Origin of the sequence: Pedobacter cryoconitis (genome assembly GCF_014200605.1) — a bacterium.
In the GTDB taxonomy this organism is placed as follows: domain Bacteria; phylum Bacteroidota; class Bacteroidia; order Sphingobacteriales; family Sphingobacteriaceae; genus Pedobacter; species Pedobacter cryoconitis_B.
The window spans coordinates 1,153,429-1,211,099 of sequence record NZ_JACHCE010000001.1 but is presented as its reverse complement, the minus strand read 5'-3'; the positions used below and the strand labels follow the sequence as shown (position 1 = coordinate 1,211,099).

Sequence of the window (57,671 nt, the reverse complement as noted above, 5' to 3'; positions counted from 1 at the left end):
AATATGGCCCTGACTATAAAAAATTTCATCTCAGCCCTTACACTATTTCTTTGCAGGATTCAAATCTGTAAATACTGCAGCCTGGTCTTTACTGATTTTTTTCAGAGAAAAAGCATCAAATAACTCTCCTGATGTTTTATAAGCCTCAAATTTCAGATCCTGATGATCAATATGGATCAGCTGGAACAACTGCGTATTTTCTAAAGAAACATTCATCCATTTAGCGCCGTCAACCTTATACATTTTAGGTCCTGAAACAGAAACCAGGTAAACCGGCCCGCTGGCTTCTCTGCCCGAAAGCCCCCTTGGCAGATTTTGTCCCCTGCTGTAAGTATGATCATGCCCCTGCAGTACTAAATCAACATGGTATTGATCAAACAAAGGCTTAAACCTTTCTCTGAACTCTTTATTGTCCCTGCTTTTCGCTGTTGAAAAAATAGGATGATGAAAAGTAACCACAGTCCATAAATTGGTATTTTCTCTGAGAACCTTTTCCAGCCACTGGTACTGAATTTTAGCAGATTCCTCATCCAGAATGATCATTTGAGAATCCAGAGAGATCACCCTTACATTTTGATAATCTACATAATAAACAGATTTTTCCAGTCCCTTAGGGCCATTAGCCGGTAAAGTATATTGTACACCCCAATGCGGGTCAAGGGTCAGTACCCTTTGTTTATTTCTTATATACTCATGGTTTCCCGGAGAAGGGATACTTGGTATCATCCCGTTAATAAATCCACCTCCATAATGCCATTCACCCCATTCTGTATCATTATCAGAGCGGTTAATCAGATCACCTGTATGAATGATAAACCTGGCATCCGGCTGATGTGAAAATGCTTTGCGGATTACCCTCGACCATTTAGAACGGATATCATTCTGGGCATCACCCAGGTAAATAAAAGAAAATGGTTTATCTGTCTGTGAAGCTGTCGTAAACTGGAACCATTCACTCCAGTATTCTCCTGAACCAACACGGTAAGCATAAACCGTATTTGGTTTCAGCTTATTAAAAGTCACATGATGATAGTTTGCCGTTATATAATTATTCCCTCCCGACAGGATACGGGAATCTGCATCATAACTGGTAATTGCCTGTTCCATAGATGGGCTGGAATCTTCTTCTTTAATTTGCGCTTTAGACCCTAAAATTGTCGTATCTGTACGCCAGGTCACAGTCTGGCTAACCGCAGGATTTTCTGTCCAGGTCAGGATTACCCTGTCCGGGTATACTTTAGGAGCAAAATCCTGTGCCTCTGCTTTGTAAAAGAAAGAAGCAATAAAAAAAACGAATAAAAAAGTTAATATATTGAAAAAATTCATTCTGTAATGATTAGTAATTATTAAAAATTATTTAAGATACCACATTAAGGTAGATTCATTATCAGGACCAAAAACAGCGATTGCTTTTTGATAATTGGTATTATTTAAGGCGCTTTCAGCATCTGGAAAAACATAGCGTTTTGGAATACCTTTGCCTCCGGCAAGCGGTCCTGTAACAAAAGCGGGGAAACCTGTACGACGCTGATCAAACCAGCCCTCTGCCCCTTTGAATAACATAGCAAGCCACTTTTGAGTGATGAGCTGCTCTAAAGAGCCGTCATATTTAACCAGTGTTTGTGCATAATAACCGGAAGCATTTGCTGCCGCAGCTACACCATAAGTATTCATCGATTCTTTAATCCCTTTATAGTACATAGATTCTGCCGATTCTCCGGGAACAGTAATCCTGCCTTTCTGCATCCCCTCTGCCAGGATAAAGCACATCTCAGTATAAGTAATTAAACTTGCTTTAAGTACCGGGTTTGTTGCCCCGCCATTTTTCCTGAAAAAAGAAGAAGAGAAAACAGAAACATGATCTTCACCACCATTATATGCAGAGGGCGCATCTATTGCATTGGGTACACCTACATATTTGTTCAGGTCAACTGTTGAACCAACAGTACTTTTTACAGGTTCTACCCATATACCCAATCTCGGGTCATTTCTTAAAATCAACCTGTCAACCAGCTCTTTACTAACTTTTGTTTTCAGGTAATCAAAATCAATCATCGCCAGTGGGCCACCCGGCCAGCTATAAGCTGCAATATTTCCAAGATAGGCCATTTCTGCATTATCACTGCTGCTTTCGAAAACCGGGTATACAGCCGGGCTGTTGATAATCTCCTGCATCTCAGTAAAAGCAGCAGGATATGTTTTGGCTATCCTGAGCAGCATTCTTAAACGCAGGGTATTAGCAAATTTCCGCCATTGCAAAGCCTTCCCTTTATAAATGACATCAGCTTTTGCATTAATCTCACCACCCGGATTTTTCAGCAGGTCATTCGCTTCCCGAAGTTCAAGCAGCAGATCCGGATAAATTACTTCCTGTTTATCGTATTCAGGCGTAGTGACATTACTCTCTTTAGACTTTAAGGCCTGAGAATAAGGCACATCACCATACAAATCCGTCAGATATCCGAAATTAAATGCTTTCATAATCTTACCGACAGCAATATATTGATTTTCGCCCCTGCCCGAAGCAGTTTCCATAAAGGTTTTATTCACCGATAAACGTGCAAAAATATCATTCCAGTCAACAGGTCCCCAGACAAACAGATCATACCCGGTATTCCGTACCAGTGTAAGATATCTGGCTGCAGATGCAGGTCTTCTGTTCACTGCATTTTCCTGGTAGGCATAAGCGGATGAGACCAGCACATCGGACATTAAAAATTCTGTATTGGTTGTTTGCGGGGAATTAGGGTTCGTATTAATTTTATCGAAGTCCTTTTTACAGGCACTCATTACCGTTAAAGTCAATACTAAAATGGTTATATATTTCAATTTCATCTTTGCTATACTTAAAAATTACAACTTAATTTCACACCATAAGAGCGGGTTCCTGGCAAAGTCCAATGGCCAACCCCTTGTTTAAATCCATCGCTGATACTCATAGTCGTTTCAGGATCATATCCTAAACCATTCGCAGTCCAGGTATATAAATTCCTGCCAATCAAAGAAACAGACAGGTTATTTACCGGCAGCTTACGCAGCATATTTTTAGTAAAAACGTAGGTTAAAGAAGCTTCTCTGATTTTAAGGAATGAAGCAGAATAGGTTAAGCGTTCATAGAATTTGTTATAAGTATTATCATAAAAATCAGATGCAGCAATCACTACATTATTTTCTCTGAATGTACCATCGCCATTCGCGATATATCCAGGAATAATCATTCCGTCATTCCTTTTGGTTCCCTGTGAATCTACCCAGGCCAGGCCGCCCGTCTGTGCATCCCTGCCAGCAATCGTATTGTCTGTCAAACCACCTGTAAGCAGATTTTTAACTACATAAGAATAAAAATTACCACCTTTTCTCCAATCCAGTAAAACATTAAGCGTAAAACCTTTGTAGCTGAAAGTATTGCTAAAGCCTACCGTAAAATCAGGATTATAATTACCAACTTTCACATATTCTGCCGTATTGCGGATATAATGTCCGTTTTTATCCAGTAAGGCTTCCCCCTGATGCGGGCCGCTCGCTATTTTCGTATAACTAGGTGTATAAAAATCACCTATTTTAGTTCCTTCTTTTATTAAATAACGAATATTATCGCCATCGGCACTCCCCATAGAGTATTCTGGAAGACCAGCAAGTAAAGAAATTACTTTGTTCTCATTTTTGGTGAAGTTTGCACTCATTTCCCATTTAAAAGCCCCCTGAACAGGTACTGCATTTAAACCAATCTCCCATCCGCTATTTTGAATATTTCCTGCATTAATCAACCGGTTTGAAGCTCCCGAAGCTATGGTCGTAGGAATATTAATGATCTGGTTTCTTTTATTCGTTTTATACCAGGTCAGATCCAGTCCGATTCTGCCCGATAAGAACCTTAAGTCTGTACCAAACTCATAAGAAGTTGCAATCTCTGGTTTCAGGAAGTTATTTTTGAGGTTAAACTCTATAGTTGCCCTTTTCACATCTCCCCAATCCTGGTTAAAAGGAATACTGTTATACAATTGATAAGGGTCTGTATCACTTCCTACCTGTGCCCAGTTCGCCCTGATTTTAGCAAAAGATAAAACATTAGATTTCACTTTGAATATATCGGTCAATACCGCACTTAAAGAGACCGAAGGATAGAAATAAGAATTATTTTGAGCAGGTAAAGTACTTGACCAGTCATTTCTTCCGGTTACATCTACAAATACCATATCTTTAAAAGACGCCTGTCCTAATCCATAAATACTATTGATATGTTTACGTGAATTATACTGTGAGTTCACAATAGTACCCGCCTGTGCATTTCCAATGTTATAAACACCGGGAATACTCAGACTTTCAGTCCCCTGCGCACTGCTGCGGCTGGTCTGGCTCATCTGGTTACCTCCAAAAGAAACACCAAAAGACCAGTTCTGATTGAGTGTCTTCTTATAACTTAACAGGAAATCAGAGTTCATTTCGCTGAAATAATTCTTATCAACGCTGTAACCACCAAACTTAAACCTTTTAGAGCTGAAAGGACGTTTAGTTTCATGTTCTTCATTATACATATCCAATCCCGTACGCACCATCAGGCTTAAATCCTGTCTCAGGTCAATAATTGCCTGCACATTTCCTGTCAGACGGTTTCTGTCATAAGCATTGATATGTTCATAAGCCACAAAATAAGGGTTATCAGAATCATCAGGAGAAAATTGCTCAATTCCTTCCCTGCCTGGTTTCCAGTAATTCTGAAGATCTTTAATGTTCATATTGGCAGGCATAGAATAAACCATTTGCGTTACGCTTTCCCGGTAAGATGATGGGCGGTTATCGCTGGTATTGCTCACATAGCCCAGATTAGTACTGATCCTTACTTTAGGATGCAGTACATAAGTTGCCGCCAGGTTTAAAGTATTTCTGTTAAGATCTGTATTGGGTACAATCCCTTTATTAACCAGATTGGTATAGGATAACCTATAATTCCCATCCGCATTTTTTCCGGTGATCGCGATATTGTTGGTATAAGTTGATCCTGTTCTAAAGAAATTCTTTGCATTATCCGGATAGGAAACCCAGTCTGTAGGTACTGCTTTTCCATTGGCGTCAAGCGGACTGTTCCATTGCAGGTGTTTGGTTCCCGCATCAAGCCTCGGGCCCCAGGCACCAGAAGTTGAAGAGGCCGGATCATCGGTATAGCTTCCTGCCCCAAACTGATGCTGGAAATGAGGAAATAACCAGGCCTGGTCAAACATCGCATTGGAATTTAAGCTGACACCCATTCCTTTTTTACTGCCAGAACCGCTTTTTGTGGTGATCAGCACCACACCACTACCAGCTCTGCTCCCATATAAAGCCGCAGCACTTGCCCCTTTCAGTACGGTAATACTTTCAATGTCATCAGGGCTTACATCAGCCACAGGGCTACCGTAATCTACAGAAGAACGGCCTACTGTTGCCGGCGTACGCAGCGAATGTGCAACTGGTACACCATCTACAACAAACAAAGGCTGGTTGTCAGTTGCAATAGAAGATTGTCCCCTGATGGTGATCAACGCAGTAGAACCAGGGTCAGAACCTGTACTTACAATATTTACCCCGGGTATTTTTGCAGCCAGCGAATTGACTACGTTAACTTCCTTTACGGTATTCAGATCGGCCCCTTCCACTGTAGCTATAGAATAACCAAGTGCTTTTTCGGAACGTCTGATCCCGAGTGCAGTCACTACAACTTCCGATAAAGCTGTCTGATCCGGAATTAAACTGACATTAATGACTGTTTCTCCGTTCAAGGCCTGTTCTTTGCTTTGGTAGCCCATCATCCTGAAAAGGATTGTTGCAGCAGGATCATGTACATTCAGACTAAAATCACCATTAAAATTTGTGGTCGTCCCATTGGAGCTTCCTTTCTCAATCACACTTGCCCCGGGTATTGGTAATCCTTTTTCGTCCGTAACTTTACCTTTAATTCCCGATGATTTTTTAATAATTACCTGATTATTCTGAACAATATAAGTGAGTTGCATCGGGCCTAACACCCGGTTAAGTAAAGTACTGACCAGTTCGTCATCCACTTTGATCATACTTACAGACTGGTTGATGCCGATGTCCTTATTGGTATAGACAAAAGTAAGGCTCGTTTTCTTTTCGATGTTCCTGAGCAATTCTGCCAGTGTACCATGCTTAAAATTGAAACTGACCCTGTTGGTTAACTCCTGTGCTTTTAAAGGGGATGCCTGTCCGGCAACCAGCATTACAGAGATCAGGATGTACAGGAGAGTAAAAAAACGCATTACTTTAAAAATTAATTGATTAGTCACTGCTGACTTTTTCATAACTTCGTGTGTTTTAATCGTTGATGGGTTAAAATAAATTGATAATGCTAGCTGATGCGTCAACATCAATAGCGAAGATTATTAGCCGTAGCATGCGTCAACATGCTGCGGCTATTTTGTTTAATAGCTGTCTAATTACATTTACCTCCTTTTATATAAATGGTGTGCTGATTAATTGTATAATGGATATCCAAAGTCAATTTCAGTGTTTTCATTACTTCCGTTAAACTCACATTGTTAAAACGGGCAGTCAGTTTACAACCGTCAAATGAATCTTTAGTCATGATTTCCACGCCATACCTGCGTGATATGGTTTCCAGGACTTCTTTGACCGGAAGCTGGTCAAAAACCATTTTTCCGGTTGTCCAGCTTACAGCACTTTCTGTGTCTGCTGCATTTTCTTTTTTTAATAAGGCAGAATGAATATTGTAAACCGCCTTTTGATTTGGGAGCAGATGAACCATAGCGGTCTGTATCCCTGCCGAATCTTTTGAAACAGCAACCTTTCCTGTCAGTACAGTAACTTCAGCATTGTGGCCAGCCCATGCACGAATATTAAAACTGGTACCCAGCACACGGGTTCTTAATATGGAACTCTGCACCACAAATGGATGCAGCGGATCTTTTTTCACTTTAAAAAATGCCTCTCCGGTTAAACTGACTGTTCTGAGTGCTGCATGTTTAAGATTTTCCGGAAAACGAACAGAACTGCCTGCGTTCAGCCATATTTCTGTGCTGTCAGGTAAAATCACTTTCTTGATTTCTCCAGGTTCTGCGGTTTTTAAGATCCAGGTGGTTGGGTTTACCGCAGTGCTGACCGGTTCATGTGTTTTAAACAGAAAGACAAACAGGATTGCACCCGAAATTGCAGCTGCTGCGGCTATCGGCCAAAGTTTTAGCCATAGGGCTTTTTTATTTAAAACAGGCTGAACATTTTTATTCACTACTGGTTTAACTGCCTCCCGGATAGTTTTAAAACTTTCCTTCCACTGCTCATCTTCCTGAATTATGGCCGTGTCCTGCCATAGCAATTTGGCTTGTTCAAACTTTTGCTGATGCAGGGGATCTTTAGCCAGCCATTCATTTAGCTGCTGTTTCCGCTCTGCATTCTCCTGATCCGATAAATAAGCAAGTATAAATTTCCAGGTCTCCTGATCCATTATTACGATTTATAATAACAAGACAAGAATTTGCAGGCCCTGTACGGGTCGGAACATGTTAACTTTCCATTAAAAAATAGTTAAGCCTTTTTTATCTGAATTCGCCTTCATGTTTAATGACCATTTCCTGTAAAAACTGGAAGCCTTTAACCAGGTGGTCTTCGACCGTCCGTACAGAAATATCAAGCAAGGCTGCAATTTCTTTATAGCTGAAACCATCAATTCTATACAGATAAAAAACAAGTCGTCTGCGTTCTGGCATCTGATCTATCATGGCATAAAGCATTCTGTTACGGTCTCTCTTCAGATAGGATTGTGAGGGATCTGCACTCAGGTCAGGGATTTCTGTCAATCCTTCATCATCTATATCCACAAAGCTGGTTTTAGCAGTTTTATAATAATTTAACGCTGCATTTTTCACCGCCCTGAATAAATATGCTTTCTCATCCACCATTTGAATATTGTTTTTCCAGACCGCAATAAAGACATCATTTAAAAGCAGTTGTGCTTCTTCTGTATCTTTGACCAGGTAAACAGCATATTTTTTTAACGTCGGGTACATACGCCGGTAAAGATCCTCGAAAGCTTTCTCATCGAGGTCATTTACAAGATCTTTAGTAAATCCGGCATTTGTTTTTTCGCCCATAAAATATGAAGCGAAAGTAGATTAGCCAAATGACGGACACATTAACATGATATTAAATTACATTCCAACAAATGAGCTAATCTTATAAAAACATCAGAACAGATTTAAGTAAAAATTCAATTGCAATAACAGCAGGTTCTGATCAAAACCAGAATATACCTCAATCAGAAAAGTAAAGCCGCCATTATTGCTATCTTCAATATGCGCGGTCAGCCAGGCCTGCAATTCGGTACTTAAAGTATCGGCAAATTCTTTTCCGTGATCTGCTGCCGACAACTCAAAAGGTAAAGCAAGTAATACAGGAATGGTCACTTCCAAGCCGCTGCCGGCTATTGTATAAGTATAATTACAAGATAGTTTAGTCAAAAAGGACATGGTTCCATCTTCAGTAAGCGCATTGAATAAAGCTTCCATATTCTCCTGTAAAGGACGCGGACTTCCATTACCTCCTATAGAGGCTATATTAATTGCCTGACATCCCGAAAGCAATGGAATAAGTTTGGTATAGAACATCACCATTGGTGTCTGGTAAATAAAATAAGGATTAGTAACTTCCCATTGACCACCTTCAGTTTCTATAAGTTCATTGTTTCGGGTAATACTCACGCCCGACCAGGCATTTTGAATATTAATGATATCCAGGTCCTGTAAAAAGACATGTCTGAAATGGTCATCATTAGCATCATCTTTATGCAGATAAACTTTCGTTCCATTGACCATAACGTAATATAACCACGAATTAGGTACACCAGAACTTTCTGCTGTATAACCGGTAATATTAATTCCCGGGATCACATTCAGCGTGTTGGCGGCATCGGCTGCGACAGCTATAATCAGATAACCCGTTTCGTCCTGCCCGGTTTCAGTAACTGAATAATTAAGAAGGACCGGCTGCGGTAAATCCATAGCTTTAAAAGCATTTGGTTTACTTTGTAAAGTTGCTTTGACCGGGTTTACCTGGTTCCATGCTGCCCAGGCAGTTGCTACAGACTGGATGACTTCAATAAATGCCTGTACTGCCAGATATCCGGGACTATTGCTGTCAACTGTAGTAGTGGAAGACATTTTTAGCAAATACGCATCAAAATCTGCACTGATTTGCGGATAAACACTCATAAACTGCGCAAGCGCCTGATCAAGCGTTATATGCTCCTCACTAGCACTCATCATTCCATTACCTGCCGGAATATTTAATTGCAATTGCAGGTTCATCATATCCTGCGCAGCATTCGAATTTTTATAATCGAACTGGTATATCCAGTTCTTCGCTTCCGTTACTGTTACCTCATCAGACAATCCGGCCGCCGGATAGCTGAAGCTTTGTCCGGTTACGGATGGCGGGGTTGGATAAGCCCTCAGTGGCACAGGTATGGTTATCGGGCCAACGGTATTCCATGTCGCATCAACCGGGATCACAAAATTTAACCATGACGATGCAAGATAATCACCCATTCCCGGTACAGACTGTATCTGATTCTCAATATGAGTGATATTATACTGAATATGATCAAATTCAAAAGCACGGTATCTGGCTGTATCTTTTGACTGGAACATATAACTTAACCACGAATTACCATTTGCTGCAGGTACTTTAGCTGTAGAAAGTGAATACTCTGTTGAAGCCGGAATAACGCCAGATTCTCCCGGTATTGACGGTGCGTAACCCTGGATATTACCATAAAAAGCAGGTACATAAGGAGCTGCAGGCGGTTCATTATTAGACCCTGTATAGCAAGAATTTACAGTGACCGGAGTTTGTACCGCAGCAGTATAAGTATAGGCATTTGAAAGCTGGATAAGCATTTGCTGTTTCCATATTTCCTGTGCATTTCCAATATTTGCCCCGCTTTTATCTACCGGTTCAATAATATAATCAATTGTTCCCTCCATCGCTTCGGCAATAGCTTGCTTGGTATCCAAAACTTGTTGTAATAGAACACCATTATCCATTAAAAAGGCAGGTACTGCATATTCTGGGCTTAAGAATTTATCTACCGCAACCAAAAACTGCATTCCCCAGCCATCAAGATCTATACTGCTGAAACTCTTCTTCACTGCTTTTCCTGCAGGATAAGCCTGCCCGCTCAGATAAGGGTTAATTGTTGCAGAAAAAGACTGGAGAGATACCGCTAACGGGATTGGTGCAAAGAAAAACACCTGATCGTTTTTAAAGCTATATTTCAATCCGTTTTTACCCGTACTATCCATACGTACCACCCACACAGGTGGTAATGAAGAAGCATCACTTACTGCATTATTGACTTCGGACGAAGTAGCAATTTTTAAAACGATACCTGCTGAAGGCTGATTGGCAAACACACCTTCAAAGTTTGTTGCAAATGGGACCAGTGACAGGCTGCTATCTGCCGAATTAAAGTTCTCTGCCTGTGATTTTGGCTGTATCGCTGTAGATGCCCGGGCCACCCCCGGTGTAGTCAGGAAGTTTGGGTCCACATGATTAACACGTCTCATATTAAAAGTCGTGTTTAAAGGGAAGAGCTGTGTATAAGCAGAGATCAGTGATGGATCAATGGCCGAAGTAATCACATAAGGCACAGGGATTCCTGATGGAGAAGGTGCGGTTCCTGTAGTGACAATTGCATTTAACCAATTAATAATTGGTAGAATATACACCTGTACAAACCCATTCACCTCAATACTGCGTACCGTTCCTGCCGGATTTTGTGCAGTACCGTCAATGGAAACTGTAAAGTCCAGCAGTAAATCATTCCCCTGGCTCAGCTGATAATAAAGCAGCAGATAAATCTGGAGGTCATTTTGTGCAATACCCGCTCCGCCCGATGCCAGATATCTGCTGGTATCAAAACAGAAATTGAGTTTTACAGCAGGTAGCTTATCATTCAGTTGAAACTCATAGCTTGGCGCACTGGCCGGCCATTGTGAAAGCGAAACAATCTGATCAGTGTAAAGCATTTGCTGATCAACACGCAATACAGCTGTCCCCTGAGTTGGGAAATTACCAAACATATCCTGCCAGTTCAGCAGCATATGAACCAGATCACCTGTTCCGGCATAAGGGTTCATTGTATCCAGCAAGCCACCAGCCTGAACATATTTATAATAAGGGATAATACCACTGTAATTCCATTCTAAAGTTTCCTCCTGTGTAGTATAGGCACCAGAACTAAGCTGATCTGCCTGTTCCTGATCAAGGGCATCTACCGGGCCCGAAGGAAGCAGGTTCTGATAAGCACTTATTCCTTCCAGTGCAGATCCGATCAGGTTAAATTGATTTTCCAGGTACACTGTATCTTCGCTTATTGTTGGAAGCGGATTGACAGCATTGTATTCACCCGGATTATTCCGGACTACAGAAAAGCCCAGACATCCAGCCTGTAAGGTAGCCAAACGGGTATTTACTGTTGGTGCTTCGGCATAAACGACCGTATCATTGCTATTGATCTGATCACCGATAACCACACCATTCAGAAAGGGCTCAGCAATAAAATTGTTATACGTGATGACCAGGCTCAGCTGTGCAGTTCCGCTATCTGTAAATAGTGCAGCGTCTAAACCAGCTCCTCCTTTTTTAGCATAATACATATAGTATCCACCAGAAAGTGTAATACTGCATTCCCATAACAGCGAAATAAAATCGAGCGGTGTATTCAGCGTATTATAAACAGTAGCCGTTTCTTCAGCAGCAAAAGCCATCATCAAGCCCGTCTGCGGGTTTGTTGCTGTCGAAAGATTTGCTTTTACAAAAGCCATTTCATAAGCCCCGTTTTCATCCGAAGCATAACCACCAGAACTGCCTTGTGATGGATTAGGCTCCCATAAAAGTTGTATCTGGCTGATAAAATCAGTTGCACCGTTCTTTTCGCTATTGATATAGGTAATCAAAGCCTGTAAATATTTGATCCCGGTATAATCTGTACCAACCAGGCTATACATATTAGGGGACATGGAAGTTTCAGGGACATCAGGGGCCTTTATTTTTTGTAAAGTAAGGTTGATTGCCGTACTCCATGTATAGGTATTTATCACTCCTTTAACAGGATTTCCTGAAGCGGCCGTTAGTGTAACCAGCGAAAATGAAGGTTCAGTAACCAGCTGAGCTGCGAGTAAACTACTTAAATTAGATGGAAATTTCCATAACGAAGGCGTACCTTTAATTCCCTGGTAATAATCTCCGGGATAGTTCCATATCGCAGGGCTTCCAAGGGTAAAGAGCTGTGGAGAGTCACTATAATTGGCAGCCGGGGCCGGAGAACCTGGCTGTAATGACGGAGTGATCAGAATCTTGCTCATATCAGTAGCACGCTGAAGTTCTGTAGCAGATATTTTCAAACTTAAAACATCACCGCCAGCTCCCGGAAAATTAATCCAGGTATCTGCAGCAGGTTTCGATAACTGAATAACATAACTGTCTTTAGCAGGATCAATACCCGAAGGAACAGGTAATTGTTGTCCGGTCAGGACATATAATGGTTCAACTTTGCCTGTTTTTAAATCAGGTGGTGCAGGCAATCTGAGCCCATAAAGCAGGAAGCGCGAAATCATGCTGCCTGCATTTTTAACATTATCAGGGGTCAGGGTAATGGACATCAGTTCGCTGACAGGCATACTCGTTTTGCCTGCTGCACTCATGGCATCCAGGGCATTCTGCAGCAGACTTTTTGCTACTGAAGAGATAAAGTCGGTAAAGATAAAAGTAGGAATAGAAAGATCAGGCTGCTGCTGATAATACTGATCTGTAAATCCGCTGCATTCATCATTATCATAATAACTGGCAGTTGCCGCCGATTCGTACTGTACAGCCATTGCAGCTATTAATTTGGATAAATCAGCAATATAACCTCCGTTACCGGTCATACTTTCTGTCGCAAAATTGATCAGTGTTCCGGCAGTTCCATTGTATATCGCCTGAAGCAGTAATTCTGGTATGGCCGGAAAAACAGCCGCCTCCATTGTTGCAGAATCAGTATCATCTACAGGCACCACAGACACAGTGAAAAAATACTTCAGAAAATGCTGAATATCATTCCCCGAATCATTGAGGTAATTAAAAGGGGCTTCATTATTTGCCCTTGTATTGAAATAACACAAGAGCTGACTGAGCTGATCTGCTGTGATGTCCTGTTGATCGATCCATGACGTAGTCAGGGAATTTTGCGAACTTCCAAGCAATGCGCCCAATGTCCAGTAAAACACACCAGTAGCCAGGGCCGTTGTGCCTGTAATATTTACAGCAGATGCAGGAACTGCCGTGTCTATATAAAGCATGGCAACATATTGTGCCCCTGCCTTACTCCCTTCTCCCGAAACGGTAAGGTGCGGCATCAGGTATAAATCCAGTGTATAGGTATTGCCATTATCAGGAACAACATGCTGCCAGACGATATTGACAGGTGCGCCTGCCAGTAAACGTTTTGCCGAAGAAAGATAAGTTTCACTGTGTGTACATTTATTCCATTGCGCATCCTGTAAATGATTCTGGCCAATCACAAAAGAAGCTGAAATGGTCGCACTGAAACTCAACGAGATATGTATACTGAATAAGCCCAGATTGATCTTTACACGCAGCGATACTGATACACCTGCAGTAAACTCAATCGGAATAGCCATATAACTTTCTATTCTGAAGATGACATAAATATAGGCCGTTATATCCAGTGATGCAGATATAATGGCAAAATCAACTGAACCATAAATACGTCCTGTTAATCCCATAGTTCCCTGTAAACAATAATAGGTATCATCCTGAGCCCCGTTGCCTGGTGTAGGAGTGAAAAGGGCAATAGTTCCCTGGAAAATCCCTACAGCAGTGAGCGAAAGTCCGGCTTTAAGAATGCCTTCATCCACAGTTTTACCAACCCCTAAAGATAAACCGAGCCCAAATTCTACTACGGTACCAAAATAACCACAGGTTGTAGATGGAATATTAGTCGATGTTGCCCCGCTCAGTAATCCGAAATAAAAACCACCCTGGCCTATAAATGGAAATACCTGTACGGTAAATGATCTCGAGAAATCAGTGATACTGGCTGGAAAACCGAAATCCAGATAAAAATCCCCATTGGTATAAATCTGGATACCGATCACTGGTAAAGTAAAGGATACTTCTCCGAATTCCAGGTGTCTGAATTCATCGGGAAGCTGGAGATCAAGCTGATACATCCCTATAGAATCATTTATTTTTTTATAAAGGATTTCAAAATTAAGGTTGCCTAAAAACTTAGCATCCTTTGTAATGGAAATAGCCAGTCCGTATAAATTAGGATCATTAAAAACAAAAGAGATCCGGTAAAATTTAGCCAGCGTGAAATCTGCCCCGATCAGCCAGTTACTTTCCTGCTGATAAACAAGTGGTGGGTTTGAAGAGGTTGGCACAGGTAAACTTCCAGGTTCAGCAGGCTGAAATGCTTTACTCATTGCATCTACAGCTTCAATGACAGAATTATACGATGATGCCCCCTGAATACCTACATGCTGGCCGAGGCCAAGAAAATGCAGGTCAAAAAACTGAGATCCCAAACCAGGTACTGCCGGCATGTTCTGGGCATTACTTCCTTTACCCGAAAGTGCCTTGGTATCCGGATTGGCAGAGGAAATTGGAATGCCAAGAAAGGCCCCTTCAAAGCCAAGAAACAGACCAGTTACATCTTTAGTGAGGTTAATACTGGAAATCTTAATAAAACCTAAATCTATATTGAGCGGTAATGTACCTTTAATAATATTTTTTGTGGGATCAGTTTCGTTACGTGTATAGACAAAACTCAAGCCATCCAGGTTCACACTGTTTAACATGTTCCAGGGTGCAGGCAATGTAAAGCCGGGCGAAAACGAGGCGATAAAATCTGTGATAATTTCGCCCAGTGACATGCCGGTAATGGCAAATGTAATGGTATCTGTTTTCGTCGTACTATCACTGAGATAGGTACATTTAATCCCCTCCCACATCAGGTAAACCAGGGTTGGGTCTGCTTCACCAAACTGGTAGCCGATTGTGAATTTGAGCCCGAATAAATCAGTTAAACCAGTGATGGTCCCGGAGCTTTTCCCATCACTATAAGTAATATCTACTGTTGCATCCAATGCCAGATGAAAGGAGTTATAATCCAGCTGCCAGAGAACCTCTCCGGAAAAATTATAAACATCAGGCAGTTTTTCTGAAGCATCCGGAATGGTAGCCAGGAAGGATACATTTTTGATATCCAATACCGGATTGTTCACCCATTCCGGTAAAAAAGCCATTCCAAAAGGCTCCAGAAAGGTATAAGCAATAGCAATCAGTGAAATAACCTGGTCCTGCCCTGTTCTGGCACCAAAACTCCAGGCTTTAGCCGCATAACCTGCAAATACGGTCAGGTCCACTCCTGAGCCATCATTGGTATTCGTATCCCCGATATGAAAGGTTCCGGCAATCTGACCACTGGATGTTCCCTGTTGTGAACTAATGGTCATTTGCAGGGCAGTCATGGTAAAACTTGTCCCGTTAGGTAATGTAAAGAATTTCCAGTCAGACTGAATTCCGCAGTCAATCATATAAGATTGTGCGGAAGGATCAATATTGAGACTGAAAGAACTGATCTCAGACTTTAAATCCAAAGTTACCCCCGGCAAAAACATAGTGATCAGATCACCCAGCTGAATCGCTCCTTCTTCGAGCGAAACACTGGCGCTGAAATCAGGTACGTTAGCAGATACCACCATGGTATTGGCTTCAGGAGGCCCAATTGTAAAAGTTCCGGAAATCAAATAAGCGGCAGATCTTGTTTTATTATCTCCGGGGTTATTTACGGTACAGATAAATGATAAACCTGTAACAATTACGCCAGGCAGGATGTTCCACTGGTGATTGGGATCGGTAGCAATAGCCAGCACGATATATTCAATTGCTGAAGATGATTTGTTATAAGCGAGATTAATCGATTGCAGGCCAAGGTCACTGAATATATTAAATGGGGGTGGTAATATGGCCTGTAAATTTATCCCCCCTACCAATTGAAAAAAATTAGAAATACCCGGATAAGGAGCTTCACAGGTTGCATTCAGTAACCAGATATTATTGGTTAAAGGAAAACCGATTTCGATATCCAGAACTACACCTGCACTAATTGTCCCCGTCACAAAACCTGTTACAGGGATTTGTGCTTCGGCAACAGTAATTGCATAACCGGGGTTACCTACATAAAACCAGGATACACCAGGCATACTGAGCTGCTGAGTTCCAAAACTAAGGATCAGCTCATCGTTGAGCACACCGTCACTGATATAAAACTTAACACTTACCGGCGAATCGATATAATCAAAAGAGCTGGTGCTGCCAGTGACCAATACCGTATTTTCATCAGGCATGGTTAAAACTACGGTCTGAATAATCAGCTGTCCGTCAGGAACAAGATTACTGTAAGCAGAAGCCGTAATGGGCAATCCAATTGCCGTACAGGCATTCACAAAATAAAGCTGACCTTTCTGGTTGATCTGGCCTTGTAAACCAACGAATATTTGCTGAAGATTTGGTGTGCTCATAAGATGATGATGTGAATTTTAAAGGATATCAATGACAAAGGATCAGGGTTCCAGCCCATTTACATAACTCAGAAAATAACATAAACTCAGTAAAAGCTTATCGTTATTCTCATCATGATAAAAACCATAAAGATTTGTGAAATAAGTATTTGTAACTGAGTCAGCTGTATAGGACTGCTCAATCAGGGTAGCCAGTGCAAAGACTGAGGTTGTATCAAAATTTGCCACAACCTGACCATTGAATGTGGCTATACCTTCCTTCATTCTGAAAATCTTTTGATTTTGGATGTCCTGAGCAATTTGCCCCGGGGCAGCATTTAAAGGCAATGTCGGATACACCACATTACGCCATCTGGGAACAGCAACTGAAGGCGCTCTTGTTCTATCTTTAACAAGATTAATAAATGGTTTATTTAAATTCAGTACCAGGTTAGCCGTTCCCTTTCCTTCAAAAACCGGTGGCAGCGAACTTTGAGCATACATATAATCAAAAGCATAAAGCGGCAAACCATTCATTTTAATAATTAAAATTTTAGTAGCATTACCTGGCTCCTGCAAAAATTCCAGTGTAGCCTGCAAATCTCCGCTATCAAAACTTTTAATATAAATTCTGCTCTGCGGGGTGCCTGTAGTCAGATTATTTGTATTCACATAATCATTTAATCCTTGTGAACCATCCTTTGCCCCACTAATCAGTTCAGCAAATTCTGCATAACATTCCGGAGTATTTGTAGCAATATTCACAATTACAGCTGCCTTATTAAGTGCTGGTAATGCCGGTTTTGTTTGTCTGTCAGCTACTGCTGCCACTAAATAAAAAAGAGCTGTTGCAGAACGGACGTCTGGCATAGCCTCAATTACATAATTACTCTGAGGAATACCTTCCAAAGGTTTATTCCCGATCCCATAAACAGGCATCAGATTTATAGATTCTTCTCCTGTACAGGCCGCTATGATCTGCCTGTACGGGGTTACTTTTGCAGGGGCAGCAGCCTCAAACCAGCCGTATTGCGTTTCTCCCATTGCCGGTGGCGGAATATAATAACCCTGATTGACAAATGCTGCAGTATCTAAAGCAACAATAGTTTCCAAAATAATATAGTCCGCTGAATCTTTCCGCTGGATAGCATTCTGCATAGTCCATTGAAAAGGCTGCAGTTTCAGAAAAAACTCTACATTACAACGTGTAGCAAGATTAGCCACATTATCATCAAAACCACCTGTAACCCCGAAAGAGATAAGTGCAGGAGCACTGGCTGGAAAATCTGCCAGGGTAATAAACTCAAATCTTACATTATTAAATGTCAGTGGCTGAGGATCCGCAGCAGAAAACCCCGGGATCAGTAATTGTAATTTAGCAGCTGTAGCCCCATCAGAATTATCATAAATAATTTGTGCGGTTTTTCCCTGCGTATTGTAGCCCAAAGCTATCAGCCGGTATAATATTCCTATCGTAGTTGCCTGATGCCCCAAACCACTTGAAGCATTCACATATACCCTGATTAAATCCTGTGTTTGCAGAAACTGTGAGATTTTTAATTTACGGTCCCCAAGGCTCTTCGTGAAAATATCACCCGCCTCGAGCATCAATTCCTGGATTTGTTCAATTAATGGCATCTTATGAGTTGACTTAAGTTAACATTGATTAGCTTTTTTCGGCATAATTGGCATACCATCCCAGGCTTTGCGGAGCTCCGCTTACATCCGGATTGCCAAACAGGTAAAAATTGATATTCCCGCCGGCAGGAAATGAAAGTCCCAATAGTTTCAGCACAATATTATTGATCTGCATCATATAAGAAGGCGTTTTCCCCATCGCAGATATATTCTGGAGCATAATCACGCCAATTCCTATATTGATAACGCCCTGTAAACTAAATGCAGGGGCCTGCGGATTTACTCCCGAAAGTTTGATCATTGCAGCGGCCCCCTGCTGACCGGGACTCCAGCAGGTCATAAAGATGGAATTAAACCCGGCAGAACTCGCTAAAGCACCCATCGAACCCATATTAAGGGTAAAAGTCAGTCCATACCAGCGGCCCGAAACAGCGGCCTGCGCAGCCAATCCTTCTACCAGTACACTCATATATCCCTGTGAAGATGGCGAATTGCTGGCATCACCATAAGACATACCGGTAAGCTGCAAAGGAAAGTGCGCATAAAGACTGTCTGTTCTTGCAACACTCTGTCCTGTATCAAAACTCAGCTGACCAATGTCAAAACTGAAGGTCTGAATAGTCGGCGTATTCAGCGGGAAAGACAAGTCTACACACATGGACGAATAATAAGCTCCGTAACCACTGGAAAGGGTATTATTCTCACTTCCAAAAGACAAAAGATCAAATCCTGAAAGGCTTTTTAAATTCAGATATCCCCAGAAAGAAAAGGTTGAATCAACTTCATCAGTACTGTCAGCCTGCTGGGGAACGATCGTGTTAAAGGAAGCCTTCACAATTTCTATCGTATTAAAAACCGCACTTTCCATGACCAGAATAATATCATCCATGGTATTAAAAGTATAGGCGGCTATACCATTCTGATCTTCGTAAGTGCCCGTCAGGATAATCAGATTCTGCCGGTTAATACTATTTATTTTTTCATCAAAGAGCTTGTTGACCGTAAATGCGAGGTAACTGTTAAAATTCGTAATCTGCGTATTTTCAAACAGTACCTTAAGTGTAATTACTGTAAAAGTATAATCTACAGCAGTATTAATCGGGGCGCGTTTTTTATAGGCTTCAATTGAATAACCCAATTGCTGATAGACAGTATCTTCGTAATCAATCAATGCAAATAAAGAGCTTGGATTCTGCATTTTTAATTCCCCATCCTTCTGATCTATATAACTGGAATCTACGCCAAAATGGTGGGCAGCAAATTTAGACATATCAATACCAGCTAACAATCCCTGCAGATCAGCTGGAAAATTCTGTACATCAATATCTACATTCAGCGCGAGTATCCCCTTCCATGACGGATCGGTAGCTACTTTATGAAATTTATAATAATCAGTATCATTGTTGATGGCATATTTGTCTATTCCGCTTTGCAGATATTGCTGCAGCCATAGTGAAACATTCGAAAGGCCATCTGCTGAGGTATCTGTAAAAGAAGAAGGGTCTGACCAGTTTTGTATATTTTTAGAAAGATCAATCAATGCACCATCACAGTATTTAAACAGCAAAACATTTTTATATTGCCCCGTTGGGTTTGCAGCTGGTATATTGATATGAAAAGGCCATCCCTCAATAGTCATTTCACTATTGAATGTTCCTAATACCCCATCTTTATTTGCTGAGACCACTAGAAAAAGCTGATTGCTCTGAAAAACCGACTGGAGTTTTGCAGAAAGGGCATCAAATGACAGCACTGAATTCAGTCCTTGCAAATCATCATTCACTGCCATCTTCAAGGTATCCCAAACACTCGTATCCTGATCAACTTCTATATAAAACCCCTGATTACTGGTCGTTTTGATTATATTTTCATTGGCTTCACTGTGCAATAGCCTTTGGTTTGTACGTCTCTTTGCGGTCAGCATTTCGGCCTCTGCCTTCTGGCTTTCTGCAATTTCAGATTTACGCGAAGGATTAAGGATTTGCTGTTCAAACTGCATGGGATCAAAATCTGCTGGTGCCGTTAAAGACTGACCATAGGCAGCAATCGGAAAATAAGAGACTTCATTTCCGGTAGAAAGTGTACCCGCATTTAGAATTTGATAGCCTAATAGCACATCACTATTAAAAACATCCTGTTTTTGGGCAAATAATGAAGAGCCTTGTGGCTGGGCATGGTAAATAATTGGCTGATTAGTTTGTAAACCTGCCGCAAAACCTGCCCATGAGGTAATATAGGTATTCACTAAGCCTGTTTTGCCCGTATTGCTCCCAACGACATTATCTGTTGGCACGATCGGAAATTGTGTGGCCTGTGCAGCCTGTCCCGGAATAAAACTGATCAGATCTCCGGTTGTTTTTGAAGTTTGCGGGGTAAAGCTGATACTTTCAGTTCCAGCCAATCCGCATAAAAAACGCAATTGGTTTTTACCATCAAGGTAAGGCACATAAGCTTCTGCTATCCCAATCCGATAATTTCCTTCAGGCAATAAGTACCATCTCGAATTAGGATCTGAAGGACAACGGGGACTAAAAATCATCAGCGTACTTCCTGTTACGGGATAGGTGTCGGGCAGATATGCCGCATCCCACGAAACTACAGGGATTAAGTTCAGCGGATAACCATAATCAGTCATAAATGAAGCAGCCATGACTGTAGCTGTTGTTAATTTAGTATTGCTGTTCCAGCTTTGTCCGGTTGGCGCAAAATAAGTGTAATTACCTGCACTATTCAGCATATCCGGAGGATATAAGCTGCATTGATAAATATCAAAATCATTCTGATTTCCAGGGATCAGCAGGGAAGCATTGATTTCTGAAATTTGTCCGCTTACCGAATCAGGAAAGAAATATTTTAAGGCAAAGTTGAAATTCCCGGTATTATAATCAGTCGCCGTACTTAAATAAGCTTGAAAACGCATACATCCTTTCCCTATTCCTGTCATCGGAACCAGTAAGTCTGACCTGACCTGCGAATTACTTTGTACGGTATTGGTTTGTAATTTGATAAAAGAATAATTGGGATCTATCTGGAAATCGAACCTGTTATTGACCGGATCAATGACCAGGTTAGTACTGTTACTGATATATAAGGAGGCATAATTATATCCAAAATTAAAATTCAGCGGCTTCAGTACCTGAAATTGCAGCCCGCCGGAGAAAGACAAAACAAGCTGCAATGTATTGGCTGTATTAAACGGCCCCTGGGGATTAGTCATCCAGACTATCGCGCTATATTGATAGGTTACTTTTAGTGGTATCAGATACGACCAGCAATTGGTCACAAATGTATTGATATCACCTGTCGGGGCTGTTGTGGCAAATAAATAATAACCCTGATATTTTACAGTCTGACTGATGGTTATTGTATTTTCCGGACAGGAAACACCCTGATCAAGTAAAAAAGCAAACCAGGTGCCATCTGCTGCTGCAGCTGTATAAAGAGCAGTATTTCCTGATGAAATATTGCTGATCGTAAGTTCATCCATTATTACTATTATTTTATAGTATTACTTAAAAACCAACCGGTTAAATCACCTTTGAACAGATAAGAAGTATTGTTTGAACTTACCGTATAGGTAAAGTTTCCGTATAAAGTAGAAACTGAATGCGGGTCTGTATTTATTAAATTCAGATGTAAACGGCCTGCCGATTTCCCCAGACCCAATTCTACGTCAAAATCACAATCAGGGCTGGTTGCATTCAGGTTACGCATGTAAACAAATTGTGTGACCAGGTATAGCGAGCATAACACATTGGTTCCTGTTGAATCAACTGTATAGCTGACCATTAAATCTCCAAAATACCGTTCCCCGGTTTTGCCTTTCTCTAATATTTGCTGCTGTCCGGCAACAGAGGATACAGCTGTCTGCTTTTTCTGAGGTTGATACTGCGCATCAGCCTTTAGCGTAAAACAAGAAAATACCGCAAATAAAAAAAGGAAAGATTTTATATAATTCCATGAAGGCAAAAGGTCTGCTTTCATGAAATTATATAGTTGAGAGCGTAATTTTGAATTAGTTTGACCAGGAAGCAATCTGTTTCTGAAAGTCAGTATCATTCTTACCGTTTTGATCAGTTGCATCTCCCTCTACAGTTACCTGACCAGGATCAAAGCCAAAAGCTGCAGAAAAAGTTGCTTTCTTAATCTTCAGGGTTTGCGTGCCAGCCTTAAATTCTACATTTTCAGCAGTTGGCTGAACAGGAGATAATGTAATCTGACCCAGCTGACCAGCGGCTGTGGTAAAAGCAATCTGAGCTACCTGCATTCCATTGCTTAAAGAAACCACTGTAGTAGCAGTAATGCTATTTACCAGGGGCGAAGATTGTGTGTAAGGATACGTTGTTGCCATGAGGTTGAGTTTGTTTAATTTATAGAACTAAACAAATATGGTTGAAAGCCACATTTTTTAACAGGGTATTTTCACCCTATTTACTACGTAATTATACGTGATCTCTGGTATAATTACTCCCGCTTAATTTTTGGTACGCTAACATAAAATATTAATTTAGCGCCAAAAAAAACATGCCGATTACCAAAGCTGCAATTACAGATGTACCCGAATTAAACCGCTTAGTTAACATTGCTTACCGTGGTGAAGAATCAAAAAAAGGATGGACAACTGAAGCCGATCTGTTAGGTGGTATCAGAATTAATGAAGAAACACTGCTTACCTATTTCGGTAACGATGCTATCAGTATATTAAAATATACAAATGATCATGGACAAATCCTGGGATCTGTTTACCTGGAAGTCAAAGGGCCAGTATTATATCTTGGAATGTTTAGTGTATCGCCTGCACTTCAGGGTGGTGGAATTGGAAGGGCTTTACTTGCGGAGGCCGAAGTAATGGCAAAGGCCTCAAATTGCCATAAGATCACTATGACAGTCATCAGCAGTCGTCAGGAACTGATTGAATGGTATGAACGCAGAGGTTACACCTTTACAGGAGAAACACAGCCCTTTGAAGGGGACGGACTTTTTGGGGATATCAAACAACCCATAGAATTTATTGTAATGGAAAAGGCTGTCTGAATCAGACAGCCTTTTCCATTACAATATTTATTTGCTGGTTTAATAGCGCACATCAAAGCTGCCGTTTGCATGGTTTGCAGTAAAAGTATATTTATACTTTTCACCTTTAGGGTTTTCAACCCGAACTTCATCAGTTATTGTTCCACTGATATCTTTCTCATAAATTGTTTTTGAATTCGATTTTACAGCAAGATGTAAAGTGCCTTTTGTCAGCGTTGCCGAATATTTGAAAACAAAGGCCTCATTTTTTGTAAGTTTAACTTTGAAGTCCTGTTTGCCATTAAAGTCTTCGAAGGTGGCATTACAGTAACCAGGCGCATCATTGCTTTTCCAGTGTTTTGTCACATTAGGCCATTGAAAAAAGAGCGTGGTAAAAATAAGAAGGAGTTTATAGCTCATGATCACAGTTTTAATTTGATTAATATATTTACCTGTTATGGAATAACCATGCCAGCGGCAAACAGACCAATAAAACACTGATTAACAACTCATTAAAAATAAACCCATGTTCACTTACGAACAATACCTGTACATAAGCGAACATTCTTAACGCTCTGTTTTTAATTTATTGATCTTATAATTCAGACTGTAAAGATAACTGACCACTAGTGGTCAATTTATATTGTTCTGGCGATAAGCCCATATATTTTTTGAACAAACGGGAAAAATAATAAGGATCTTCATAACCAAGGTCCATAGCAACTTCTTTGATTTTAGCTTTATTAGTATATAAAAGCTGACAGGCTTTCTGCATTTTCAAGTGAATAAAATAATCAATCGGCGGCATCCCCGTTGCTTTCCGGAATAAACTGGAAAAATGAGAACAGGATAATTTATGGAGGTTTGCCATATCCTCTACCACTAGTTTCTTATCAATATTATTCTTCATATCCATAATCGTACTGTTAATAATATCCAGGTTGACATTATTTTCAGACCTTGCATTTTTATCCGGAAAAAGAAAAGATGCTATAAAATGATAAAGGCGAAAATTAGCATTGCATAAATTTTCAATACTATAACCCATTTCCAGACACTGATAAATATTCTTCCATATCTCTATTGCCTTATTGTTAAAAGCGATCGGTACTGGTCCTTTGGAGAAATCAATATTTAAGGAGGTGTTGAAATTATCAATAATACTTCCCGTATAATGTACCCAGTATATCGTCCAGGGATCATCAGTATCAGCCCAGTATTTAATAAACTTATCTGTTGCAGGTATAACAAAAAACTGATTGGGTGTAACCTCAAATTTCTGATCATCAATGATATAATATCCTTTACCGGTCAGACAATAAATAAAAATATTATCGTCACAGCCTTTTCTCCATTCCCTGTAATGAGAAAAAGCCTTAGGAAAATAACCAATATGGGCAATGTAAATATGAAATAAAGCAGGGTGCTTCTTTAAATAGTCTTTTAATATTCTTGGCGGGATATGGATTATTTTTTGCCCGTCAAAGCCGTCTCGTCTTTTGGAGATAGTACTGTTATTCATAAGGTTTATAATTTGGTTTAGATAATTGAATCTACCGTAATATTAAATAGAATTATCCATTAAAATAACAGAATAGCCTATTATAAAATTAATTGCCACTATCTACATTTGATTATACTAAGATTAACTATTTATAGCTTTAAATTCAGCTATAAGTAATTTATAACCAAATTATATGCAGTTACTGAACGATAAAGTTGTCTTTTTGACCGGAGGCACGGAAGGTATAGGTTTTGAATGTGCTAAAGTTTATCACCAGGCCGGCGCCACCTTAAGTATCCTTACCAATGATAAAGAAAGTCTGAAAAAAGCCAGGAATGAGTTCACAGATGATCGTATTCACTATATTTTAGCAGATGTATCTTCTTCACAGGAGATTAAAAATGCAATCACAGAAACGGTCAGTAAATTCGGAAAAATAGATATTATACATAACAATGCAGGGATCTCCAATCCCTCAAAAACGATTTGTGAAACCTCTGATGAAGAATGGCAGCGGCTTTTTGATATTAATGTTAAAGGTATTTATCATACCACTAAATATGGTATTGCTGAACTCAAAAAAAACAAAGGGAATATCTTAAACACCAGTAGTATCGTTGGTGAAATCGGACAGCCAATTCATGCCGGATATTCAGCTACGAAAGGGGCCATTAATGCGCTGACAAAATCTATGGCCCTTGATTATGCCCCATTTGGGATACGCGTAAACTCAGTAGCCCCTGCAGGTGTCTGGACACCTATGCTCAGAACCTGGAGTAAACAGCAACCGGACACCGAAAAAATCAAAGAATATCTGGATGCCATACATCCGCTGGGCTATTGCCCGGAAGGCGGTGTGATCGCAGATGCTTGTTTATTTCTGATTTCTGAACAAGCAAGGTTCATTACGGGCTGTATACTTCCGGTTTCAGGTGGAGCCGAGCTTGGTTACAGAAAAATCATGAACACTCATCCCTAAATTTTATGATCAAAAGAATTGAAGTTTCAGATGCACGTTACAAATTAGGCGGCCATGCCGGAAGTGATGCCATTCATCAGGACCCGGTCTATTCTTATGCGGTAACCCAGCTAGTTGATGATACCGGAATTACCGGATTTGGCCTGGCCTTCACTTTAGGCGAAGGTAATGACCTGGTTTGCAAAGCTGCACATTATTATGCCAGACAATTGCAGGGAAAAGATATCGAAGAAATCATGGCCAGTTTCGGGACAACTTTCAGAAAGCTTTCAGATGATCAGCAATTCCGCTGGCTCGGGCCGCATAAAGGGGTTGTGCATTTGGCACTGGCATCTGTGACTAATGCCTGTTATGACCTGTGGGCAAAAAAAAGAGGTGTTCCGTTATGGAAATTACTGATAGACCTTTCCCCTCAGGAACTCATCAATACACTCGATTTTTCTTACCTTGAAGATGAATTAACTCAGGAACAGGCCATGCAGATGCTTTTAGAACAGCAGCAAAGCAAACCTGCGCGGCATGCGATACTCGATACCGGATACCCGGGATATGACACTTCCATTGGCTGGTTTAATTATTCGGATGAGCTGGTCAGGGAAAACTGTCAACGGGCTGTAGCAGCAGGATTTAAGGCGATGAAACTTAAGGTAGGTTCACCAGATTTTGAAAGGGATATCCGCAGGGCCCATATCGTAAGAGAAGTGGCCGGAGACTCCGTCAAAGTCATGCTCGATGCCAATCAGCAATGGAACCTGCCCCAGGCTATTCAGATCTGCGGACATCTGAAAGAAATGAACCCCTACTGGATTGAAGAACCTACCCATCCGGATGATATTCTTGCCCATCAGACAATAGCGCAGGCCATCAGCCCGATCAAACTCGCACTCGGAGAACATGTCCCAAATAAAGTAGTTTTTAAGAACTATCTGCAAACAGGTGCAGCCTCTTTTATCCAGGCAGATGCAGTACGTGTAGGTGGTGTAAGTGAATTTATTACCGTAAGTTTATTGTGCAGGAAATTTGGGATACCAGTAGTTCCTCATGTTGGTGATATGGGGCAATTGCATCAGCATTTAGTTCTGTTCAACCATATTTCTGTGGGTCATGAAGCTTTATTCCTGGAACATATCCCGCATTTGAAACCGCATTTTTTACATCCGGCAAAGATTGTCAACGGCTCTTATATCACCCCACAGGAACCTGGAGCCAGTTGCGAATTGATAAGCCTGATCAATTAAATATTTAACATTAAGAATGATCCACCCAGTAGATACCACGATCAGTATGCTATATATTATATTCATTTTTGCCATAGGTTTATGGGCAGGAATAAAATATCAGCATAAAACCGGTCAGCAAAATGAGGCCAGCGAATATTTTCTGGCAGGAAAAACATTAAAATGGCCAATGATAGGGCTGGCACTATTTGCGACAAATATCTCTTGTGTCCATTTAGTCAGCCTGGCACAAAGTGGTTTTGACAGTGGTCTGCTGAATGGGAATTTTGAATGGATGGCGGCCTTTACATTAATTCTGCTTTCGCTGTTTTTTGTCCCATTTTATATTAAATCAGGTGTAACAACCCTGCCGGATTTTTTGGAAAAACGTTATGACCGTGCCAGCCGTGACTGGCTGGCTATTGTTTCTGTGGTCTCTGCTATAGTTATCCATATTTCTTTCTCCTTACTTGCCGGCGGCATAGTTTTACAAACCCTTTTTGGGGTAAACCTGTACACCAGTGTAATTATCATCGCTTTAATTACTGCTGTTTATACCATAGTGGGTGGTCTGAGGGCAGTTGTAGTCACCGAGTCTATCCAGACTGTAGTCTTATTGAGCGGAGCTATAATTATGACTATTGCCTGTTACCATAAGATAGGCGGCTGGCATGCTATGGTTGATGTTTTGCAACAACAGCACCAGCTGGAAAAATTATCAATGATGAGACCACATGGAGATAGCAGCGGTCTACCATGGTATGCAGTCTTTTTAGGTTATCCAATATTAGGGATCTGGTACTGGTGTGCCGATCAAACCATTGTACAAAGGGTATTAGGTGCTAAAGATGAAAATCATGCCAGGATAGGGCCAATATTCTGTGGCTTTATAAAAATTCTGCCTGTATTTATTTTTGTAATGCCTGGTTTATTCGCCTATGCACTTACCCAGACAGGACAACTTGATATCAGCGCATTAAAAACTTTTGAGGGTGGCAAAGAAGTTGTCAACAGCAAAGGAATTTATACACTGATGATTTTGCAGCTTATCCCCAAAGGACTGGCAGGTATCCTGGTAGCAGCACTCCTTTCCGGATTGATGAGTCAGATATCCGGCGCACTCAATTCGATCTCTACCATGGCCAGTTATGACATTTATCAGAGATACAGGCCTGATGTAAGCGATAAAAAACTGGTAAAGGCAGGAAAAATTGCAGCAGGTTTATCGTTAATTTTCTCCCTGTTGTTATTGCCATTATTAAATAGTTATGAAAGTATATTTAATGGTCTTAATGATATTATTGCACATATTGCCCCGCCTATTACCTGTGTATTTTTATTAGGTATTTTCTGGGGAAAGGCGTCAGCAAAATCTGCCAGGCTTACCCTTTACATCGGCTCTGCAACAGGTGTAATTATCTTCATTATCAGCAAAGTATATCCTGACAATTTTATTGGCCAGATCCCTTTTATGATGATGGCTTTTTACCTGTTTTGTTTCTGCCTGTTTTTACAAGTCACTTTTTCTTATGTTTTCCCTGTACAGCATACTGCTGAAAGTGCATTGTTATACTGGAAATCTCCATGGGAATCTTTATCCGAAAAAGGATGGAGCGGCCTGGGAAACTATAAACTGCTTTCCTTTTTACTGCTGATCGTGATGTGTGCCTTGTTCTGGGTTTTTAGATAATCCAGCTCCAAAACCTTTCCTATCATAGAATAGTCCATTTACTTTATGGCTTAGTCCATTTTCATGTAAAGGATTGTCCTATACTTTTACCCCAACCAAAAATATAATGTATGAAAGAGTTTACTTATAAGTCCATCAGGACTTGTGCTTTTTTTCAAATTGCTTTAAAAATTGAAGGCCTCAGACAGTTTAAGCTATCCGGGGCTAAAAAGGCAGCAATTTTAGTCTTACTTCTCCTTCATTTTTTCACCTTAAAATCTTTTGCTCAGGAAATTACGATACAGGGAAAAATAACTGATGCTGCAGGGCCCTTACCTGGCACAGCTGTAAGGGTACAGGGAACCACCCAGGTAATAAGTACAGATGCCCGGGGTAAATATCAGGTTAAAGCAACTGGCAATGCTGTTTTAATAATCACTTCTATTGGTTATCAAAGTCAGACTGTCCCTGTAAATAACAGAAATACCATTGATATCATTTTAGCATCAGAAGCAAAATCGTTAAATGAGGTTATTGTAGTAGGTTATGGAACCCAGAAAAAGGTTAACCTGACCGGGTCGGTTGCTACTGTCAGTGGTGATGACCTGATCAAAAGACCAGTGGTTAATCCTGCAGCAATGCTGCAGGGAACTATGCCCGGTGTCCAGGTAGTTCAAAGCAGAGGTGAGCCCGGTAATGAAGGGGTATCTATACGAATCAGGGGAAATGGGACCTTTAGTGGCGCCGGATCTGATCCATTGGTATTAATTGACGGGGTTCCCGGAAATCTCAGTGATATTAATCCAAATAATATTGATAACATATCAGTTCTTAAAGATGCTGCATCGGCTGCCATGTATGGTTCAAGAGCTGCAAATGGTGTAGTGCTGGTCACTACCAAACAAGGTCAGTCCGGAAAATTAGCGATCCAATATGATGCAAATGTGGGGATTTATAAACCGACAAAACTATTTAACCTGATCACTAATTCTGCACAATATATGGACCTGTATAATGAGGCAAGGATCAACTCAGGTTTAACTGATCCATCCCTGCTTTATCCACAAGATCAGATAGATTTGTACAGGAACAGTACCGACCGTGTACATTATCCAAATACAGACTGGCTTAGTCTTATTTTCAGAACCGCTCCTACCCAAAATCATAACCTGACCTTTAATGGCGGCAATGAGAAAACCAGCTATAATGTTTCTCTGGGTTATATCAACCAAAATGGGATTATGAGGGGTTTTAATTATAAAAAATACAATGCCCGTATCAATCTGACTTCAAAGATTAATGAACATATTAAATTCGGGACCAATCTTTTATTGAAGTCAGGAACACTGGAATCTACCCCATTCGGATCAGGAGATATGTTTTTGTCCGCCATGTCCCAGGCCCCTACTTATGGTCCTTATTTAACCGATGGCAGCGGCCGCTTAACTTATAAAGCCTACGATTTTGAATACAACAATAAGAACCCATTCGGAGTATTAAATAATAACATCAGTCATAATACAAATGACTATACGCTAAATGCCCAGGCATGGGTCGAGGTCCAGTTTAACAAAGATTTCTCCTGGTATACTAAAGGCGCAGTAAATGCTACTTTTGATAAGTATAAAGATTTCCGTACCCAGGTACCAGAATATAATTTCCGTACCAATCAATTGGCTACTTCACTCGATCTGGGCAGCGGATTAACGGTTCAGGATCAGCAGACCATTTATACAAATTTATACAGTTACCTGAATTACAATCATAATTTCAGCGGCCATAGCATTAAAGCACAGGCAGGTTACAGCATCGAGCAAAACCATTACCAGTATCTTTCAGGTTATCGTAAAGAATTTCCAAATCCGGATTTAAGAGAATTAAATGCAGGAAGCCCGTCTATCCAGTCTACCAATGGAACAGGTAATCAATGGGGATTAATGTCTTATTTCGGACGTCTGAATTATAATTATAAAGAACGTTATTTAGTAGAAGGAAATGTGCGTTATGATGGCAGTTCAAAATTCAATACCGGCAACAGATGGGGAGTCTTCCCTTCTTTCTCGGCAGGATGGAGAGTCACAGAAGAACCCTTTTTTAAAGCACTGGGACTAAGTTGGGTGGATAACCTGAAGATCAGAGGTTCATGGGGTAAACTCGGTAATCAAAACATAGTTGTCAATGGTTATGGAATTAATTATCCTTACCAGGCCCTGCTGCAGCTTACCGGAAATTATTCATTTGATAACTCGTCACTAACCACCGGGGTTGCACAAACGGATTTGAACAACCCTTTAATCCGATGGGAAACCACCACGATGACTGATGCCGGATTAGACCTGACTATTTTCAAAAATTTTAACCTGACTGCAGACTGGTATAAAAAAAGAACCACTGATATTTTAAGACAATCGCAGGTTACGGCAATTGTAGGTTTGGGGGCTCCGGTCATCAACGATGGTATAGTTGAAAACACAGGGATTGAGCTCGGTCTTTCTTATAACAATACCATTAAAAGTGGTTTATTTACCGGTTTAAACTACAGTGCGGGTGTTAATCTGGATCACAACAGCAATAAGCTGGTTAAATTCGGACAGCGCGAAATCGGCGGTTCGTCAATTAACCAAAACGGGCAACCCTGGAATTCCTTTTATATGCTCCAGGTAGAAGGGATTTTTCAATCCGCAGCAGAAGTTCAGAATTCACCAAAACAGTATAATGATAATACCGTGGCTGGTGACCTGAAATATAAAGATGTCAATGGGGACGGAAAAATCAACGATGATGACCGTACCATTATACCAGGTGTATTTCCGAAATTAAACTACTCTTTTAACTTATCAGCCAGCTGGAAAGGATTTGATATCTCAGCGATGCTGCAAGGTGTTTATGGGGTTAAATATTTTGTGACCGGATGGGGAACTATCCCATTTGTACAGGGCGCCCCTCCTACTACAGACTGGCTTGACCGGTGGACTCCGGAGAACCCTTCGGCTACGATGCCCAGAATCTACTGGGGAGGTAATGCACCGCAGAAAATTACCCGTGCATCCACTTTCTTTTTACAGGATGGTTCTTATTTAAGACTTAAAAATCTGGTTGTCGGCTATACCATTCCAGCAAAAATGGTGAAGACTATCGGCCTGGAAAGATTAAGAATTTATTTTTCAGGAGACAATTTATTTACCAGCACTAAATTCAAAGGACTTGATCCTGAGCGTGGTGGAAGCGGTGATCTGGTACAATACCCGCAAAATAAGATTTATTCTTTTGGACTGAATGTTACTTTTTAAGCGGTCTGATATGAATCCAACACCAAAAGGTCCATCTAAAACAATCAATAAATAGAGCGATGAAAACGAAAATTTTACTAGCCACCATATTTACCGCAGTAATTTGTCTGAGTTCCTGCAAAAAAGCATTGGATTTAAATCCTTTAGATCAAATCTCAACGGCAACTTTCTGGAAATCAAAAGAAGATTTCAACAAAGGCCTTGCAGCGGTTTACGCTTCTATGCAGAAAGAAGATTTTACAGTAGGCATTGGGTTCAGAGATTGCCTGACGGATAATGGATATTGCCAGTTTAACTCTGGTAGTTCCAATGACATCGCTTCAGGAAACTTAAACCCGTCTACTGGTGGCTTTGAAACCAGTATATACAATAATAGCTATTCCGGAATAGCAAGGGTCAATATCTTTCTGCAGCAGCTTAGTGCTTATACAGGAGCAGATATTACAGCCGGTGACCGGAAACAGTTTGAAGCAGAAGTAAGGTTTATCAGAGGTTTTTATTACTATCAATTGTATACAATCTATGGTGATGTCCCGCTTGTATTGGAGCCATTAACTTTGCAAACGCAAAATCAGCCCAAAGTAAGCTCAGATAAAATCCTGACACAAATCACTACTGACCTCGACTTTAGTATTGCTAACCTGAAAACAGATCCTTACTTCCAAAATTACGGGCATGCCGTTTCTTCTTCAGCCAAAGCACTAAAAGCACGTGTATTAATGTTCGCTGCTTATGGAAATAATGGAACACCTGATCTGACAATCATGCAGCAAGTCACAGATCTTTGCAAACAATTGATGTCACAATACAGGTTAAGCAGGAATTTTGAAGATATCTTCAGAGATGCAACACAAAAAGGGAATCCGGAAATTATATTCACGGTAAACTTTCTGGCACCAAACAATACAGCAGCCTGGGATTTATATTATGGGGATTGGGATGCAGCCGCACCATTAACTAATCTGGTGAATACTTATGAATGTACGGATGGTCTGCCTTACGGGATTTCTCCCCTCACCAATACCGCAGCCCCGTTCACCAACCGTGACCCGAGACTGGCTAAAACAGTCTACAAAGATTTTGTAGACTTTGGGAATGGAAAGATACATCATCCATCAAATCCAAGACCTACTGGTTATGGTGTGATCAAGTTTTTAGAGCCCAATAATATTCCTTACGGTTTCTCGACACTGAGCCAGCAGGATGCAGTAATCTTACGTTTTGGTGAAGTTCTTTTAATGTATGCAGAAGCACAGAATGAATTGGCAGGGCCGGATGGAACAGTTTATCAGGCCATGACAGATTTGCGCGCCAGGGTAAATATGCCGCCATTCCCTGATGGCTTATCAAAAGAACAGATGAGAGAAAGAATCCGTCATGAAAGAAGAGTGGAACTTGCATTTGAAGGTCTGCGTCACTATGATTTGATTAGATGGCATATCGCAGGGCCAGTTTTAAATAATGTTAAGGATGGGCTGTTCGCTTATCGTTTTGAAGATAAATTTTACAAATGGCCACTGCCACAAACAGAAATTGATAAAAGTGGTGGTATATTAGTTCAGAACCCAAATTATTAAGCAATTGAGACTAAGTTATAATTTAATTTTTCTACTGATCCTGTTGAGCAGCCAGGTTACAGGCCAGGCATTACCGGATTCCAAAAAAGATACATGGAAGGGTTTTGAACGGTCTTATTTTAAAATAAATAAGCGTTCTGCCTATACCGTGAAACCAGCAAAAGCATTGCCAGGCAATCCCTGGGTATGGAGGTCTTCCTTTCCAGACTGGCATACTGAAATGGATAGCTTGCTGCTTGTCAGGGGCTTTCATATTGCTTATGTCCATGCAGATGATGAATATGGGAGTCCGGCCGATTTACAGATCTGGGACGAATTTTATGCCTATGTAACAGACTCCCTGAAGTTATCTTCAAAACCAGCATTAGAAGCCGTGAGCAGAGGTGCTTTATATGCCATAGGCTGGGCCAAGCGTAATCCCGGAAAGGTAAGCTGCATTTATGCAGAAACTCCGGTATATGATTTTAAAAGCTGGCCGGGAGGCAAAGGAAAGGGACCTGGAGATGCCGATTCGTGGAAACAACTGAAAAAAGCTTATCATTTTACTGAACAACAGGCCCTGGAATTTAGTGATAACCCTATTGATCACCTGGATGGGCTGGCTGCTTTCAAAATACCTGTTTTAAATGTAATCGGGATCAATGACCGCTTAGCACCACGGGAAGAAAATCTAGATATCTTTGTACATAGATACACTTATCTGGGCGGCCCTGCACTGGTTTACCCCATTACTGATGGCCCTCAGGAAATGAATGGACATCATATTCCAATTCATCATGCAGATCGTTATGCAGACTTTATAGTTTCCAACAGCTATCCCGTAAAAAATATTCTTCCTTATAGTGATTATTTTAAGGTCAGAAATGGGCTGACTAATTTTTATCAGACAGTTAAGCAGCAAAAGAAAGCTACTGTAGCATTTGCCGGCGGTTCAATCACCTATAATCCCGGCTGGCGTCAAAAAGTATGTAACTACCTGATGGAACGTTTTCCGAAAACCCAATTTCATTTTATCTCAGCCGGAATCCCTTCATTAGGCAGTTTACCACATGCTTTTCGTCTTCAGCGGGATGTCCTTGATTCGGGAAAAGTTGATCTCCTGTTTGTAGAAGCTGCTGTGAATGACCGGGTCAACAGAACTGATAGTTTAACACAGTTAAGGAGTCTCGAAGGGATAATATTGCATGCAAAAAAGAGTAATCCCTTCATGGATATTATGCTGATGGAATTTGCAGATCCTGATAAGAACCAGGATTATCAGCATCAGCTTATCCCTGTTGAAATAGCAAATCATGAACGCATTGCAGCGCACTATAATTTACCTTCAATTAACCTGGCAAAAGAGGTTTATGAAAAGATAAAAAACAAGGAGTTTAACTGGGAAGATGATTTTAAAGATTTGCACCCCTCCTATTATGGTCAGGAGCTATATTTTGCAACTATTAAAAGTTTACTGAATACCTGTTTTAATCAATCAGCAGCTTTGAAACAAACAGGTTCTTTGTCTCAAAAAGCTTCATTAACCTACAAAAAAGCAATTTTACCAAAGGAACTGGACAAAAACAATTTTTCCAAAGGCAGTTATCAAGATATCAAAAACGCCCATTATGATGTCAACTGGAAAATAGATAAAAACTGGACACCTTCCGATCAAAAAGCGACAAGGGCAGGTTTTGTTAATGTTCCGGTATTAAGCTCAGCTCATCCAGGTTCCAGCCTTTCTCTTTCCTTTGAGGGAAATGCAATTGGTATTGCTGTTATTTCCGGCCCGGATGCAGGAATCATTACTTATGCTATAGATGGCTCCCCAAAAAAACAAGTTGACTTATTTACGCAATGGAGTAATTCATTGCATTTACCCTGGTATGTTTTACTGGGTTCTGGTTTAAAAAAGGGCAGCCATGTTTTAAACATATCAATTGATAAAAATAAAAATTCTGGCAGTCAGGGCAATGCATGCCGTATCGTATACTTTTTAAAAAACTGAAATGATGAATAAACTCTATATCAGTCTGATGATCATACTCACAGGTTATCAGGCCAAAGCTCAGCAGATGCCCTTAAAATTATGGTATGACAAACCGGCAAAGCAATGGGAAGAAACATTACCTCTGGGTAATGGCCGTTTAGGCATGATGCCCGACGGAGGTATCAGTAAAGAGAATATAGTGCTTAATGATATCACTTTATGGTCTGGTGCCCCACAGGACGCTAATAATTATGAGGCCTATAAAAGCCTTCCCCAGTTAAGAAAGCTTTTAGCCGAAGGAAAAAATGATGAAGCGCAGGCATTAATGGATAAAGATTTTATCTGTAAAGGTGTAGGATCTGCGAGTGAACCTTTTGGTGCTTACCAGGTATTAGGCAACCTCAGTATAGATTTCACTTATTCTGGAAATCCATCTGTCAAAAACTATCAGAGAGAACTTTCTTTAAATGATGCACTGGCAAAAAGTACTTATTCAGTTAATGGGGTAAATTTTAAAAGAGAGTATTTCACCAGTTTCGGGGATGATATCAATATCATCAGAATTACCGCAGATAAAGCAAAGCAAATCAATTGCACAATCGCTATCAGCAGGCCGGAAAGATCTGTAGAGCATATGCAGGGGGATGACCTGCTGCTATCAGGCGAGTTAAAAAGTGGTACAGCCAATCCTGGAATGAAATACCTGGCCCAGGTAAAAGCACAGACAGCAGATGGAAAGATCACAACAACAGCAAATACAATCACTGTAAAAAATGCTACAGAACTGATTATTTATGTTTCTGCGGCCACTGATTATAAGAATCAGGATTATAAACAAAAGATAGCCCGGGAGCTCCAAAAGGCTATCAGAAAAAGCTATGCTTTACAAAAAGCACAGCATATCACTAATTATCAAAAACTATTTAACAGGGTAAGTTTAAACATAGGCAACAATACAGGTACAGGAAAAGAAATTGTCAGTCAGGAACCAACTGACCAGCGGCTTTTGAGCTTTCACCGCAATCCTGATGCAGATACAGGATTACCTGTTCTCTTTTATCAGTTTGGAAGATACCTGACTATAAGCAGCACCAGGGTTGGCCTGCTTCCGCCTAATTTACAAGGGTTATGGGCCAACCAGATTCAAACGCCCTGGAACGGAGATTATCACCTGGATGTGAATGTACAGATGAATCACTGGCCTGTTGAAGTCTCTAATCTTTCAGAATTGAATTTACCGCTTGCAGAACTGGTTAAGGGCTTAGTTAAACCTGGTGAAAGAACAGCCAAAGCATATTACAATGCAGAAGGCTGGGTAGCACATGTAATTACCAATATCTGGGGATTTACAGAACCAGGAGAAAGCGCGTCCTGGGGAATTACAAAATCAGGTTCAGGCTGGCTGTGCAATAATTTATGGGAACACTATGCCTTTACTGAAGATGAATCTTATTTGCGCTCCATTTACCCGGTGCTTAAAGGATCTGCAAAGTTTTATAACAGTATGCTGATTAAGGACCTTAAAACCGGCTGGCTGGTAACCTCTCCGTCTTCATCACCTGAAAATGATTTCTATTTACCCAGTGGTAAAAAATCAAGTATTACCGAAGGGCCAACTATAGATAATCAGATTATCAGGGAACTCTTTAACAACGTTATTACGGCTTCTGAGTTGTTAGGAACGGATAAATCTTTTCGTGATTCTCTGACAGCAAAACTGAAAGACCTGCCGCCGGCAGGGCAAATCAGCAAAGATGGCAGAATCATGGAATGGCTTGAAGATTATAAAGAAACTGATATTCATCACCGCCATATTTCCCATTTATATGGATTATATCCAGCCTCCCTGATCACCACAGAATCTACTCCTGAATTAGCCGAAGCCTGCAAAAAAACACTTGACGTTCGCGGAGATGATGGGCCAAGCTGGTCTATAGCCTATAAACAACTTTTCTGGGCAAGATTACATGATGGTAACAGGGCCTACAAGCTTTTTAAAGAAATTATGAAACCTGTTTATAACACCAATATCAATTATGGTGCAGGAGGAGGAATTTATCCTAATTTATTATCTGCAGGCCCTCCTTTTCAAATAGATGGAAATTTCGGTACAGCAGCAGGGATAGCAGAAATGCTGATACAAAGCCATGCCGGATTCATAGAGCTTTTACCGGCTATTCCGGATAACTGGAAACCTTCGGGCAGCATCACAGGGATGAAAGCCCGGGGAAATTTCACCGTTGATTTTAAATGGACGGATGGGAAAGTAATCAGTTATAGGATCAGGTCGGCAAAACCACGTAAAGTTAAAGTGAAAATTAATGGAGAACTCAAAGAAATCGTGGCTTCGCCGATATAATATTCAAGTAACACCGAATACCTGAATTTTCCATGAATAAATAATAACTTAAGCTGTTTGACTCCTGTTATACCCTAATGAATCAATTCAATGAACCAAATATTCAAATCCGTTTTATCACAATCCTTTATTCTCTCTTTGTTGACTCTTGCAGCAGCAAATCAAAGCAATGCGCAAAACATAACCATTCCGATAGAAACTTCACATCAGGCATTGGTACTCCAGGCAGATGAGAATAAGAATTTAAAAAACATTTATTTAGGTAAAAAACTAGCTGATCCAAAGGAATATGATTTCATTAAAAGCAGATATAAACAAACTGAAGATTATTCCGGTTTGCTGAATTCGGCATATACCCCTTCAGGGTCAAGAAACCTGATGGAACCAGCAATATCGGTGATCCATGCCGATGGTAATATGTCTTTGGATTTAAGATATATCAGTCACAAAACAATCCGCTTAAATGATAATGTGTCGCTGTTAACAGTGTTGCTTAAAGATCCGGTTTACAATTTCGAAGTTACTTTATATTATAAATCTTATCATAAAGAAGATGTCATTGAACAATGGAACGTAATCAGACATCATGAAAAAGGGAATGTTACTTTACAGAAATTTGCTTCGGCCAATTTAAATCTTCAGGCACAAAGCTTTTGGTTAAAACAGTTTCATGGCGATTGGGCGAAGGAAATGCAGCCTGAAGAATCAAAACTCACCCATGGTATAAAGACCCTGGATACCAAATTGGGTACACGTGCCAATCTATTTATGCCATCAGTTTTTATGGTTTCTCTCGATAAACCTGCCACCGAAGATGAGGGTAATGTATTATATGGTGCACTGGAATGGAGCGGAAACTTTAAAATTGATTTTGAAGTAGATTTTCAGGATAACCTGAGAATTATTGCAGGGATGAATAACTACGCATCTCCTTATATTTTAAAGCCGGGTGAAGAGTTCACAACACCTGCATTTTTATTTACACTATCTGATAAAGGAAAAGGTGAAGCCAGCAGAAAATTACAGAATTGGGCCAGAAACTATAAACTGCTCGATGGCAAGGGTAACCGGCTTACCCTTTTAAACAATTGGGAGGCTACCTATTTTGATTTCAATGAACAAAAGTTAAGCGGGTTACTCAAAGACACCAAAAAACTTGGGGTAGACTTATTTTTGCTGGATGACGGCTGGTTTGGCAATAAACATCCCAGAAATGACGATCACGCTGGTTTAGGTGACTGGCAGGAAAACCGCAGGAAATTACCGAATGGAATTACTTCGCTCGTCAAAGAAGCCGGAGCTGACGGCGTAAAATTCGGGATCTGGATTGAACCGGAAATGGTTAACCCTAAAAGTGACTTGTATACTAAACATCCGGATTGGGTAATCAAACAGCCAGACAGAGAAGAACATTATTTCAGAAATCAGTTGGTACTCGATCTCAGCAATCCTAAAGTACAGGATTTTGTATATGGTATAGTAGATTCGTTATTCATTAAGGCCCCTTCACTGGCTTATATCAAGTGGGACTGTAATGCTGTTATTTACAATGCTTATTCAGCTCATTTAAAGAACAATCAGTCACAGTTTTATATAGATTATGTACACGGGCTGTATAAAGTACTGGAAAGAATAAGAGCTAAATATCCGGTAGTGCCGATGATGTTATGTTCGGGCGGTGGTGGCAGGGTAGATTATGGCGCACTAAAATATTTCACCGAATTCTGGCCAAGCGATAATACCGACCCGGTAGAACGCATATTTATACAATGGGACTACTCCTATTTTTACCCGGCCATTGCCAGTTCCAATCATGTAACAGACTGGGGCAAACAGCCCGTCAAATTCAGAACAGATGTCGCTATGATGGGCAAATTAGGCTTTGACATTGTAGTCAGCGAATTAAAAGAGAATGATTTAAAGTTCTGTCAGGATGCTGTAAGTACTTATAATACACTGAAAAATGTAATCTGGCAGGGTGATCAGTATCGCCTGGTTAACCCGCATGAACAAAATATGGCTTCACTAATGTATGTAGATTCAACAAAATCTACTGCAGTGATGTTTAATTACCTGGTTAATTACCGTTATGGGGAAAGCAGTAAAACACCTATCCGCTTAAAAGGGCTTGATCCGGCTAAAAAATACCGGATACAGGAGATTAATATTTATCCGGGCACAAAATCCCCTGTTCAAAGTGAAAAGCTGTTTTCTGGTGATTTCCTGATGAATATAGGGTTCAATCCTGAGGTCAATACAACCAGAACCAGTGTTATTTTAAAGATTACAGCAGATTTATCTAAAGCTGCAAATACGTTGTAACAACCGGCAATGCCGGGTTCAACCCGGACATTGCCGGTTTCAGCTATTATACATCTTGTATAACCCGTGCTATATCCTAATTTAGCGTTTATATTCAGCTTATTTCAAAATGGCCATATGAACAACAAGAAGACTTTTAAGATTTCCAATAAAATAATATGGCTAAGCTCTTTTTTTCTGGGTATACTGACCTCCGTTCCAAAAATTGCCGAACATCATTTTAATCCTTATGAAGCGCTGGTAGATTCGACCGTTACTTTTCTATTTGCTGTTTTGATATGGTATTATAATATCCTTACGCTTCCTGTTTATTCTTCAAAGGATGTTGCCAATGGCTTTTCAATGATACGTTTGATTAAAGGCCTGTTTTTCGGGATAGTGGTCATGTTTATTTTAGCCTGTATTCAGCAATACCTGTTGTCACATCTCAATTTCGGGCCAGTCGTGTTAATGTTTGAAGTCAGGGGTATTTTGGTAAACATCACCTTTTATATGTTCCTTCATCTTTTATACCAGAGTTTTCAGAATCAACAGGTGGGTATAGAGCTGGAACGCACCAAAACAGATAACCTTGGTGCGCAGTATGAATTGCTTAAACAACAGGTTAATCCTCACTTTCTGTTTAATAGCTTAAATACTTTAAAATACATGGTAGAAAGCGAAGATGAACATTCGGTAGATTTCATCTTAAAGCTTTCAAATTTCTACAGATTTACGCTGGAAAGCCGCAAACTTGACCTCATCAGATTAGCTGAAGAACTGGAAATACTGGACGCTTATATCTATCTGTTAAAGACACGTTTTGAAGATGGGATTGAGCTTTCAATTGATATTAATCAGGATTATTATCAGTCTCTTTTACCTCCCTTTACGCTGCAGCTCCTGATTGAAAATTGTATCAAACATAATATAGTATCACTGGACCGTCCGCTGCATATTAAACTATATTCAGAAAAGGATTACCTGGTCATTGAAAATCAGCTTCAGCTAAAAAAAACATCAGAACCTTCTACAGGAATGGGGCTCGACACAATCAATCAGCGCTATATCCATCTTTTAAATAAAAAGATAGAAATTAAGGTCAGCGAAACATTATTCACTATTAAATTACCAATCATCCATGGAAATCATCATCATTGAAGACGAGATCAAGGCAGCCAGATCACTCGCTAATCTGATTGTTAAAATCAGACCTGCAGTTAAAATCACAGCCCAGCTGCAGAGTATCGAAAGTGCCGTTGGTTATTTTTCTGAAAACAAGCAGCCTGATCTGATTTTCATGGACATTCAGCTTTCTGATGGTCTGTGTTTTGAAATATTTAAGACAGTTAGCATTCAGTGCCCGGTTGTATTCTGTACAGCTTATGGTGAATATTCAATGGATGCCATTAAGGCTAATGGTATTGATTATTTGCTCAAGCCGTTTTCTAAAGAAGAATTAGAAACTGCATTTGAAAAGGTAGAGAACTTTAAGAATTTCTTCCAGGAAAACACCCGGCCCGATCTGGAACAATTATTAAAAAGAATTGGGATTGATGAGGGGAAAAAAAGCTTTTTGGTTTTTAAGCATAATAAATATACAACTATACAAACTGATAGTATAGCCTTTATTTATATCAGAAATGAATCAGCGACTATCATGACCTTTCAGGGTCAGGAATATACGCTTTCACAATCACTCGATCAGGTACAAAGTCTGCTGTCTTCTAAACAATTTTTCAGGCTAAACAGACAATATCTGATTAATTTCAGTGCGATTAAAGATGTTGAGCACTATTTTGATAGAAAATTATTCGTACAGCTGGTTATTCCCAGTCCTGATAAATTACTAATTGGAAAAGAAAAAACAACTGGCTTTTTAAGCTGGCTCGAAAACAGGTAAAAACCCCATTACAGGGCGTTTACCTGTCTTCATTTATTCCGCTATCTTTTTTGCCTGCAGTAAAATAGCAATCAGAGAAACCAGAAGCACAAAACTAAATTCCATTCCGTTTCTGCCAGGACCAACAACATACCAACCGTCAGGATAGTGAACCAGTACAATTCCTGTGATTAAAATTAAGCAAAAGACAGGCACGATAAAGCGAAGAAATTTCCCAAGGATCAATAAGACAGACCCGATAATTTCAAAAGATATCATGATCCAGGCCAAAATTACCCCAAAAGGGGCAAATCCCACAGTATTCAGGTAAGATTCTCCAAAAGCATTTACCGTTTGATTAAATACACCATGCAAACTATGTGTCAGGAAAATAGTTGCTACAGCTAAACGTATCAGAAAGAGAGGGTTGATTGCGTTAATTTTTTTCATCTTTAAATATATTATTTTTCATTGAACACAAAAGCCGCATACTATTCTTTTTACATCTATTTCTCAGCAACAGTTTAATCCTCGCGTCCCAGATACTTTAGTTTTACCAGGGGAAAGTTTATCCTTGTTTTAAAATCCAGATGTTCATAAATTTTTATGGCTCTTGTATTGGAATCAACAACATGCAGAAAAGGTGTATTTCCTTCTTCTAAATTCTTACTGCATAACACATTTAGTAAACGCTGTGCATATCCGTTCCCGGTATGCTCCGGATGAGTGCAGACAGCACTCAACTCTGTAAAACCTTTTAATTTAAAACGTTCTCCGGCAGCAGCAACCAAATGGCCGTCTTTTTTAATGCCATAATAATCTCCAAGCAATGAAGTCTTCTGTTTAAAAAAACCAGGCTGCACTAAATTCACCAGTTCAAAGAGTTCACTGGCCTCGGCAGCAGAAAGTTTGATGATTCCTTCCCTGTCAATTGTCTTAAAGGTGGCCGGCATATAAATCATTTGCAGACAATTCAACTTGTTTAAAGTCTCCCAACAATCCGGAATACCATGCACATCATCCTTCAGAAAGACTTCTTCATTCAACTCAAAAAAAGGCGCTATATTTTCTAATAATTTACCATCCGTCCCTTCCATCCCCATAAATGGAATAGTATCTTTCTCATATCTTTTAATTTCAATGGTACCCGCTGAGAAATTCTGATGATTGTTTGTTAAAGCGTTCCATATTGGATTATCCAACATTGATAAATAAGCTTTCATACCTGTATATTTTATTTGATTGCTATCCGGATTCTTACTGATTGGTAAATGATCAGCTATTATTCCGGCGATTTCATTGTTAATATTTAAGCGTCTTTTTTTGAAGCCTGTAAACTATGATATCTCTGATAATAAGTCTTCTCTTTCAGCATCTCTTCCAGCTTTTCGATATTTTGCAATAGCTGTACCTGCTGTTCAAACATTTCCTGATTTAAAGCAATGATATCATCCCAGAGTACCCGGTATTTCGCTAAATCTTTTTGTCCCTTTTTAGTCAGTTTCACAAGTCTCTTTCTGCTATCACTCGTTGATTTTTCAGATTCGATATACCCGATATTTTCCAGGCTCTTAGCAATATGAATCACCGCCGGATGAGTCAGGTTCAGTTCCTTTGCAATATCAGAGATGCTTATACTGCTTCTTTTGCTCATTAAATAGTAAAAGATAAAATCCTTCGTTTCCAAAGGTAATCCCTGTTCCTGATAAATCAGTGTCATATCATTTACCAGAGACTCATACAACCTTCTTAGCCTGGCGCCAATGGCGAATGAACCTGATTCATTAATAATGTTTGCTATCATTGTATATATTTACGTAAACATTTACGTAAATATATACAATGATAGCAATATCCAAAGAAATTTTAATGAGAAAATTTGTTAAGCAACCCCTTCTAACATAGCTAAGACACTAGCATCAAAATTCACATTCAACTTCCCATTTTCAATCACATTTACAAATCCGAGATTACAATGATGCTGATCTGTGTCTTTAAATTTATGCGCATAAATACCGGTCACATGCATTTTATCTTTAGCACTTGTTGGATATAACAATAGGCTGTTTTTACTTCCCCAATGTGCATTATAGGCAAATATTTGTTTCAAATCTTCGTCAGACGGCTGATTATCTTCTACAATCTTCCATTTAGTATCGATGATAAATCTTTCTAAAGTATCTATTGTATTTGAATGTTCCCGTTCAAAATAGATATCCGGTCTGATAGTTTTATTATTCCAGAAAATCCGGGTATTCTGGCGTTTAACCTGATAGCGCCCCCTCAGGTTTTTATCTAAACATACAGTTATGAATTCTTCCCAGAGTTTATTCATATCAAAAAGTATAGCAATTAAATTCTCGTTTCCTCCATAAATATCCGGCGAATAATTTAGGATGATTAGCCTGGCTATATTTATAGCTTCTTTATACGGGACTGTTTTTCTGTCCCATACTATGCTTTCGAAATGCGAATGCCCTATTCTTACTTCTTTGATTTCTGGCATTGAAAATAGTATCCGGTTTATCCTGTCTGTTAATGTAGCTTTCAGATTGATATTTTTAAGAACTAATAATGCATTCAGCAGGATCTGATGAATTAAATGATCATAAGTATATTGCTGGTGTTTTGTATAAAAACGCTCTTTATGCACCAGATTATATTGAATATTTTTCGAAAAAGCCAAACTGCCTTTTAAAGCCAGAATATTTCCTTCGGTTTGCTGATACTTTTTAAATAACCCACTATGGAGCAGAAATTCCAGTTGATCCAGGTATAATTGAAAGTACAAATCTAATATGGAATGAGGTTTCTGGTTTAAATCGGCCGTTGTTAAACTCTCTATTTTAAGTCTTCCGGAGATCTTAAGCATCTGTAAAAGAACATTTTGCCACTTATCAAAATCAGCTGATTTATTTTTATCGGCCTTAGGTAAGATTTCAATAACCGTATTGGATATTTGGATAACGCCAACGTAACTTTTAAATTTCACGCCATTTCTTGTCCCAATAAAATACTTTTGCTGGTTAGCATCATTGTACTTCCACAAACCATCAATGACTTCAGGGCCAAGTCTGCTGCCATCATTACACAGCGCATATTTATCTAAGGTTTCATGCTCAAAAACCTGAATCTTTCTAACCATTATATTGATTTAAAGTCCCATTCATTTTTAGGTCTGATCACATAAGTATAACGATCAATAAAAGAATCAATTCTGGAAGGATCATAATCCTGGAAATTTGCAAAACTTGCCAGGTTATGATGGTGTTTTTCTACGAAAGAATTGCCTAATACCAATCCAATCTTACCGAAGTCACCATAAAAATACTCCTGCAATAAAGGAATAATGGAGTATTCAAAAACCTGGTTTAAATCAGCTAAAGTTTTGATCCCCATAAAATAGGCATGGCCTATCTGGTGATCTTTATCTAAAAGAATAATCAGGCGTTTATTAATCAGTTCAAGCAATACTTTCAAATGAATATGACCATCAGATAACTCAACAAAACTATCTTCCAGCAGCCTGCTATCCGGCATCATTTCCGAAAAAATGAAGCGGCGGCGAAGTGCTGTATCCAAAGCTTCGACAGATCGGTCGGCGGTATTCATAGTGCCAATGATATATACATTATCCGGAACAAAAAATGGCTCTTTAGAATATGGCAGTATAACTTCCAGCTCTTCAGTTCCTCCGTAACGCTTACTTTTCTCAATCAGCGTGATCAGTTCTCCAAAAATTGAAGAAACATTTCCTCTGTTTATTTCGTCAATAATCAGAACAAATTTCTTTTTAGAATTGTCAATAACCTTTTCAAAATTCATTTTTATATACTCACCAATTGGTACAGTATAAGACTTCCAGTCAATGATCTCATTATCCTCCATATATTTTCTGACCATCGTTTTAGTAACCTCTTTATCGCTGGAATTGTCATTCTGCGGGGTTACCACTGACGTTTCATTCATAGCTATGGATACATGAAATCTTTTCTTATGAACAGGGGTCACCAGCTCAATAAACCCCTTATTTTCAACATCTTCTACAAACTGACTATAAGAATCATCAAATTTTGTTAAAGCTCTCCTTTCAACTGCTTTGGCACAAAGCCGTTTAAAAATACCATCCTCAATTTTATAGGTTACCTGCTGATCTATAGTTTCTGGTTTGATCCCTTCAATAAAATCCTCATAAGACATATTTTGATGAAAAGTAGTAAATACAATTTGTCCATCAATATCATTATCCCAATCCTTGATTAATAATTTTCTGAATTCTCTGGTTAGTGCCGCTCGCTTCTCTGGCTCAGTACCCGCCATTTGTTTAACTTCGTCATAAAAGTCAGGGTTTATAATCGCTATAGCCCTGTCAATTGTGGCAAATGTCTTCCCTGTTCCCGGCGGGCCATAGAGTATCTGGTTTAAGCTCATATTCATGCTATTATTTACATAAATTTCATTCTTATTTTTATTCAATAGAATTGTCCTGATCCGATCACCTACAGTAGTTTCCAGATAAATAAGCTGTTCTTTTATCTTTCCCGGCAGATCAGGGTCATCAGTTGAAATCCCCTCTTTAAAGCCAATACTAAAACCACCCATCCAATTGAACCATTCACACTGATCGGGCAAAATGACCGTACTCTGCTTATACTTATACTGATTAGCCCCTTCAAAATGCAAATCAACAAATAAGTGATTTACTTTCCCGTTTCTTGTTCTGATTGAAATTTCATAATGTGCTTCTTCTCTCCCTATAATTTTATCTGTATCAGAAATCCACACATAAGTGTGTTTTTTAGGTTTGGGTGCCAGTCCATGATCAGAAATTTCAGCGAATGAAAAAGTACTCAGGACAGATACATCTTCAAGAAGATTTTGTTTTAAATCTTCGATGATGTCTGTAAAAGTAATTTTGCCCCTATCCAGCATGGTATACAGAATATCCTGTGCCAGAAGATGGTGATTAGTGTCCTGATAAACATTGCCGGGGAGTATTTCTTTATAAATTTTCAATAACTCCTCATCAGTATCAATATATTTTTGAATAAACGCTTTTAATAAGGAAAGATAATGAGGATACTTATTACCCATTTTTGCAGGCCATTCATTTAACAGTTCACAAAACTTCCGGTAGAAAGAATTTTTATAAAGTGCGTATTTCTCAGGATTGTAAAAAGTTAAAAAGGCAGACATAGTCCGCTCATCATGATGATGCTGATTTGCCGTACCCAAAGCACTGCAAATACTGCTAATTACCCTCCCAAATTCAGAAATTCTATTTTCGAGGGTAATGCGCTCATCAAACAGTATTTTGAATGCATCTCTGTATTCTTCAGGCTTATTTTTCCCCAGACGGTTTCTAACTCCGAAACCACTGTGAAATATTAAATTCTTATAATTAATACTTCTAATTTCTTGATCAAAGTCTGGGGCACCCAGATGCGGCCTGCCTCTATACTCTGCTATCAGCTCCCATTTATATAATTCATCCTTTAACCTATTCCTGATCAGGTGATCCTTATAGTTCTCAACCAGTTCTTTAACAGGGTCATCATCCTTTTTTACAATTTGAAACTCATCCCCCATTTTCTGAAGAAATTTCCTCGCTGTATCTGTCGTAAAATCTTTATATTCTAAAAATTGATTATTGGCAATTTCATTAGCAATAGCTATCGTATGTTTAGGGGAATAAGATTTTTTCTCATAAATCAAATCCCAAACCGAAGAGGTTGCATGAGCGTATTCTATATCATTGTTATTGATATAATTAATCGCCTCTATAATATGATTCTTTGTAATATTCTCTGGGATCATTGATGAGTTTATTGCATAGACAGACATCTGAATATTAAATAATAATTACAATTTACAAAATTTTTATAAACACAACAAATAATAACAATAACTTTAAATCGAATAAGTTAAAGCAAAAAGGTTTTACTACTGAAGTACCAGGGATTTATATATTGTCATTAAATTTGTCATCAGATGGAAAACTCTAAAAAAAATCAACAATATATTATGAAATCATACTTCTTTTTATTCTTAGCCATCATTAGTGAAATTACCGGAACTACATTTCTAAAAAAATCTGAGGGTTTTACAAAATTCTATCCAGGTGCCATCTCTGTAATAGGAATATTATTTGCCTTTTATTTTTTGAGTATAGCCATTAAAACGATGCCTGTTGGAACTGCTTATGCAATCTGGTCGGGGGTTGGAATAGTTTTCATCACTATCATTGGAATTTTAGTATATAAACAGATACCTGATACAGCAGCAATTATCGGTATGTCTTTAATTGTTGCCGGTGTAATCATCATTAATCTATTTTCTAAAGCAGCAGGGCACTAAAATCATTTCCTATGCATAAAGAAACCCTTATCAGATTCTTTCAGAATACTAATCTGATTTCATTCTCCTCAGCAACAGAAATTGCGGCTCAGTTTAGCAGTAAAATCATTTTAAAAAATCAGTTCCAGCTTACAGCAGGTAAAATATGCGATGAATACCTATTTCTCGAAAAGGGATATTTGCGTGCATTTGCAAATAATACAGAAGGAAATGAGATCACTACTGGTTTCTATTCACAGGGACAAATTATATTTGAGGTTTCTTCTTTTTTCAATCGTACAGGATCACAGGAGAACATACAGGCATTAACAGATTGTGAGGGCTGGGTCATTAATTATGAACAGTTAAATAACCTTTTTCACACGCTACCAGAATTCAGAGAATTTGGGCGATCAATCCTCGTTAAAGGATATTCAGAGCTTAAAAACAGGATGTTATCTACCATTACAGAATCTGCAGAAGTAAGATATAAGCAATTGTTAATGGCAAAACCTGAAATCTTCCAATATGTTCCTTTAAAAAACATTGCTTCTTATCTTGGCATTACCGATACTTCCTTAAGCAGAATAAGGAAAGAAGTATCCAAAAGAAAATAAGCAATTCATTTCTTGCCAAATGGCAAGAATTCATCATACATATAATACTTCCTTTGTATAAACAATTAAACAATGGAACACTTACCCCTTTATATCAAACCGATATTTATACTCAGTACGCTGTTAACTATCCTATTGCTGTATAAAGCCACCCGGTATTCAAAACCCATCATCATCGTTATAGTATTGTGGCTGGTAATACAATCAATCCTTAGTCTTTCCGGGTTTTATACCGTAACTTCCGGAATACCTCCGAGATTTGCAATCTTGCTTTTCCCTCCGGTCATCCTGATAGCACTCTGCTTTTTTACCAGTAAAGGAAAGACAGTGATGGACAGATCTGATGTAAAGATATTAACCTTACTTCATACTGTAAGAATCCCGGTAGAACTTGGTTTATATGCGTTATACCTGCACCATGCTGTACCAGAAATCATGACATTTGAAGGTAGAAACTTTGATATATTATGCGGGTTGACTGCTCCTTTTGTTTACTATTTCGGGTACATCAGAAATGTTTTGAGCAGAAATATATTAATCGTATGGAATATGGTTTGTTTACTGCTGCTTGCTAATATTGTTTTAACAGCAGTTTTATCTGCACCATTTGCATTTCAGCAATTTGCATTTGATCAGCCTAATATTGCACTAGCTTATTTTCCATTCGCATGGCTCCCCTGCTGCATTGTACCCATTGTATTATTTGCACATCTGGTAAGCTTAAGGAGGTTGTTTATAGCCTCCGTCAAACCCTAAACCATTTTACCGGACTACTCCTGTTTACGAACAATAGAATTTAAAAAAGGAAGGAAGGAAATCGTAAAATTAGCATAAGGTGCTGAGTTTCTTTTGTTATCAATAAAATATGTTGAAGGCGCTTTTCCCTGTTCAAATATTCTTGCAGATAAAGTCGAAAATAAACCTCCGCTAATGCCAAACATGACCTTTTTCGACACCTTATATTCAAAGGCTGGCCCTGTTTTAAGCTCCAGGGTTGAACTGATGACATGCTTTGGCTTAGCTGGTTCATTTAGTGACATGAAGGTTTGTGTTCCTGTCATTTCAGTTCCTATAGACAGCCAGCTTCTTTCAGATAATTTTTTCTTTAATAAAACACGTGAAGGAAGATCGGCAAACAACTGAAGATTACCCTTTTGAAATTTATGAGAATAAGTGATCAGTGGAATAAAATGAGTCGGTATAGTTGGATCATTGATATAAAACAACCCTGCTCTAAATACCGTTGATGCCGTCTGTACAAATTGGACTGTTATCCCCACAAGTCCGTTTACTCTTCTGATAGCAGATAATTCATCGGTCACTCCAGAAATATTTGCCGAATAAATGACCTGATGTCCAAATAATGAGTCTACCCTGTTATAACTCAGCGTCAATGTCATTGTTGAAGAATTTGTAGTTGTATTTTGTACAGGTAGCCCGGGATTATAATTAGTTACCCGGTTGAGATCAACATGCTGATACAGATAGTTGATATTCGCAGAAATGATATTTTTACTCCATTGCGCAATGGGAAGATTGAAATTTACTCTAACCCTGGTCACCTGACTTTGAGCATCAAAAAACTCATTTCCACGAAGTCTGGACTTTACATTTCCTCTCCCAATAACATCAGTAGAAATAAAGCCCTGTCTTAAAAGCGGATATTGAATTGCAGCTTCACTGAGATAAGCCATTTTGACGGAATCGGTCATTCTTTGAATTGCGGCTTGTTTTGTAGATTGAGCAAATGATCCACTGATAGTTATCAGCAATAACAGATGGAATAAAAGGTTTTTTTTCATGCAGTTAAAGGAATTTTAATTACACGAAGTTATCCCCCGGGAACACTTAAAACTGGAATTTCAGGGTGAATAGCACAAATAAGGAAACGAGATTGACAGAAATGATAGTGAAAGAACAGAACTCTGTCAGCATATATTTTAAGATTCAACCCATTGCAAAAAATCACCTGCTTTGATTTTACTCACAATAATTCTCTCAGGTGTTTCGCATATCAGTTTAACAAAAAGACGGCGGTTAAAATAATGCTCAACCTCCTGAATACTATCTCTTCTGATAATAAATTGCCGGTTTGCTTTATAAAACTGACCAGGGTTTAACATGGTTTCCAATTGCTCCATATTGTACTGTGTGGTAAACTGGCTATGATCAGTATGAATATAAACCACGCCATTACTGGTATAAATAAAGTTAATATCAGCCGTCCTGACCGGTATAATCTTTTCTTTAAAATAAACCAGAATAGACTGTTTATGTTTAGTATCCATCTGTTCAACCAGTTTGACTATTTTTTGCTGATATCCGGATTTTTGGGTATCAAATAATGATTTCAGATGCTGGAATTTCAGAAGACTCTGTTCCAGCATAGTTTCATCAATTGGTTTTAAAAGATAAGCTATGCCATTGGTTTCAAAAGCGCGGATGGCATATTCATCAAATGCAGTACAAAAAATCACAGGAGCATTCACCTGCACATCCCGGTAGATATCAAAACAAAGCCCGTCGCCCAGTTGTATATCCGAAAAAACAAGATCTGGTGAAGGGTTTTCTTCAAACCACTGTACAGCTGATTTTACAGATTGCAAAATACCTATGACTTCAATATCATTGTCTATTGCTTCAATAAGGCCTTTTAACTCTTTAGCCGTTTTAATCTCATCTTCTATAATTAATACTTTCATCCTAATAATAAGGGTAAGGTGACAACAAATATGTCATTATATTCGCAAACTCCTACTTGCTGATCCGCCAGTAACTGATACCTTTCTTTTATATTTTGAAGCCCTTTACCAGTACTTTCTTCAACAGATAATTTTGGCTGAAAACTATTTTCAACTATTAAAGAAGGATGATCATTTGTGTAAATTCTGATACGTAAAGGCTTTTCAGGGGAAACTACATTATGTTTCACCGCATTCTCAATAAGCAACTGCAAAGAAAGTGTAGGAATACGGTAATGGAGAAACTCATCAGGTACATGGATTGAGATTTCCAGGGCATCTTCGAAACGTTCCTGTAAAATGTACAGATATGATTTCATAAAAGCCAATTCATTCCTGACACTAGCCAAATGATGTTCATTGAAATTAAGCAGATAACGGTATACATTCGATAATTGAATTACATAGGTTTTAGTCTCCTGATCTTTAGCAATAGTTTTTAATGTACTTAACGAATTAAATAGAAAATGAGGACTGACCTGCTGTTGTAAAGATAAAAGCTGAGCTCTTAACTGAGCCTGCTTTAGTATTTCATTTTCAAGCTTTGACTTTTGCAGTATAATATTAATCTGGATATTATAAATGACGATATATATAAATACACTGATAAAAGAAATCTTGGTTAGATTGATGAGAAAATCCTGAACATTATTATAATTTGGAGAATCAGTCATTGATAACCTTGACCTGAACTCAATTGAAAGATAGTCCAGCCCAAGAAGGATACAGATAACAATGATATTACTGATTATACCTTTGGTAATATTGTTCTTCTTTTTGGCGAAATGAAGAATAAAATAATTGTGAATAAACCAGCAAATAGAAATATTGCCAAAAGATCTGAGAACGTTTTCGATCAAAATTCTAATCTGATGATTTTCAATATGTTCAAATTTCTGAAGAAACCCAATCGCTGCGAAAGTGATGGATAAAAAAATCCCCCATTTAATCTGATATGTCCTGAACATTTCTAAATTTAATGCTATTCTCAAACAATATATCAAGAAATATATCGGGATTGACATTTATAGCGCTGAGAGGGACATAATCTTGTTTGAAAGACTAGTATTTAAGGTATTCAAGAGTTATGAATACCTTAAATACTATAGATAACTTTGCTATTTAATCTGCATTTTCCAGAAATTCATCCAGGTTGTCAAGTCCGGCTGTGAAACCTTCCTGGAAGCCCATTTTAAGGATCATCTCCATATCAGCTTCCTGGTCAAAAGTAATTTCGATGTTTACAGTTGTCCCCTCATTAGTCTGACTAAACTCTTTCTTCCAGTGCATTTTTGGGAAGTCCTGGTTTTCATGACCCTGCTCATCACAAAACATGACTACAGTAGTGATGCTCTTATTGAGTTCAATTGTTTTATAGTCTACCCTGCACCAGTTTTTTTCCCCTTCAGGGCTCACCATACCATATAACCACTGGCCACCTTCTCTAAAATCCATTTTTCCCGTTTCGGCCTTATAAGGTTTCGGGGCCCACCAAAGATCAAGTATTTCAGCTGTAGTCCAGGCTTTCCAAACCTGTTCCAATGGAGCATCAAATGATCTTACCACATTAAGTTTTTTGTTTTCCATGTCTTTTGAAAAGACTGCTTTGTTTTTTGTCATGACTTTTTATGATTTTGGTTTTTCAATAGCTCGTCTAACTGGTTAAAGCGGTCTTCCCATTGTGCACGGAACTGCTCTACCCATACATCCACTTCTTTCATCTTTTGTGGATTAAAATGATAATATATCTCACGACCGGTCTGTTTCTGGTTGACCAGCTGACATTCAGTAAGTATTTTAATATGTTTTGATATGGCCTGCCGGCTACTTTCGAAATGCTCAGCAACGGCATTGGGGGTCATCGCATGAAGGGCCAATAAACTCAGAATAGCCCTGCGGGTTGGGTCGGCAATAGCCTGAAATACATCTCTTCTCATATAAAATAGCTTACGCAACCGATTGATTGCGCAAGTTATTTCTACTATTTTTTATTTTCTGGTTAAGCGGAATACTTTGGTTTCATGCGCATTAACCGTTCCTTTCCATTTTTTGCCAGTTCCAGCTATTTTATGCTGCCATAAATCTTTAAGCTGATAATTCCCGTTCAAACCAAATTCTGCAAAATCATAGGATGTCTGCCGGGCCTGATCGCTGCGGTTGAGGATAGCTAATGCATATTCATCATTTGACAAAGGCTTTAAGAAAACTGTCCAGGTCTCATTATTGATTTTCCTGACCGCCTGTTTTCCTAAGGCATCCTGATTTATACTGATAATCTCAGGGTTCAATAAGATACGCTTAACTTCTTCGCTCATATTTCTGACATCATTAGTAGCTGCCAGCGGCGATGCCAGCATACACCATAAACTCATCTGACTCTGATACTCTACAGCCGTACATCCGGTTCCCCCTAAATCACCAGACGGACCTTTTTTACCATTTAATCCAACAACCAGCATATCCATATCGTTCCAGCGTCCAGGCCCGGCATATTGCGCTAAAGAGGAATTCAGATCAATAATATCCAGGATTCCTTCTCCTGCTTCCTCTACAGCTCTTCTTTTCCATTTATCACGGACATCATTGGTGGTCCGCCATAACTGTCCTCCCGACTCTGCTGCCCATGACCATGGTTTACGTCCGCCCCACTCACAAATTCCAAAGACTATATCTCTGCCGCTTTTTCTCAGGGCATCAGCCATAGTTTTGTATCTGTTCTTTGCAGTTTCTACATCTTCCGGGGCACCACAGTAATCATACTTCAAATAGTCTATACCCCATGAAGCAAATGTTTTTGCATCCTGTTCCTCAAAATGAAGACTCGCTGTATATCCGGCACAGGTCAGAGATGAAGCATCAGAATATATACCTAGTTTTAAACCTTTATGGTGAACATAATCGGCCAGTGCTTTAATTCCTGAAGGGAATTTTTTGGGATCAGCAATGATATTATTTTTATTATCCCTGCCACCCTGCCATCCATCATCTATCAAAACATAGTTATACCCTGCCTTTAACATGCCGGTAGTAACCATTGCGTCAGCTATTTCCATAATATCTTTTTCATTGATATTATCAGCAAAATAATTCCAGGTCATCCAGCCCATCGGGGGTTTGGACGCCAGAGTTACTTCTTTACCGGATTGGGCATAAGCTTTAAGATTAAACAGGCAATATGTAATTATAAATACATAAAATGATCTTTTTCTCATCTGCATGAATAGATTTGTTTAGAATATTTTTCAATTTAAACAAATCTATGAGCTAATAGCTATAAAACGAATGGGGAATTCATTGATTAGCATGAACTATTCAATGATTACTTTTTATCTTTTTGCAAGGATGCGATATCACCCAGATCTTTTTTTTCGGCCTGTGGCTTCTTTATTTTTGATAAACTCATTTTCATTACTTGGTTTAATCCAAATGTCCAGATCACCTGTATGTTGACTCCACAGGATATCCTTTATCAATCCAGTCAATCTTAATATTATCCGGCAGGTCCAATAAACGGACATTTGTAAATTTCTGTTCAGCCAGGGCTTTAAATGCAGGTCTTATATTCGGACATTTACCCATTGGACAACAGCCACAGTAAATCACAATAGATTGATTTTTCGGCATCGTCTTTAAGACTTCCTTTAACTTCTCTAAATTTACTGCATCACTTGCAGCCCCTGTATTTGTTGCCCCTTTGATGTTCTGAACAACCCCTATATTATAAATTTTAACGTCTGCCTTTTTACTGATCAGCTCAGCAAGTGCTGAAGGGGCGATCAACTGATCCTCTCTCCACGGATTAGTTTGAAAATAAGGTTTTGGAACCTGTGCATATGAAACAGCGGTTATACCTAAAGATAACGATAGTATAAATGATACTTTTAATAAAATGTTCTTGATCATGATTTCTCTTTTATGTTATTATTCAGTGTTTAAATAACTGTAATCAAATGCTCCTGCTCCTCATTTTCCAGCCAGCCGAAAGAAATCAAATGTTCATCAGATAATCCATGTTCCTTCAAAAGAAGTTCGAATTCTTCTGCGCCATCAGCTGCTACTGCTACTAATAAACCGCCGCTGGTTTGAGGATCTGCAAGGATAAACCGCTGATGATCTGTCAGGTTTCCTACCTTATGTCCATAACTATTCCAATTTCTTTGTGTACCGCCCGGATAACAATTCAGATCCAGATAATAAGGTAAGGATGAAATTACCGGAACCTTATCAAATTCAATAGTTGCTGATAAACCACTTCCCTCACATATTTCGGCCAGGTGCCCAAGCAGACCAAACCCAGTGACATCTGTCATTGCCTTTACGCTTGCTGACTGACCAAATAGCTCACCCAATTTATTTAAAGTGACCATACTTTTTAATGCAACCGCAGCATCTTCAGGCAGTAAAACACCTTTCTTTTGTGCTGTAGATAATATTCCTACACCAAGCGCTTTTGTTAAATATAAACGGCAGCCAGCAATTGCAGTGGAATTTTGTTTAAGCTCAGGAATATTTACCAGTCCATTTACCGATAAACCAAAAACTGGTTCCGGGCAATCAATGCTATGACCGCCAGCAAGCGTAATTCCTGCTTCAGCACAAATAGCCCTTGCCCCTTCCAATACTTTCTGAGCAATTTCCGGAGCCAGTTTTTCAATTGGCCAACCTAAAATAGCAATAGCCATTACCGGTTTTCCACCCATTGCATACACATCACTAATTGCATTTGCAGAAGCAATTCTGCCAAAATCATATGGATCATCTACAATAGGCATGAAAAAATCTGTAGTTGAAATCAAGGCCGACCCATTCCCTAAATCAAATACTGCAGCATCATCTCTTTTATCATTTCCAACTAAAAGACGGGGGTCGGTTGTTGCAGGAACCGCACTGTGCAAGATCTTATCAAGTATAGCAGGGCTGATCTTGCAACCGCAACCTGCACCATGTGAATATTGAGTTAGTTTTATATTTTGTGAATCCATTTCTTCGATTTATAATTATTTTCCGGAATTCAATTCCTGTACTGAAGCACGTATTTTAACAGCATTAGCTATAATATCCTGATCATCAAGATCTAATAAAACAACTCTCTCTTTATTACGCTTACTCAAACCTGTTTTATAAGTCTTATCATAATAAACCAGTACGATACGGATAAAGTCTGGCATCCGATCCTCTTCAATTGCCAGAATAGCATTTTTAGTCTGTTCAGGCCCCAATCTTTTCCAGATACGCTCCGTACATTCAATCAAAAAGTTTTTATCCAGAGCGCCATATTCTCTGGCCAGCAGCTCAACACGGTGTTCATGAGGGACATTAAGGTTCAGCAAGAAAGAACTTCTCATTTGATACCAAAATGGATTTGGTATACATCGCTTGCCAATAGTTAAGCTTTCGTCTTCTACCCATACCAGGCGATCCGGGTTAAGTTTATGAAGTTGAAAAGCTAAGTTATTTTCAAATTGCTCCTGAGTAGGCTGCAACATTTTATTCATTGTACCATACGATGAGCCCTGATGCTGGGCCAGTTCTTCTAAATCTATAACCTGTTCGCCTGTAGCATGCAGTTGATGAAGAAGTCTGGTTTTCCCTGAGCCAGTCATTCCGCCCAAAATGATCAACTGATAAGTTTTTTCAAATTGCGCGGCAGACCACCTGCGATAATTTTTATATCCACCCTCAATGAGGTAAACTTCAAAACCATATAAATCCAGTGCCCAGGCCATTGCACCACTTCTCATTCCGCCACGCCAGCAGTGGACCGCAATCTTTTTTCCCGGGGATATTTCCAAAGCCTGCTTAATAAAGGCAGACCATTTGCTCCCTGTCAGATCAAAACCTAAAAGGATTGCCTGTTCCCTTCCAACCTGTTTATAAGTTGTTCCCACAAGCACACGTTCTTCATTACTGAAAATAGGAATGTTAAATGCACCCGGTATCCTCCCTTTTTCAAACTCAGCCGGAGTTCTGACATCGACTAAAGGAATGGGTTCAGGTAA

Annotated in this window: 40 protein-coding genes (1 of these 40 running past the window's edge); 14 read left to right on the top strand and 26 right to left on the bottom strand. The window is 39.4% G+C overall.

Features of this window, described 5'->3' with window-relative positions; all coding sequences use genetic code 11:
• Nucleotides 1-42 precede the first annotated feature (42 nt).
• The 10 genes from HDE68_RS05245 to HDE68_RS05200 form a co-directional block, all read right to left on the bottom strand.
• Nucleotides 43-1,326 (bottom strand): purple acid phosphatase family protein, encoded by a 1,284-nt coding sequence (locus tag HDE68_RS05245; protein WP_183879594.1) that lies wholly within the window; start codon nucleotides 1,324-1,326, stop codon nucleotides 43-45.
• 27 nt (nucleotides 1,327-1,353) lie between these two features.
• The gene (locus HDE68_RS05240) at nucleotides 1,354-2,835 is read right to left on the bottom strand and encodes a SusD/RagB family nutrient-binding outer membrane lipoprotein (RefSeq protein ID WP_183879593.1); all 1,482 of its coding nucleotides are present in this window, start codon (nucleotides 2,833-2,835) and stop codon (nucleotides 1,354-1,356) included.
• Between the two features lie 11 nt (nucleotides 2,836-2,846).
• Nucleotides 2,847-6,299, bottom strand: coding sequence for a SusC/RagA family TonB-linked outer membrane protein (locus HDE68_RS05235; RefSeq protein WP_183879591.1), 3,453 nt, complete (start codon nucleotides 6,297-6,299; stop codon nucleotides 2,847-2,849).
• Nucleotides 6,300-6,430: 131 nt separating this feature from the next.
• The gene (locus HDE68_RS05230; RefSeq protein WP_183879589.1) at nucleotides 6,431-7,459 is read right to left on the bottom strand and encodes a FecR family protein; all 1,029 of its coding nucleotides are present in this window, start codon (nucleotides 7,457-7,459) and stop codon (nucleotides 6,431-6,433) included.
• 91 nt (nucleotides 7,460-7,550) lie between these two features.
• Nucleotides 7,551-8,105, bottom strand: a complete 555-nt coding sequence (locus HDE68_RS05225; protein ID WP_183879587.1) for an RNA polymerase sigma factor — start codon at nucleotides 8,103-8,105, stop codon at nucleotides 7,551-7,553.
• 93 nt (nucleotides 8,106-8,198) lie between these two features.
• On the bottom strand, nucleotides 8,199-16,601 hold the full coding sequence (locus tag HDE68_RS05220) for a hypothetical protein (protein ID WP_183879585.1): 8,403 nt from the start codon (nucleotides 16,599-16,601) through the stop codon (nucleotides 8,199-8,201).
• Between the two features lie 42 nt (nucleotides 16,602-16,643).
• Nucleotides 16,644-18,218: a hypothetical protein gene (locus HDE68_RS05215; RefSeq protein ID WP_183879583.1), complete on the bottom strand. Its 1,575-nt coding sequence runs from the start codon at nucleotides 18,216-18,218 to the stop codon at nucleotides 16,644-16,646.
• Nucleotides 18,219-18,246: 28 nt separating this feature from the next.
• Nucleotides 18,247-21,705, bottom strand: a complete 3,459-nt coding sequence (locus HDE68_RS05210) for a hypothetical protein (protein ID WP_183879580.1) — start codon at nucleotides 21,703-21,705, stop codon at nucleotides 18,247-18,249.
• Between the two features lie 8 nt (nucleotides 21,706-21,713).
• Nucleotides 21,714-22,202 carry a hypothetical protein gene (locus tag HDE68_RS05205; RefSeq protein ID WP_183879578.1) on the bottom strand — a complete coding sequence of 163 codons (489 nt, stop codon included), beginning with the start codon at nucleotides 22,200-22,202 and terminating at the stop codon, nucleotides 21,714-21,716.
• A 31-nt stretch (nucleotides 22,203-22,233) separates the two neighbouring features.
• Complete coding sequence (locus tag HDE68_RS05200; protein WP_183879576.1) at nucleotides 22,234-22,569, bottom strand: hypothetical protein; 336 nt, start codon at nucleotides 22,567-22,569, stop codon at nucleotides 22,234-22,236.
• A 173-nt stretch (nucleotides 22,570-22,742) separates the two neighbouring features.
• Here HDE68_RS05200 and HDE68_RS05195 point away from each other — a divergent pair, with 173 nt between their 5' ends.
• Nucleotides 22,743-23,252 carry a GNAT family N-acetyltransferase gene (locus tag HDE68_RS05195; RefSeq protein WP_183879574.1) on the top strand — a complete coding sequence of 170 codons (510 nt, stop codon included), beginning with the start codon at nucleotides 22,743-22,745 and terminating at the stop codon, nucleotides 23,250-23,252.
• Between the two features lie 39 nt (nucleotides 23,253-23,291).
• Here HDE68_RS05195 and HDE68_RS05190 read toward each other — a convergent pair whose 3' ends face one another.
• Both HDE68_RS05190 and HDE68_RS05185 read right to left on the bottom strand, forming a co-directional pair.
• Nucleotides 23,292-23,651, bottom strand: coding sequence for a hypothetical protein (locus HDE68_RS05190; protein WP_183879572.1), 360 nt, complete (start codon nucleotides 23,649-23,651; stop codon nucleotides 23,292-23,294).
• 175 nt (nucleotides 23,652-23,826) lie between these two features.
• On the bottom strand, nucleotides 23,827-24,753 hold the full coding sequence (locus HDE68_RS05185; RefSeq protein ID WP_183879570.1) for an AraC family transcriptional regulator: 927 nt from the start codon (nucleotides 24,751-24,753) through the stop codon (nucleotides 23,827-23,829).
• A gap of 175 nt (nucleotides 24,754-24,928) precedes the next feature.
• On the opposite strand from HDE68_RS05185, the gene HDE68_RS05180 reads away from it, so the two are divergent.
• From HDE68_RS05180 to HDE68_RS05135, 10 genes are all read left to right on the top strand, one after another.
• Complete coding sequence (locus tag HDE68_RS05180) at nucleotides 24,929-25,714, top strand: SDR family NAD(P)-dependent oxidoreductase (RefSeq protein ID WP_183879568.1); 786 nt, start codon at nucleotides 24,929-24,931, stop codon at nucleotides 25,712-25,714.
• Between the two features lie 5 nt (nucleotides 25,715-25,719).
• Nucleotides 25,720-26,952, top strand: a complete 1,233-nt coding sequence (locus tag HDE68_RS05175; RefSeq protein ID WP_183879566.1) for an enolase C-terminal domain-like protein — start codon at nucleotides 25,720-25,722, stop codon at nucleotides 26,950-26,952.
• Nucleotides 26,953-26,968: 16 nt separating this feature from the next.
• Nucleotides 26,969-28,621 (top strand): sodium:solute symporter, encoded by a 1,653-nt coding sequence (locus HDE68_RS05170; protein WP_183879564.1) that lies wholly within the window; start codon nucleotides 26,969-26,971, stop codon nucleotides 28,619-28,621.
• 110 nt (nucleotides 28,622-28,731) lie between these two features.
• On the top strand, nucleotides 28,732-31,890 hold the full coding sequence (locus tag HDE68_RS05165; RefSeq protein ID WP_183879561.1) for a SusC/RagA family TonB-linked outer membrane protein: 3,159 nt from the start codon (nucleotides 28,732-28,734) through the stop codon (nucleotides 31,888-31,890).
• Nucleotides 31,891-31,949: 59 nt separating this feature from the next.
• Nucleotides 31,950-33,467 carry a RagB/SusD family nutrient uptake outer membrane protein gene (locus tag HDE68_RS05160; RefSeq protein ID WP_183879559.1) on the top strand — a complete coding sequence of 506 codons (1,518 nt, stop codon included), beginning with the start codon at nucleotides 31,950-31,952 and terminating at the stop codon, nucleotides 33,465-33,467.
• 4 nt (nucleotides 33,468-33,471) lie between these two features.
• A complete protein-coding gene (locus tag HDE68_RS05155; protein ID WP_221300669.1) occupies nucleotides 33,472-35,454 on the top strand; it encodes an SGNH/GDSL hydrolase family protein in 1,983 nt (660 codons plus the stop codon).
• Nucleotide 35,455: 1 nt separating this feature from the next.
• Nucleotides 35,456-37,795: a glycosyl hydrolase family 95 catalytic domain-containing protein gene (locus HDE68_RS05150; protein ID WP_183879557.1), complete on the top strand. Its 2,340-nt coding sequence runs from the start codon at nucleotides 35,456-35,458 to the stop codon at nucleotides 37,793-37,795.
• A gap of 90 nt (nucleotides 37,796-37,885) precedes the next feature.
• Nucleotides 37,886-40,117 carry an alpha-galactosidase gene (locus tag HDE68_RS05145; RefSeq protein ID WP_183879555.1) on the top strand — a complete coding sequence of 744 codons (2,232 nt, stop codon included), beginning with the start codon at nucleotides 37,886-37,888 and terminating at the stop codon, nucleotides 40,115-40,117.
• Between the two features lie 117 nt (nucleotides 40,118-40,234).
• On the top strand, nucleotides 40,235-41,257 hold the full coding sequence (locus HDE68_RS05140) for a sensor histidine kinase (protein WP_183879553.1): 1,023 nt from the start codon (nucleotides 40,235-40,237) through the stop codon (nucleotides 41,255-41,257).
• Nucleotides 41,238-41,999, top strand: a complete 762-nt coding sequence (locus tag HDE68_RS05135) for a LytR/AlgR family response regulator transcription factor (protein WP_183879551.1) — start codon at nucleotides 41,238-41,240, stop codon at nucleotides 41,997-41,999. Before HDE68_RS05140 ends, HDE68_RS05135 begins: the two co-directional genes overlap by 20 nt.
• Nucleotides 42,000-42,032: 33 nt before the next feature.
• On the opposite strand, the gene HDE68_RS05130 is transcribed toward HDE68_RS05135, so the two are convergent.
• The 5 genes from HDE68_RS05130 to HDE68_RS05110 all read right to left on the bottom strand — a co-directional run bounded on the left by HDE68_RS05130 (nucleotide 42,033) and on the right by HDE68_RS05110 (nucleotide 47,795).
• Nucleotides 42,033-42,428: a DoxX family protein gene (locus tag HDE68_RS05130; RefSeq protein ID WP_221300668.1), complete on the bottom strand. Its 396-nt coding sequence runs from the start codon at nucleotides 42,426-42,428 to the stop codon at nucleotides 42,033-42,035.
• A 74-nt stretch (nucleotides 42,429-42,502) separates the two neighbouring features.
• Nucleotides 42,503-43,201 (bottom strand): GNAT family N-acetyltransferase, encoded by a 699-nt coding sequence (locus tag HDE68_RS05125; protein ID WP_183879549.1) that lies wholly within the window; start codon nucleotides 43,199-43,201, stop codon nucleotides 42,503-42,505.
• Nucleotides 43,202-43,287: 86 nt separating this feature from the next.
• Complete coding sequence (locus tag HDE68_RS05120) at nucleotides 43,288-43,782, bottom strand: MarR family winged helix-turn-helix transcriptional regulator (RefSeq protein WP_183879547.1); 495 nt, start codon at nucleotides 43,780-43,782, stop codon at nucleotides 43,288-43,290.
• A 78-nt stretch (nucleotides 43,783-43,860) separates the two neighbouring features.
• A complete protein-coding gene (locus tag HDE68_RS05115) occupies nucleotides 43,861-45,123 on the bottom strand; it encodes an McrC family protein (RefSeq protein ID WP_183879545.1) in 1,263 nt (420 codons plus the stop codon).
• On the bottom strand, nucleotides 45,123-47,795 hold the full coding sequence (locus HDE68_RS05110; protein WP_221300667.1) for an McrB family protein: 2,673 nt from the start codon (nucleotides 47,793-47,795) through the stop codon (nucleotides 45,123-45,125). The genes HDE68_RS05115 and HDE68_RS05110 overlap by 1 nt, the downstream gene beginning before the upstream one ends.
• Nucleotides 47,796-47,969: 174 nt before the next feature.
• Between HDE68_RS05110 and HDE68_RS05105 the strand changes: the two genes are divergently transcribed.
• The 3 genes from HDE68_RS05105 to HDE68_RS05095 all read left to right on the top strand — a co-directional run bounded on the left by HDE68_RS05105 (nucleotide 47,970) and on the right by HDE68_RS05095 (nucleotide 49,687).
• On the top strand, nucleotides 47,970-48,335 hold the full coding sequence (locus tag HDE68_RS05105) for a multidrug efflux SMR transporter (protein ID WP_317617684.1): 366 nt from the start codon (nucleotides 47,970-47,972) through the stop codon (nucleotides 48,333-48,335).
• Between the two features lie 11 nt (nucleotides 48,336-48,346).
• Nucleotides 48,347-48,931, top strand: a complete 585-nt coding sequence (locus tag HDE68_RS05100; protein ID WP_183879543.1) for a Crp/Fnr family transcriptional regulator — start codon at nucleotides 48,347-48,349, stop codon at nucleotides 48,929-48,931.
• Between the two features lie 72 nt (nucleotides 48,932-49,003).
• On the top strand, nucleotides 49,004-49,687 hold the full coding sequence (locus HDE68_RS05095; RefSeq protein ID WP_183879541.1) for a hypothetical protein: 684 nt from the start codon (nucleotides 49,004-49,006) through the stop codon (nucleotides 49,685-49,687).
• Nucleotides 49,688-49,701: 14 nt separating this feature from the next.
• On the opposite strand, the gene HDE68_RS05090 is transcribed toward HDE68_RS05095, so the two are convergent.
• The 9 genes from HDE68_RS05090 to mnmH form a co-directional block, all read right to left on the bottom strand.
• Nucleotides 49,702-50,733 (bottom strand): DUF6268 family outer membrane beta-barrel protein, encoded by a 1,032-nt coding sequence (locus HDE68_RS05090; RefSeq protein ID WP_183879539.1) that lies wholly within the window; start codon nucleotides 50,731-50,733, stop codon nucleotides 49,702-49,704.
• A gap of 138 nt (nucleotides 50,734-50,871) precedes the next feature.
• Nucleotides 50,872-51,633 (bottom strand): LytR/AlgR family response regulator transcription factor, encoded by a 762-nt coding sequence (locus HDE68_RS05085; protein WP_183879537.1) that lies wholly within the window; start codon nucleotides 51,631-51,633, stop codon nucleotides 50,872-50,874.
• Nucleotides 51,630-52,640 carry a sensor histidine kinase gene (locus HDE68_RS05080; protein WP_183879535.1) on the bottom strand — a complete coding sequence of 337 codons (1,011 nt, stop codon included), beginning with the start codon at nucleotides 52,638-52,640 and terminating at the stop codon, nucleotides 51,630-51,632. Before HDE68_RS05080 ends, HDE68_RS05085 begins: the two co-directional genes overlap by 4 nt.
• Nucleotides 52,641-52,794: 154 nt before the next feature.
• Nucleotides 52,795-53,292 (bottom strand): SRPBCC domain-containing protein, encoded by a 498-nt coding sequence (locus HDE68_RS05075; RefSeq protein ID WP_183879533.1) that lies wholly within the window; start codon nucleotides 53,290-53,292, stop codon nucleotides 52,795-52,797.
• On the bottom strand, nucleotides 53,289-53,609 hold the full coding sequence (locus HDE68_RS05070) for an ArsR/SmtB family transcription factor (RefSeq protein ID WP_183879531.1): 321 nt from the start codon (nucleotides 53,607-53,609) through the stop codon (nucleotides 53,289-53,291). Before HDE68_RS05070 ends, HDE68_RS05075 begins: the two co-directional genes overlap by 4 nt.
• A gap of 51 nt (nucleotides 53,610-53,660) precedes the next feature.
• Nucleotides 53,661-54,884, bottom strand: a complete 1,224-nt coding sequence (locus tag HDE68_RS05065; protein ID WP_221300666.1) for a glycoside hydrolase family 27 protein — start codon at nucleotides 54,882-54,884, stop codon at nucleotides 53,661-53,663.
• 223 nt (nucleotides 54,885-55,107) lie between these two features.
• Nucleotides 55,108-55,575: a rhodanese-like domain-containing protein gene (locus HDE68_RS05060; RefSeq protein ID WP_221300665.1), complete on the bottom strand. Its 468-nt coding sequence runs from the start codon at nucleotides 55,573-55,575 to the stop codon at nucleotides 55,108-55,110.
• 29 nt (nucleotides 55,576-55,604) lie between these two features.
• On the bottom strand, nucleotides 55,605-56,654 hold the full coding sequence (gene selD, locus HDE68_RS05055; protein WP_183879529.1) for a selenide, water dikinase SelD: 1,050 nt from the start codon (nucleotides 56,652-56,654) through the stop codon (nucleotides 55,605-55,607).
• Between the two features lie 15 nt (nucleotides 56,655-56,669).
• Nucleotides 56,670-57,671 carry the 3' portion of a tRNA 2-selenouridine(34) synthase MnmH gene (gene mnmH, locus HDE68_RS05050; RefSeq protein ID WP_183879527.1) on the bottom strand. Its footprint extends 36 nt past the window's final position, so 1,002 of the gene's 1,038 nt are visible here — the last part of the coding sequence; the start codon falls outside the window, past its right edge — the gene reads right to left on this strand; it ends in the stop codon at nucleotides 56,670-56,672.

What these genes read in the sequence shown, in the direction of transcription:
- HDE68_RS05245 (WP_183879594.1), bottom strand. Translation starts at nt 1,326, where the DNA reads ATGAATTTTTTCAATATATTAACTTTTTTATTCGTTTTTTTTATTGCT.
- HDE68_RS05240 (WP_183879593.1), bottom strand. Translation starts at nt 2,835, where the DNA reads ATGAAATTGAAATATATAACCATTTTAGTATTGACTTTAACGGTAATG.
- HDE68_RS05235 (WP_183879591.1), bottom strand. Translation starts at nt 6,299, where the DNA reads ATGAAAAAGTCAGCAGTGACTAATCAATTAATTTTTAAAGTAATGCGT.
- HDE68_RS05230 (WP_183879589.1), bottom strand. Translation starts at nt 7,459, where the DNA reads ATGGATCAGGAGACCTGGAAATTTATACTTGCTTATTTATCGGATCAG.
- HDE68_RS05225 (WP_183879587.1), bottom strand. Translation starts at nt 8,105, where the DNA reads ATGGGCGAAAAAACAAATGCCGGATTTACTAAAGATCTTGTAAATGAC.
- HDE68_RS05220 (WP_183879585.1), bottom strand. Translation starts at nt 16,601, where the DNA reads ATGAGCACACCAAATCTTCAGCAAATATTCGTTGGTTTACAAGGCCAG.
- HDE68_RS05215 (WP_183879583.1), bottom strand. Translation starts at nt 18,218, where the DNA reads ATGCCATTAATTGAACAAATCCAGGAATTGATGCTCGAGGCGGGTGAT.
- HDE68_RS05210 (WP_183879580.1), bottom strand. Translation starts at nt 21,705, where the DNA reads ATGGATGAACTTACGATCAGCAATATTTCATCAGGAAATACTGCTCTT.
- HDE68_RS05205 (WP_183879578.1), bottom strand. Translation starts at nt 22,202, where the DNA reads ATGAAAGCAGACCTTTTGCCTTCATGGAATTATATAAAATCTTTCCTT.
- HDE68_RS05200 (WP_183879576.1), bottom strand. Translation starts at nt 22,569, where the DNA reads ATGGCAACAACGTATCCTTACACACAATCTTCGCCCCTGGTAAATAGC.
- HDE68_RS05195 (WP_183879574.1), top strand. Translation starts at nt 22,743, where the DNA reads ATGCCGATTACCAAAGCTGCAATTACAGATGTACCCGAATTAAACCGC.
- HDE68_RS05190 (WP_183879572.1), bottom strand. Translation starts at nt 23,651, where the DNA reads ATGAGCTATAAACTCCTTCTTATTTTTACCACGCTCTTTTTTCAATGG.
- HDE68_RS05185 (WP_183879570.1), bottom strand. Translation starts at nt 24,753, where the DNA reads ATGAATAACAGTACTATCTCCAAAAGACGAGACGGCTTTGACGGGCAA.
- HDE68_RS05180 (WP_183879568.1), top strand. Translation starts at nt 24,929, where the DNA reads ATGCAGTTACTGAACGATAAAGTTGTCTTTTTGACCGGAGGCACGGAA.
- HDE68_RS05175 (WP_183879566.1), top strand. Translation starts at nt 25,720, where the DNA reads ATGATCAAAAGAATTGAAGTTTCAGATGCACGTTACAAATTAGGCGGC.
- HDE68_RS05170 (WP_183879564.1), top strand. Translation starts at nt 26,969, where the DNA reads ATGATCCACCCAGTAGATACCACGATCAGTATGCTATATATTATATTC.
- HDE68_RS05165 (WP_183879561.1), top strand. Translation starts at nt 28,732, where the DNA reads ATGAAAGAGTTTACTTATAAGTCCATCAGGACTTGTGCTTTTTTTCAA.
- HDE68_RS05160 (WP_183879559.1), top strand. Translation starts at nt 31,950, where the DNA reads ATGAAAACGAAAATTTTACTAGCCACCATATTTACCGCAGTAATTTGT.
- HDE68_RS05150 (WP_183879557.1), top strand. Translation starts at nt 35,456, where the DNA reads ATGATGAATAAACTCTATATCAGTCTGATGATCATACTCACAGGTTAT.
- HDE68_RS05145 (WP_183879555.1), top strand. Translation starts at nt 37,886, where the DNA reads ATGAACCAAATATTCAAATCCGTTTTATCACAATCCTTTATTCTCTCT.
- HDE68_RS05140 (WP_183879553.1), top strand. Translation starts at nt 40,235, where the DNA reads ATGAACAACAAGAAGACTTTTAAGATTTCCAATAAAATAATATGGCTA.
- HDE68_RS05135 (WP_183879551.1), top strand. Translation starts at nt 41,238, where the DNA reads ATGGAAATCATCATCATTGAAGACGAGATCAAGGCAGCCAGATCACTC.
- HDE68_RS05130 (WP_221300668.1), bottom strand. Translation starts at nt 42,428, where the DNA reads ATGAAAAAAATTAACGCAATCAACCCTCTCTTTCTGATACGTTTAGCT.
- HDE68_RS05125 (WP_183879549.1), bottom strand. Translation starts at nt 43,201, where the DNA reads ATGAAAGCTTATTTATCAATGTTGGATAATCCAATATGGAACGCTTTA.
- HDE68_RS05120 (WP_183879547.1), bottom strand. Translation starts at nt 43,782, where the DNA reads ATGATAGCAAACATTATTAATGAATCAGGTTCATTCGCCATTGGCGCC.
- HDE68_RS05115 (WP_183879545.1), bottom strand. Translation starts at nt 45,123, where the DNA reads ATGGTTAGAAAGATTCAGGTTTTTGAGCATGAAACCTTAGATAAATAT.
- HDE68_RS05110 (WP_221300667.1), bottom strand. Translation starts at nt 47,795, where the DNA reads ATGATCCCAGAGAATATTACAAAGAATCATATTATAGAGGCGATTAAT.
- HDE68_RS05105 (WP_317617684.1), top strand. Translation starts at nt 47,970, where the DNA reads ATGGAAAACTCTAAAAAAAATCAACAATATATTATGAAATCATACTTC.
- HDE68_RS05100 (WP_183879543.1), top strand. Translation starts at nt 48,347, where the DNA reads ATGCATAAAGAAACCCTTATCAGATTCTTTCAGAATACTAATCTGATT.
- HDE68_RS05095 (WP_183879541.1), top strand. Translation starts at nt 49,004, where the DNA reads ATGGAACACTTACCCCTTTATATCAAACCGATATTTATACTCAGTACG.
- HDE68_RS05090 (WP_183879539.1), bottom strand. Translation starts at nt 50,733, where the DNA reads ATGAAAAAAAACCTTTTATTCCATCTGTTATTGCTGATAACTATCAGT.
- HDE68_RS05085 (WP_183879537.1), bottom strand. Translation starts at nt 51,633, where the DNA reads ATGAAAGTATTAATTATAGAAGATGAGATTAAAACGGCTAAAGAGTTA.
- HDE68_RS05080 (WP_183879535.1), bottom strand. Translation starts at nt 52,640, where the DNA reads ATGTTCAGGACATATCAGATTAAATGGGGGATTTTTTTATCCATCACT.
- HDE68_RS05075 (WP_183879533.1), bottom strand. Translation starts at nt 53,292, where the DNA reads ATGACAAAAAACAAAGCAGTCTTTTCAAAAGACATGGAAAACAAAAAA.
- HDE68_RS05070 (WP_183879531.1), bottom strand. Translation starts at nt 53,609, where the DNA reads ATGAGAAGAGATGTATTTCAGGCTATTGCCGACCCAACCCGCAGGGCT.
- HDE68_RS05065 (WP_221300666.1), bottom strand. Translation starts at nt 54,884, where the DNA reads ATGAGAAAAAGATCATTTTATGTATTTATAATTACATATTGCCTGTTT.
- HDE68_RS05060 (WP_221300665.1), bottom strand. Translation starts at nt 55,575, where the DNA reads ATGATCAAGAACATTTTATTAAAAGTATCATTTATACTATCGTTATCT.
- selD (WP_183879529.1), bottom strand. Translation starts at nt 56,654, where the DNA reads ATGGATTCACAAAATATAAAACTAACTCAATATTCACATGGTGCAGGT.